The organism is Zoogloea sp. JDB1 (genome assembly GCF_056724025.1).
On sequence record NZ_CM161496.1, the window covers coordinates 5,111,873 to 5,169,543 of the forward strand.

52 protein-coding genes (2 of these 52 running past the window's edge) are annotated in these 57,671 nt (G+C 61.7%); 32 read left to right on the top strand and 20 right to left on the bottom strand.

The window, feature by feature from the left end; translation table 11 throughout:
- Positions 1 to 418: the 5' portion of a peptidoglycan editing factor PgeF gene (pgeF, locus tag AC1PPK_RS23255; protein ID WP_481115357.1), read on the bottom strand. Its footprint begins 320 nt before the window's first position; 418 of the gene's 738 nt are visible here — the first part of the coding sequence; it begins with the start codon at positions 416 to 418; its stop codon lies beyond the left edge, outside the window.
- Positions 415 to 1,380 carry a 23S rRNA pseudouridine(1911/1915/1917) synthase RluD gene (gene rluD / locus AC1PPK_RS23260; protein ID WP_481115358.1) on the bottom strand — a complete coding sequence of 322 codons (966 nt, stop codon included), beginning with the start codon at positions 1,378 to 1,380 and terminating at the stop codon, positions 415 to 417. Before rluD ends, pgeF begins: the two co-directional genes overlap by 4 nt.
- A 10-nt stretch (positions 1,381 to 1,390) precedes the next feature.
- Here rluD and AC1PPK_RS23265 point away from each other — a divergent pair, with 10 nt between their 5' ends.
- Positions 1,391 to 2,194 carry an outer membrane protein assembly factor BamD gene (locus AC1PPK_RS23265; protein WP_481115359.1) on the top strand — a complete coding sequence of 268 codons (804 nt, stop codon included), beginning with the start codon at positions 1,391 to 1,393 and terminating at the stop codon, positions 2,192 to 2,194.
- Between the two features lie 21 nt (positions 2,195 to 2,215).
- Positions 2,216 to 2,734, top strand: a complete 519-nt coding sequence (locus AC1PPK_RS23270) for a DUF2946 family protein (protein ID WP_481115360.1) — start codon at positions 2,216 to 2,218, stop codon at positions 2,732 to 2,734.
- A 56-nt stretch (positions 2,735 to 2,790) separates the two neighbouring features.
- On the opposite strand, the gene AC1PPK_RS23275 is transcribed toward AC1PPK_RS23270, so the two are convergent.
- Positions 2,791 to 4,230, bottom strand: coding sequence for a mannose-1-phosphate guanylyltransferase/mannose-6-phosphate isomerase (locus tag AC1PPK_RS23275; protein ID WP_481115361.1), 1,440 nt, complete (start codon positions 4,228 to 4,230; stop codon positions 2,791 to 2,793).
- Positions 4,231 to 4,323: 93 nt separating this feature from the next.
- A complete protein-coding gene (gene yihA / locus AC1PPK_RS23280) occupies positions 4,324 to 4,941 on the bottom strand; it encodes a ribosome biogenesis GTP-binding protein YihA/YsxC (protein WP_481115362.1) in 618 nt (205 codons plus the stop codon).
- Positions 4,942 to 5,053: 112 nt separating this feature from the next.
- Between yihA and AC1PPK_RS23285 the strand changes: the two genes are divergently transcribed.
- From AC1PPK_RS23285 to ccsB, 3 genes are all read left to right on the top strand, one after another.
- Positions 5,054 to 5,689: a c-type cytochrome gene (locus AC1PPK_RS23285; protein ID WP_481115363.1), complete on the top strand. Its 636-nt coding sequence runs from the start codon at positions 5,054 to 5,056 to the stop codon at positions 5,687 to 5,689.
- A 97-nt stretch (positions 5,690 to 5,786) separates the two neighbouring features.
- The gene (locus tag AC1PPK_RS23290; RefSeq protein WP_481115364.1) at positions 5,787 to 7,838 is read left to right on the top strand and encodes a cytochrome c biogenesis protein ResB; all 2,052 of its coding nucleotides are present in this window, start codon (positions 5,787 to 5,789) and stop codon (positions 7,836 to 7,838) included.
- A gap of 15 nt (positions 7,839 to 7,853) precedes the next feature.
- Entirely contained in the window at positions 7,854 to 8,993 is a 1,140-nt protein-coding gene (gene ccsB, locus AC1PPK_RS23295; protein ID WP_481115365.1) for a c-type cytochrome biogenesis protein CcsB, read from the top strand.
- A gap of 7 nt (positions 8,994 to 9,000) precedes the next feature.
- On the opposite strand, the gene AC1PPK_RS23300 is transcribed toward ccsB, so the two are convergent.
- From AC1PPK_RS23300 to ffh, 5 genes are all read right to left on the bottom strand, one after another.
- A complete protein-coding gene (locus AC1PPK_RS23300) occupies positions 9,001 to 9,837 on the bottom strand; it encodes a ferritin-like domain-containing protein (RefSeq protein ID WP_481115366.1) in 837 nt (278 codons plus the stop codon).
- Positions 9,838 to 9,927: 90 nt separating this feature from the next.
- Positions 9,928 to 10,473: a phasin family protein gene (locus AC1PPK_RS23305; RefSeq protein WP_481115367.1), complete on the bottom strand. Its 546-nt coding sequence runs from the start codon at positions 10,471 to 10,473 to the stop codon at positions 9,928 to 9,930.
- Between the two features lie 205 nt (positions 10,474 to 10,678).
- Entirely contained in the window at positions 10,679 to 11,296 is a 618-nt protein-coding gene (locus AC1PPK_RS23310; RefSeq protein WP_481115368.1) for a response regulator transcription factor, read from the bottom strand.
- Between the two features lie 79 nt (positions 11,297 to 11,375).
- Positions 11,376 to 12,908, bottom strand: coding sequence for a PAS domain-containing sensor histidine kinase (locus AC1PPK_RS23315; RefSeq protein WP_481115369.1), 1,533 nt, complete (start codon positions 12,906 to 12,908; stop codon positions 11,376 to 11,378).
- Positions 12,909 to 13,061: 153 nt separating this feature from the next.
- Positions 13,062 to 14,423, bottom strand: a complete 1,362-nt coding sequence (ffh, locus tag AC1PPK_RS23320; protein WP_481115370.1) for a signal recognition particle protein — start codon at positions 14,421 to 14,423, stop codon at positions 13,062 to 13,064.
- A 38-nt stretch (positions 14,424 to 14,461) separates the two neighbouring features.
- Here ffh and AC1PPK_RS23325 point away from each other — a divergent pair, with 38 nt between their 5' ends.
- The 12 genes from AC1PPK_RS23325 (at position 14,462) to nudB (ending at position 26,577) form a co-directional block, all read left to right on the top strand.
- The gene (locus tag AC1PPK_RS23325; RefSeq protein ID WP_481115371.1) at positions 14,462 to 15,289 is read left to right on the top strand and encodes a cytochrome C assembly family protein; all 828 of its coding nucleotides are present in this window, start codon (positions 14,462 to 14,464) and stop codon (positions 15,287 to 15,289) included.
- Between the two features lie 53 nt (positions 15,290 to 15,342).
- On the top strand, positions 15,343 to 16,614 hold the full coding sequence (locus tag AC1PPK_RS23330) for an HlyC/CorC family transporter (RefSeq protein ID WP_481115372.1): 1,272 nt from the start codon (positions 15,343 to 15,345) through the stop codon (positions 16,612 to 16,614).
- Between the two features lie 93 nt (positions 16,615 to 16,707).
- On the top strand, positions 16,708 to 18,432 hold the full coding sequence (gene pilB / locus AC1PPK_RS23335; RefSeq protein ID WP_481115373.1) for a type IV-A pilus assembly ATPase PilB: 1,725 nt from the start codon (positions 16,708 to 16,710) through the stop codon (positions 18,430 to 18,432).
- Between the two features lie 20 nt (positions 18,433 to 18,452).
- Positions 18,453 to 19,691, top strand: coding sequence for a type II secretion system F family protein (locus AC1PPK_RS23340; protein WP_481115374.1), 1,239 nt, complete (start codon positions 18,453 to 18,455; stop codon positions 19,689 to 19,691).
- A 19-nt stretch (positions 19,692 to 19,710) separates the two neighbouring features.
- Entirely contained in the window at positions 19,711 to 20,562 is an 852-nt protein-coding gene (locus AC1PPK_RS23345) for a prepilin peptidase (protein WP_481115375.1), read from the top strand.
- A gap of 111 nt (positions 20,563 to 20,673) precedes the next feature.
- The gene (locus AC1PPK_RS23350) at positions 20,674 to 20,940 is read left to right on the top strand and encodes an FmdB family zinc ribbon protein (protein ID WP_481115376.1); all 267 of its coding nucleotides are present in this window, start codon (positions 20,674 to 20,676) and stop codon (positions 20,938 to 20,940) included.
- Between the two features lie 25 nt (positions 20,941 to 20,965).
- On the top strand, positions 20,966 to 21,601 hold the full coding sequence (locus AC1PPK_RS23355; protein WP_481115377.1) for a DUF502 domain-containing protein: 636 nt from the start codon (positions 20,966 to 20,968) through the stop codon (positions 21,599 to 21,601).
- 53 nt (positions 21,602 to 21,654) lie between these two features.
- Positions 21,655 to 23,445, top strand: coding sequence for an aspartate--tRNA ligase (gene aspS, locus AC1PPK_RS23360; RefSeq protein WP_481115378.1), 1,791 nt, complete (start codon positions 21,655 to 21,657; stop codon positions 23,443 to 23,445).
- A gap of 169 nt (positions 23,446 to 23,614) precedes the next feature.
- Positions 23,615 to 25,240 (top strand): response regulator, encoded by a 1,626-nt coding sequence (locus AC1PPK_RS23365; RefSeq protein ID WP_481115379.1) that lies wholly within the window; start codon positions 23,615 to 23,617, stop codon positions 25,238 to 25,240.
- A gap of 46 nt (positions 25,241 to 25,286) precedes the next feature.
- A complete protein-coding gene (locus AC1PPK_RS23370) occupies positions 25,287 to 25,661 on the top strand; it encodes a guanyl-specific ribonuclease (RefSeq protein ID WP_481115380.1) in 375 nt (124 codons plus the stop codon).
- A 2-nt stretch (positions 25,662 to 25,663) separates the two neighbouring features.
- Positions 25,664 to 26,107: a barstar family protein gene (locus tag AC1PPK_RS23375; RefSeq protein ID WP_481115381.1), complete on the top strand. Its 444-nt coding sequence runs from the start codon at positions 25,664 to 25,666 to the stop codon at positions 26,105 to 26,107.
- The gene (gene nudB / locus AC1PPK_RS23380) at positions 26,104 to 26,577 is read left to right on the top strand and encodes a dihydroneopterin triphosphate diphosphatase (RefSeq protein ID WP_481115382.1); all 474 of its coding nucleotides are present in this window, start codon (positions 26,104 to 26,106) and stop codon (positions 26,575 to 26,577) included. Before AC1PPK_RS23375 ends, nudB begins: the two co-directional genes overlap by 4 nt.
- Here the strand turns inward: nudB and AC1PPK_RS23385 are convergent.
- Entirely contained in the window at positions 26,540 to 26,752 is a 213-nt protein-coding gene (locus AC1PPK_RS23385; protein WP_481115383.1) for a cysteine-rich CWC family protein, read from the bottom strand. The genes nudB and AC1PPK_RS23385 overlap by 38 nt on opposite strands.
- A 141-nt stretch (positions 26,753 to 26,893) precedes the next feature.
- Between AC1PPK_RS23385 and AC1PPK_RS23390 the strand changes: the two genes are divergently transcribed.
- The 10 genes from AC1PPK_RS23390 to ychF all read left to right on the top strand — a co-directional run bounded on the left by AC1PPK_RS23390 (position 26,894) and on the right by ychF (position 38,338).
- Positions 26,894 to 27,310 carry an Hsp20/alpha crystallin family protein gene (locus AC1PPK_RS23390; RefSeq protein ID WP_481115384.1) on the top strand — a complete coding sequence of 139 codons (417 nt, stop codon included), beginning with the start codon at positions 26,894 to 26,896 and terminating at the stop codon, positions 27,308 to 27,310.
- Positions 27,311 to 27,454: 144 nt separating this feature from the next.
- Complete coding sequence (gene argB, locus AC1PPK_RS23395) at positions 27,455 to 28,354, top strand: acetylglutamate kinase (RefSeq protein ID WP_481115385.1); 900 nt, start codon at positions 27,455 to 27,457, stop codon at positions 28,352 to 28,354.
- 80 nt (positions 28,355 to 28,434) lie between these two features.
- On the top strand, positions 28,435 to 28,935 hold the full coding sequence (locus tag AC1PPK_RS23400) for a disulfide bond formation protein B (RefSeq protein ID WP_481115386.1): 501 nt from the start codon (positions 28,435 to 28,437) through the stop codon (positions 28,933 to 28,935).
- A gap of 342 nt (positions 28,936 to 29,277) precedes the next feature.
- A complete protein-coding gene (gene nirB / locus AC1PPK_RS23405; protein WP_481115387.1) occupies positions 29,278 to 31,740 on the top strand; it encodes a nitrite reductase large subunit NirB in 2,463 nt (820 codons plus the stop codon).
- 11 nt (positions 31,741 to 31,751) lie between these two features.
- Entirely contained in the window at positions 31,752 to 32,063 is a 312-nt protein-coding gene (gene nirD / locus AC1PPK_RS23410; protein ID WP_481115388.1) for a nitrite reductase small subunit NirD, read from the top strand.
- A 152-nt stretch (positions 32,064 to 32,215) separates the two neighbouring features.
- Positions 32,216 to 33,430, top strand: coding sequence for a nitrate/nitrite transporter (locus AC1PPK_RS23415; protein WP_481115389.1), 1,215 nt, complete (start codon positions 32,216 to 32,218; stop codon positions 33,428 to 33,430).
- A gap of 80 nt (positions 33,431 to 33,510) precedes the next feature.
- On the top strand, positions 33,511 to 35,217 hold the full coding sequence (locus AC1PPK_RS23420) for a bifunctional protein-serine/threonine kinase/phosphatase (protein ID WP_481115390.1): 1,707 nt from the start codon (positions 33,511 to 33,513) through the stop codon (positions 35,215 to 35,217).
- Between the two features lie 91 nt (positions 35,218 to 35,308).
- Positions 35,309 to 36,502: an acetylornithine transaminase gene (locus AC1PPK_RS23425; RefSeq protein ID WP_481115391.1), complete on the top strand. Its 1,194-nt coding sequence runs from the start codon at positions 35,309 to 35,311 to the stop codon at positions 36,500 to 36,502.
- Positions 36,503 to 36,579: 77 nt separating this feature from the next.
- On the top strand, positions 36,580 to 37,035 hold the full coding sequence (locus tag AC1PPK_RS23430; RefSeq protein WP_481115392.1) for a hypothetical protein: 456 nt from the start codon (positions 36,580 to 36,582) through the stop codon (positions 37,033 to 37,035).
- A 211-nt stretch (positions 37,036 to 37,246) separates the two neighbouring features.
- Positions 37,247 to 38,338, top strand: coding sequence for a redox-regulated ATPase YchF (gene ychF / locus AC1PPK_RS23435; RefSeq protein WP_481115393.1), 1,092 nt, complete (start codon positions 37,247 to 37,249; stop codon positions 38,336 to 38,338).
- Positions 38,339 to 38,403: 65 nt separating this feature from the next.
- Here ychF and AC1PPK_RS23440 read toward each other — a convergent pair whose 3' ends face one another.
- From AC1PPK_RS23440 to AC1PPK_RS23480, 9 genes are all read right to left on the bottom strand, one after another.
- Positions 38,404 to 40,044 carry a hypothetical protein gene (locus AC1PPK_RS23440; RefSeq protein WP_481115394.1) on the bottom strand — a complete coding sequence of 547 codons (1,641 nt, stop codon included), beginning with the start codon at positions 40,042 to 40,044 and terminating at the stop codon, positions 38,404 to 38,406.
- 81 nt (positions 40,045 to 40,125) lie between these two features.
- A complete protein-coding gene (gene tssH, locus AC1PPK_RS23445) occupies positions 40,126 to 42,819 on the bottom strand; it encodes a type VI secretion system ATPase TssH (RefSeq protein WP_481115395.1) in 2,694 nt (897 codons plus the stop codon).
- 9 nt (positions 42,820 to 42,828) lie between these two features.
- A complete protein-coding gene (tssG, locus tag AC1PPK_RS23450; RefSeq protein WP_481115396.1) occupies positions 42,829 to 43,872 on the bottom strand; it encodes a type VI secretion system baseplate subunit TssG in 1,044 nt (347 codons plus the stop codon).
- Positions 43,836 to 45,671 carry a type VI secretion system baseplate subunit TssF gene (tssF, locus tag AC1PPK_RS23455; protein ID WP_481115397.1) on the bottom strand — a complete coding sequence of 612 codons (1,836 nt, stop codon included), beginning with the start codon at positions 45,669 to 45,671 and terminating at the stop codon, positions 43,836 to 43,838. Before tssF ends, tssG begins: the two co-directional genes overlap by 37 nt.
- Positions 45,671 to 46,123: a type VI secretion system baseplate subunit TssE gene (gene tssE / locus AC1PPK_RS23460; protein WP_481115398.1), complete on the bottom strand. Its 453-nt coding sequence runs from the start codon at positions 46,121 to 46,123 to the stop codon at positions 45,671 to 45,673. Before tssE ends, tssF begins: the two co-directional genes overlap by 1 nt.
- 57 nt (positions 46,124 to 46,180) lie before the next feature.
- Positions 46,181 to 46,717 carry an Hcp family type VI secretion system effector gene (locus AC1PPK_RS23465; RefSeq protein WP_481115399.1) on the bottom strand — a complete coding sequence of 179 codons (537 nt, stop codon included), beginning with the start codon at positions 46,715 to 46,717 and terminating at the stop codon, positions 46,181 to 46,183.
- A gap of 28 nt (positions 46,718 to 46,745) precedes the next feature.
- Positions 46,746 to 48,227: a type VI secretion system contractile sheath large subunit gene (gene tssC / locus AC1PPK_RS23470; RefSeq protein WP_481115400.1), complete on the bottom strand. Its 1,482-nt coding sequence runs from the start codon at positions 48,225 to 48,227 to the stop codon at positions 46,746 to 46,748.
- Positions 48,227 to 48,736, bottom strand: coding sequence for a type VI secretion system contractile sheath small subunit (gene tssB / locus AC1PPK_RS23475; RefSeq protein WP_481115401.1), 510 nt, complete (start codon positions 48,734 to 48,736; stop codon positions 48,227 to 48,229). The genes tssC and tssB overlap by 1 nt, the downstream gene beginning before the upstream one ends.
- Positions 48,737 to 48,794: 58 nt before the next feature.
- Positions 48,795 to 49,301, bottom strand: a complete 507-nt coding sequence (locus tag AC1PPK_RS23480; protein WP_481115402.1) for a tetratricopeptide repeat protein — start codon at positions 49,299 to 49,301, stop codon at positions 48,795 to 48,797.
- A gap of 218 nt (positions 49,302 to 49,519) precedes the next feature.
- Here AC1PPK_RS23480 and tssJ point away from each other — a divergent pair, with 218 nt between their 5' ends.
- Genes tssJ through icmH form a run of 3 tightly spaced genes read left to right on the top strand, consistent with a single transcriptional unit; the run spans position 49,520 to position 52,255 of the window.
- Positions 49,520 to 50,131, top strand: coding sequence for a type VI secretion system lipoprotein TssJ (tssJ, locus tag AC1PPK_RS23485; RefSeq protein WP_481115403.1), 612 nt, complete (start codon positions 49,520 to 49,522; stop codon positions 50,129 to 50,131).
- 13 nt (positions 50,132 to 50,144) lie between these two features.
- Positions 50,145 to 51,488 (top strand): type VI secretion system baseplate subunit TssK, encoded by a 1,344-nt coding sequence (tssK, locus tag AC1PPK_RS23490; RefSeq protein ID WP_481115404.1) that lies wholly within the window; start codon positions 50,145 to 50,147, stop codon positions 51,486 to 51,488.
- Positions 51,485 to 52,255 (top strand): type IVB secretion system protein IcmH/DotU, encoded by a 771-nt coding sequence (icmH, locus tag AC1PPK_RS23495; RefSeq protein WP_481115405.1) that lies wholly within the window; start codon positions 51,485 to 51,487, stop codon positions 52,253 to 52,255. The genes tssK and icmH overlap by 4 nt, the downstream gene beginning before the upstream one ends.
- Positions 52,256 to 52,810: 555 nt before the next feature.
- Here the strand turns inward: icmH and AC1PPK_RS23500 are convergent.
- A complete protein-coding gene (locus AC1PPK_RS23500; RefSeq protein WP_481115406.1) occupies positions 52,811 to 53,935 on the bottom strand; it encodes an ISAs1 family transposase in 1,125 nt (374 codons plus the stop codon).
- 723 nt (positions 53,936 to 54,658) lie between these two features.
- On the opposite strand from AC1PPK_RS23500, the gene AC1PPK_RS23505 reads away from it, so the two are divergent.
- Both AC1PPK_RS23505 and tssM read left to right on the top strand, forming a co-directional pair.
- Positions 54,659 to 55,273 (top strand): M15 family metallopeptidase, encoded by a 615-nt coding sequence (locus tag AC1PPK_RS23505; protein WP_481115407.1) that lies wholly within the window; start codon positions 54,659 to 54,661, stop codon positions 55,271 to 55,273.
- A gap of 9 nt (positions 55,274 to 55,282) precedes the next feature.
- Positions 55,283 to 57,671 carry the 5' portion of a type VI secretion system membrane subunit TssM gene (gene tssM, locus AC1PPK_RS23510; RefSeq protein WP_481115408.1) on the top strand. It continues 1,388 nt past the right edge of the window, so the window shows 2,389 of its 3,777 coding nt (coding positions 1-2,389); it begins with the start codon at positions 55,283 to 55,285; the stop codon falls past the right edge of the window.

Below are 57,671 nucleotides of genomic sequence, written 5' to 3' on the forward strand. Positions count from 1 at the left end.
TCACGGTCGCTTCGATGACACCATCGAGCAGGCCCCGCCAGCCGGCATGGGCCGCACCGACGACAGTGCCGGCGCGGTCGCACAGCAGCACCGGCAGGCAGTCGGCGGTCATCACCGCACAGACCTTCCCCGCCACACGGCTCACCGCGGCATCCGCCTCGGGCACGCCCGCGTGTCGCTCGGCCGCATCGACGACGTGGATACCATGCACCTGATTGAGCCAGCAGGGTTCGTCCGGCAGTTCGGCTCGCAGCACCGCCCGGTTGGCGGCCACCAGGGCCGGCTCGTCCCCGACGTGACCGCCCAGATTAAGAGAGTCGTAAGGCGCCGGGCTATTGCCGCCGAGACGCGTGGTGGACAAGGTTCGCACGTTGGCCGGCGCCGGCCAGTCGGGATGGATCCAGGACGTGGCGCTCATGGTTTGGGGCTCTCGCGCAGAACGGCCAGCAGGCTCTCGATGTCGGCCGCCAACGGCACGTTCCAGCGACCGGCCTCGCCGCTGCGCGGATGGATGAGGCCGAGTTGCCAGGCATGCAGCGCCTGGCGCGGAAAGGCATCAAGCCTTGGATCGGCGCTGCGGGCCTTGCCGTAGGTGGTGTCGCCGACCAGCGGGTGGCCGATGTGCGCCATGTGTACGCGGATCTGGTGGGTGCGACCGGTTTCCAGCTGGCACTCGACGAGACTGGCGCGGGCGAAACGCTCGACGACGCGATAGTGGGTCACCGCTTCGCGGCCGCCGGGCACGACAGCCATCTTGGTGCGCTGGACCGGGTGGCGTCCGATGGGGGCATTCACCACGCCACTCGGTGACGGCTCGCCATGCACCAGCGCGTAGTAGTGGCGCTTGACGGATCGCGCCTGCAACTGGCGCACCAGATCGGTCTGGGCTTCGAGGGTCTTGGCGACGACCAGCAGGCCGCTGGTGTCCTTGTCCAGGCGATGCACGATGCCGGCCCGCGGCAGTTCGCGGAAAACCGGGCTGTGGAACAACAGCGCGTTGAGCAAGGTACCCGACCAGTTGCCGCTGCCCGGATGGACGACGAGGCCGACCGGCTTGTTGATCACGGCGATGGTGTCATCTTCGAAGACCACATCGAGCGGGATGTCCTCGGCCTGCTCGGCGAGCATCGCCTCGGAGGGCTCCGGACTGACGACGAGTGTCTCGCCGCCCCACACCTTGGACTTGGCGTCCGGCGAAGCGCCGTTTACGAGAATCCGCCCGGACTTCAGCCAGGACTGCAGGCGACTGCGGGAATGTTCAGGAAAAAGGCGAGCGAGCGCCTGGTCAACACGCAGACCGGCACAATCATCAGGAATCGACTCGCGTCGCGGCGAAGGGGAAGAAGAGGCTGGGCTATAATCGAGCCAGTCTTCTTCCAATGAGTTTTCAATGGCGCATTTCACCCTGCGTAGTTTAACGCTTACCGGCTTCCTGCTGCTTGCCGGCTGCAGCAGCCTCCCCGACCAGGTGGACGAAACCGTCGGCTGGAACGCCCAGAAGCTGTATTCAGAAGCGAAGGAATCCATGTCGGATGGCGCTTGGGACCGCGCCATCAAAATGTTCGAGAAGCTGGAGTCGCGCTATCCCTACGGCCGTTACGCGCAACAGGCTCAGCTCGAAGTGGCCTACGCCTACTACAAGTCGAACGAGCCCGCCTCGGCCATCGCCGCCTGCGACCGCTTCATCAAACTGCACCCCAACCACCCGAACGTGGATTACGCCTACTACCTGAAGGGGTTGGCGAACTTCAACGAAGACCTGGGGCTGCTCGGTTCGCTGGCCAACCAGGATTTGTCAGAGCGCGATCCGAAGGCGACCCGGGAGTCCTTCGACACGTTCAAGGAACTGGCCCAGCGCTTCCCGGACAGCAAGTACACGCCGGATGCCATGCTGCGCATGCGTTATCTGGTGAATGCACTGGCGTCCTATGAAGTGCACGTGTCCCGCTATTACTACAACCGCGGCGCCTATGTGGCAGCGGCCAGCCGGGCCCAGGGCGTACTCAAGGACTTCCCCCAGTCGCCAGCCATGGAAGAAGCCTTGTTCCTGATGGTCAAGAGCTACGACGCGCTGCAAATGAACGACCTGCGCGACGACGCCGATCGTGTGCTGCACAAGAATTTCCCGAAGAGCCGCTACCTCACCGCCAACGGCACGGTTACCAACGACCATCCATGGTGGAAGATGTGGTAAGCATCGAAATGGCGAATCCAAATGGATGAAGCGGTCCGCCTCGCGCTCGCCAAATGGCCGAACGTGCCCTCGTGCACGGGCTGGCTGCGCCTGAGCCGGCGCGGGGAATGGTGGGTGCCCGAAGGGCCGATCCGCCATGCCGGGCTGAGCAGCTTCATCGGCCGCAACTATCTATCGACGCCGGACGGCCGCTGGTATTTCCAGAATGGTCCGCAGCAGGTCTTCGTGGATCTCGACTACACGCCGACGATCCTGCGCCTTGCTGCCCCCGACCGGCTGGAAACCCATACCGGCCTGCCGGTGACGGCGCTCGACAGCGCCTGGCTGGACGAGCACGGCAATCTGCTTCTGGGCAGCGAGCACGGCATTGCGCTGCTTGATGACCGTGATCTGGCGGCGATGCTGGATCACCTCGACGGCGACCTGGAGGCGGATGACAGCCCCATCAAGCTGGATTGGGGTGGACAAGGCCTGTCCGTCGGGCGCATCCGGCAGGCCGAGGTTCCTGCTCGCTTCGGCTTCATAGACAAACCGGCCTGAGTCGGCCGGCTGTCCTTCGCTATTGGCCGGCACGCAGCCGGCCCCTTCCCTGCCGCTCAGCCGCGGCCGTACTTGTCTTCGAAACGGACGATGTCGTCTTCGCCCAGATAGGCGCCGGACTGGACCTCGATGATCTCGAGGGGCAGCTTGCCCGGGTTGGCCAGACGATGCACATGCCCCAACGGGATGTAGGTAGACTCGTTCTCACCGAGCAGGAAGACCTTGTCGCCGTTGGTGACTTCGGCGGTGCCCTTCACGACGATCCAGTGCTCTGCCCGGTGGTGGTGCATCTGCAGGCTCAGGCGTGCGCCGGGATTGACGACGATACGCTTGACCTGGAAACGCGGACCGGCGTCGATGGAGTCGTACCAGCCCCACGGGCGATGGATCTTGCGATGAGCCGAAGCCTGGCTGCGCTGACCCGCCTTGAGGGTGGCGACGATCTGCTTGACGTACTGGGTCTTGTCCTTGCGCGCGACCAGCACCGCATCGGGCGTCTCGACGACGACCGCGTCATCCAGGCCGACGCAGGCGACCATGCGGTCCTGAGCGTAGACCAGCGTGTTGCGGCTGTCCTCGAACAGCACGTCGCCACGGGCCACGTTGCCAGCGTCATCCTTGTCGGCGATCTGCCACAGGGCATCCCAGGCACCGACATCCGACCAACCGGAAGACATGGGCACGACGCTGCCTGAAACACCGAGATCGGCCGCCCCGGCCAGCTTTTCCATCACCGCGTAGTCAATGGAATCGGACGGGCAGGCCTTGAAGGCCTCCTGGCCGACACGCACGAAATCGGCGTCACGGGAGCCGGCATTCCAGGCTGCCACGCAGGCGGCATGCATTGCGGGCTGCAACTGCGCCATGGCCTTCAACCAGACGCTGGCCCGGACCATGAACAAACCGCTGTTCCAGAGGTATTCGCCGCTGTCCAGGTAACGCTGGGCCGTGTCCGCGTCGGGCTTCTCAACGAAGGCAGCGATGGACTTGCTGCCATCCGGACGATCTGCGCCGAAACGGATGTAGCCGTAGCCGGTTTCCGCATGGTCGGGAATGATGCCGAAGGTCACGATGGCGTTATCCAGCGCAGCCGGGATGCCCGCATCGATCGCGCCCTGGAAACCTTCCAGATCACGGATCACGTGATCAGCCGGCATCACCAGCAGCACCGGGTCGGCCTCCTGCACGGCCAGAGCCGCCAGAGTAAGTGCTGGCGCGGTATTGCGGCCGAAAGGTTCGAGAACGATGTTGCTGCTGCTCTTGCCTCTCGCGCGCAGCTGCTCGGCTGTGACGAAACGGTATTCCTCGTTGCAGACGACCACCGGCTCGGCGGCCACCGGCAGGCGTCCGCGGAAACCGTCCAGCCGCCCGGCCGTGGCCTGCAGCATGGTTTCGTTGCCAACCAGCGCCAGCAACTGCTTGGGGTACTGCTCGCGAGACAGGGGCCACAGACGGGTGCCGGAGCCCCCAGAGAGGATGACGGGTTGAAGTTCCATGGCTAGATAAGGAGTTTCACAAAATTGAAGCGCTGCACAATGCCATATGTTTTAACACAAAGTTGCCAACAAAACTCCCCCGTCATTCATCACTCACAGATTAGGCAGGTCTTCCTCCATGCCGGCAAGCCAGCCGCCGACCACCTTTTCGACATCCTCGACACCGGTTTTCTTGAGGCTGGAGAAGAGTTGCACCGTCACGTGCCCACCCAGCGGTGCGAGCTCCTTTCGAACCGCGGCAAGGGTGGCAGCAGCTTCGCTGCGGGTGAGCTTGTCGCTCTTGGTGAGCAGCACATGGATCGGCCGCCCGCTCGGCGCAAACCAGCCGATCATCGTCCGGTCGAGCTCCTTGAGGGGGTGACGGGAATCCATGATCAGGACCAAGCCGACCAGATTGGGGCGCCGCGTCAGGTAATCCTCGAGCAGATGCTGCCACTGGCGGCGTACGGCTTCGGGCACTTCGGCATAGCCGTAGCCGGGGAGGTCCACCAGCACGGCGCCGTTCTGCAAACGGAAGAAGTTGATCAGCTGGGTGCGCCCCGGCGTCTTGGACACGAAAGCCAGCCGGGTATGGTTGGCAAGGGTGTTGATGGCGCTCGACTTGCCGGCATTGGAACGCCCGGCAAAGGCGATTTCGGGACCACGGGGCGCCGGCAGGCCGCTGGCCTTGGCAATGGAAATTTCGAACTGGGCGTTACGGAAGAGAGGCATGGGGAATGGCGTGAAGCTTGCGCGCTAGAGCTTTATTGCATCGCGCAAATGACTGGAATTGCTATAGAATAGCAGGTTTGAGACTTCCACATTCTTGGCTTCCGAGGACATCATGATCAAGCGTTCCCTGCTGCTTTCGTTGCTTCTGGCCACCGGTGCAGTTCAGGCTGAAGAGAAGGCTTCCGCCCAACCCGATCTGGCCAAGGCCAAGCAGACTGCAGAAACGGTCTGCGTTGCGTGCCACGGTGCAGACGGCAACAGCCAGATCCCGACCAACCCGAAGCTCGCGGGCCAGCATCAGGAATACCTCGCCAAGCAGCTGCGGAACTTCAAGAGCCAGGACGGCAAGCCCGCCGAGCGCGCCAACCCGGTGATGGGCGGCATGGCCGCTCCGCTGTCCGACGACGATATCAAGGGCCTGGCCGCCTACTTCGCCGGCCAGCAACTCAAGCCCGAAGCCGCCAAGAACAAGGCCAGCATCGAACTCGGCCAGAAGCTGTGGCGTGCCGGTGACCTGAAGCGCGGCATCCCTGCCTGTGCCGCCTGCCACGGCCCCGCCGGTGCCGGCCTGCCGGCCCAGTTCCCGCGCCTGTCTGGCCAGTTCGCCGATTACACCGAAGCCCAGTTGAGGGCCTTCCGTGCTGGCGAGCGTGCCAACGATCCGAACAAGATGATGCGCACCATCGCCCTCAAGATGACCGATCCGGAAATCAAGGCCGTCGCCGACTTCGCTGCCGGCTTGCGCTGAGTCAAGGCGCCTTTTCGCGCTGTCCGACTATAAAGAAAGGGGTGGTCTCGGCCACCCCTTTTTCCATTTCCGCCCCCCGCTTATCTCGACGCCATTCATGCGACAGCGCAGCACTTCCCGCGCCTTCTACGAGCTGATCAGCTCGATGCGCTTTGCGATCAGCCTGCTGACCATCCTCGGGATCGCCTCCATCATCGGGACGGTGCTCAAGCAGAACGAGCCCTACAACAATTACCTCAACCAGTTCGGCCCCTACTGGTTCCCGCTCTTTGAAGAGCTGGGCCTCTACGCGGTCTATAACTCGGCCTGGTTTCTGGTCATCCTGGCCTTCCTGGTGCTCTCCACCACAGCCTGCATCGTGCGCCAGACGCAGCCGATGCTAAAGGACATGCGCAGCTTCCGCGAACATGCGAAAGAAGCCTCGCTGGCCGCCTTCCTTCACCACGAGCGGCTTCACACGGCCCTCCCCACCGACAACGCAGCCCAGAAAATTCAGGCTTATCTGGCCGCCAACGGCTTTCAGAGCCGGGCTGGTGCCCGCGAGGACGGCGTGCTGCTGGCTGCCAAGCAGGGCAGCTGGACGCGCGTCGGCTACTTCCTGGCCCACTCCGCCATCGTACTGATCTGCATCGGCGGCCTGCTGGATGGCAACCTGCCGCTCAAGATGCAGATGGCCCTCGGCGGCAAGACAACCACCTCGGGCAACCAACTGATCTCCGACATCAAGCCGGAAAGCCGCCTGGGCCTGGACAACTGGAGCTTCCGCGGCAACGTATTCATCCCGGAAGGCAAGAGTTCCAACGTGGCGATCCTCAACGTGAAGGACGGCATCCTGTTGCAGGACCTGCCCTTCACGGTATCCCTACGCAAATTCCACCTGGAGCACTACTCCACTGGAATGCCTAAGCGCTTCGCCAGCGACATCCTGATCACCGACAAAGCCACCGGCAAGTCCGTCGAGAAGACCATCGAGGTTAACAAGCCCTTCGAGTTCGACGGCATCATGATGTACCAGGCCAGTTTCGAGGACGGCGGCTCGCATCTGCACCTACTCGGCCACGACCTGCGCACCGGCGGCAAGACGCCCTTCCAGACCGACGCCACCGTCGGCGAGGCCATCAAGCTCAAGCAGGACGGACTCGACTACACGCTGGAACTGGGCAGCTTCCGCCCCTTCAACATCGAGAACATGGCCAGCGAAGAGCCGACGGCTGAGAGCAGCAAGATGGCCACGCTCGAGAAGCACCTCGGCAGCGGCGCCCGTTCCGTGTCGAAAAAGGACCTGCGCAACGTCGGCCCGAGCTTCGAATACAAGCTGCGCGACTCTGCCGGCCAGGCCCGCGAGTACCAGAATTACATGTTGCCGATCGAGCAGGATGGCGCCTGGTACATGCTGGCCGGCATGCGCGACACGCCGACGGCGCCGTTCCGCTTCATGCGCATTCCGATGGACCAGGACGGCAAGCCAGACAGCTGGTTCATGATCCGCAGCCAGTTGCTCGACAAGAGCCGCCACGCAGAAATCGCCAACCGCTTCGTCGCTACTGCGCTGGGACCGGATGCTGGTGAAACAGTGCGCGAGCGCCTGCGCGAAACTACCCGGAAGACGCTGGAACTGTTCGCCATCGGCGGTTTCGAAAGCCTCGGCAAGTTCATCGAGAGTACCGTGCCTGCCGCCGAGCGCGACAAAGCCGCAGACGTGTTCGTGAAAATCCTCGAAGGTTCGACCTGGGAAGCCTGGAAACTGGCCCGCAGCGCCGCCGGCCAACCTCCGCTGGAACTGGACCAGAAGCTCGGCCGTCTGCTGCGCGACTCCCTGAACGCCACCAGCGACAGCCTGCATTACGGTGCCCCGGTGTATCTCCAGCTCGCCAGCTTCGAGGAAGTACGCGCCACGGTACTGCAGGTAACCCGCTCGCCGGGCAAGCCGGTGGTGTATTTCGGCTCCCTGCTGCTGGTGCTGGGTGTCTTCGCGATGCTCTACATCCGCGAACGCCGGCTCTTTGTTTTGATCAAACACAACGGCGACGCACTGGTGGCCCTCAGCGCCAACCGCAAATCGATGGACGTGGAAGAAACCTTTCAGCGCCACCGCAAGGCTATCGCGGCCCTGCTCGACCCGGCCACCACGCCGCCCGCCCAATCCTGATCCGAGGTCATACCCATGGACATCGCCCACTCCGGAACCCCGTCCCCGCTACGCCGCATCGGCCTTGGTGATGGCCTGTTTGCACTGGCTCTGGTCTGCGCAGCCGGCTTCGCCTTGAGCCAGTACGGCGCCTTCATGGATATCTACGACAAGGCAATCCTCGCCGCCGTCGTTCCGTCCCTGGCCGCCATCGGCTGGGCCTGGAAGCCCTTCCGGGGTTTTCTCGTCGCAGCCGCAGCGCTGGCCCTGCTGAGCATCAACCTGTACGGTGGAGATCTGGCCCGTGCCGAACAGGCCTTCTTCCTGAAGTACCTGATCTCCAGCCAGACGGCGATCATGTGGATGAGCGCGCTGTTCTTCATCGCCACCGGCGCCTACTGGATCGGCCTCATCGCCCGTTCGGACTTCGCCGAGAAGACCGGCTCCGCGCTGACCTGGAGCGCCGTGACGATGGGCACCACCGGCCTGCTGGTGCGCTGGTACGAGAGCTACCTGATCGGTACCGACGTGGGCCACATCCCCATCAGCAATCTGTACGAGGTCTTCGTACTGTTCTCGCTGATCACCGGTCTGCTCTATCTGTACTACGAAGGCCATTACGCAACGCGCCGGATGGGCGCCTTCGTGCTGCTGGTGATCTCGGCGGCAGTGGCCTTCCTGCTGTGGTACACCTTCTCCCGCGAAGCCCAGGAGATCCAGCCACTGATCCCGGCGCTGCAGAGCTACTGGATGAAGGTGCACGTGCCCGCCAACTTCATCGGCTACGGCGCCTTCGCGCTGGCGGCGATGATCGGCGTGGCCGACCTGCTGGTACGCAAGGGCATCCTGGCCAGCCGCCTGCCGCCCGCGGAAGTGCTGGACGATGTGATGTACAAGGCCATCGCGATCGGCTTCGCGTTCTTCACCATCGCCACCATCCTCGGCGCCCTGTGGGCCGCCGAAGCCTGGGGCACCTACTGGCAGTGGGATCCGAAGGAGACCTGGGCCTTCATCGTGTGGCTGAACTACGCGGCCTGGCTGCACATCCGCCTGACCAAGGGCCTGCGCGGGCCGATGCTGGCCTGGTGGGCGGTGATCGGCCTGGTGGTGACGGCCTTCGCCTTCGTCGGCGTCAATATGTTCCTGTCAGGCCTGCATTCCTACGGCTCGCTGTGAGCGCTGCCTAGGCCTCGCTCTTGCGGGGCCGCCCGCCCTCCAGCCGCGCGATCTCGCCGGCACTGAAGCCCGCCCTCCGGCGGGCTTCTACATTCAGCGGCTTGGGTGGCCAGGGGGCGTCGAACTCGGTCATCAGGGCGAGATAGGTCGCCTCCGGCTCCAGCCCACGCTCGGCACAGAAATGGCGGAACCAGCGGTCGCCCAAGGCCACATGGCCGATCTCGTCGCGCAGGATGATGTCGAGCACCGCGATCGTCGCCTCATCGCCGACCTTGCGCAGTTTGGCGATGATCGGCGGCGTGGCGTCCAGCCCCCGCGCTTCGAGCACCCGCGGCACCAGAGCCATGCGCACCAGCGGATCGTCGGCGGTCTTGACGGCCATGTCCCACAAACCACGATGGGCTGGAAAGTCGCCATAGGCAAAGCCCGCCGCCGCGAGCCGCTCCGTCACCAGGCCGAAGTGGTAGGCCTCCTCCTCCGCCACCTGCAACCAGCCGGCGTAGAAGTCCGCCGGCAAGCCACGAAAACGATAGACGCAATCCAGTGCCAGATTGATGGCGTTGAATTCGATATGGGCAATCGCGTGCAGCAGCGCGGCCAGCCCCTCGGCGGAAGAGGGTTTGCGCTGCGGCACGGAAGTATGGGTGATCAGCTCGGGCCGATCCGGACGACCGGCATCGATCACAGGCAGCACCGGGCAGGCACCACAATCGGCGGGGATCGGCAGCAAGCCCTGTTCCCAGTCCCGGCACAGCTGCGCCACCAGTCTGGACTTTTCGGCGGGATCGGGACACATCAGGGCCGCGTAGGCCTGGGCATACATATCTTCAGGGGTTTCCGGCATGGCACGATGGTACACCACCAAAAAACGAAAGGCCGCCTACATGGACGGCCTTCCGCGGGCGCGATGACGCGCCTCTTTCTCCCCCCTCAATCACGCAGTCTTGCGGGCAGCCTCCCGGCGAGAGCTGGGCGCCGGCTTGGCGACCTGTGCGGCAAGGGCCACATCCTTGATCTGCTCACCAATCTTGCCGAAGTTCTCGAAGGCCGCCATCTGGGCCTCGAAGCCGCCACGCAGGACATCAAACCATGTATCGAAACCGGTCGGCGCCCCTTCCGCCAGACGATCAATGTTGTGCCGGACCTGACCGGAGGCCGTCGCAGCGGTATTCCGGAAAGCCTCGGCGAAAAGCTGGCCAACCTCAAGCATCACTTCGTACTGCTGACGGGCCGTTTCGGAGGAACGCTGCAGTTGCGGCTGGAAGAAACGGGCCTGCCAGTCGGCCAGACTGGCTACGTCACGGACCTCAAGGAAGCCGGCGGAACCAGCCAAGGCGTCGCGGGCAAACTCGAGGTTACTTTCGAGTTGCAGGCGAAGGAGTTTCTCGGCCTGGTCCGCCAGCCCCTGGGCCAGTTCGATGAACTTGTCGAGCTCGGCGCCCTGCAGCGGCGCGAAACGTGTAATGCTGACCACGCTCATTCCAATCTCCTATCGAGTTGACTGCTTTCCATGGGTCTCTCCCCCACCCTTCTAGATCCTACCCTGGACGGCACGCAATCTTTTGCCGGCGCTGCCCATCGAGGTGCAGCGGAGAAGTTGGGCGGAGTATGTCATCGTCGGCAGCAGTCATGAAGACGGCATTTTCCCCGCGTCAATACAGGGAAAACCCTGATCACATCGAAGCTCAATCCGTGTGATAGCGGACTTCGATCACCAACCTGACCAGTTCGGCCAGGGATTCGACCTGCAGCTTTTCCATGACCCGCGCCCGGTGCTGTTCGACGGTCTTGATACTGATGCCCAGATCTTCGGCGATCTGCTTGTTGAGGCGCCCCGCCACCATTCCGTCCATGACATCCCGCTCGCGAGTCGTCAGGCCGTCCAGACGCCCCTGAACCGCATTCCACCGGGCTCCCTCCCGCCGGCGCTGGGTAAACACCTGCACGGCTTCATTGACGCGGTCGAGTAGCACCTGTTCGTTGAAGGGTTTTTGCAGGAAATCAAAGGCACCCGCGCGCATGACCCGCGCCACCATCGGTACGTCGCCATAGGCGGACACGAAGATGATCGGCACGCGCTGACCGATTCGTCCGAGGCGGCCCTGCAAGCCGACGCCGCTCAGGCCCGGCATGCGCACGTCGAGCACCAGGCAATGGGCACGCTCCAGCGCGTCATCGTCGTCCAGAAGCTCCATCGCACCAGCGTAACAGCGCACCGGAAAACCAAGGGTTTCGATCAGCAAACCGATCGACAGACGAACAGCATCGTCGTCATCGACCACGCAGACAAGTGGTCTGTCCATATTCTTCTCCCGGTCGGCAGTGACTACTTGTTATCGTTATCCCAACAGGGTAATACTCTCATCCTTGTACATACGCCCGCTACCCGGCGGGCGGCGGCAGGGACAGGCAGAACATGGTGCCCAGCCGCGTACTTTTTTCGACCCACATGCGACCGCCATGGTTCTCGATGATGGTGCGGCAAATGGCCAGGCCGAGCCCGACCCCATCGGGCTTGGTGGTGACGAAGGGTGCGAAAGGATCCTCCCGCACTGTCTCGGCCAGACCGCCGCCGCTGTCGCTGACCACCACTTCCACCATCCCGTCGGCGCCGTCGCGGGTTTCGATGCGCAGCAGTCGCTCCCCCTCGACCTCGCTCATCGCATCGATGGCGTTCTTGGCCAGGTTGCTGAGCACCTGTTCCAACTGTACCTGATCCCCCTGCACCCATAGGGACGGTTCGGCCAGCGCCAGTTGCCACTGCACAGCATGGGCGCGCGCCTCGAATTCCATGAACCGGACGATGTCAGTCACGACACCATTAATGGCGATCGGCGCGGTCAACAAGCTATCCCTACGGACGAAGCCGCGAACCCGATGCACGATCTCTCCCGCCCGCAGCGCCTGCTCGGCAATCAGCTGCAGCGGCCCCCGGATGCACTCACCCACCGCCCCCAGTTCGTCCAGGCGCCGCAGTGCCACGGCGCTGAAATTGCGCAGGGCGGTGAGAGGTTGATTGAGCTCGTGGGCCAGCGCCGAGGCCATTTCACCCACATGGATCAGACGGGCGGCCCGGGCCAGTTCCTGCTGCTGGCGCATCTCCCGTTCGGCGCTGAGGTAATGGTCGTGTACGTCGCGGACGGTGCCGATCATGCGCAAGGGCTTACCGTTGCGGTCCCTCTCCATGATCTTGCCGCGCAGGGCGACCCAGCGATATGCCCCGTCCTCGGTACGCAGCCGGAACTCGACCTCGGTGATCGGCCGCACGCCCGCCAGATGCGCCGAGAAGGCCGCCATCGCCGTACGCACGTCGTCCGGATGCAGGCGCGACGGCCAGATGTCGTTGCCGCGCAGCGGCCGATCTGCCGGCAAGCCGATGATTGCCCGGAAGGTCCGGCTGACATTGATCTCGCCACTTTCCAGCGCCCAGTCCCACAGGGCGTCGCCGTGCCCCTCGAGGGCAAACTGCCACAGGCGTTCGGATGCCTGTAATGCATCCGACAAGCTGCGCGCCTCATGGATGTCCCGGTATACGCCGATCATGCGGCCCGGCCGTCCCGACTCATCGCGAGCGACCACCCGTGCATGGGATGCCATCCAGCGATACTCACCGCTCTTGCAGCACAGCCGGAACTCGGCGACAAAATCCGACGACTCGCCTGACAGGCACGCAGAGAGCTTGCGCTGGGCCTCATCCCGGTCGTCCGGGTGCAGCAAAGCCCCCCACTGGAGACTGGCGGTCTCCTCGGGCGCATATCCAAGCATCTCGCTCCACTGCGGGCTCCGATACATCAGTCCGCTGTGAAGATCCCAGTCCCAGACGCCCTCGCCGGCCACCTCTAGGGCCAGACGCCAGCGCTCCTCATCCTCACTCAGGTTCGCCGAAACGGTGCTCCATCCGTCTTCGCGTTCCACCCGCAGCCCCCTGCCGGCATCACGCCCCCGACGGGGCGCCCTCGGTTCGAATAAAGACGGGCATGCACAGGAATGCAAGCCCGTCAGGCCCCTTCAGTTCGAGATCGGCATATCCCCCGGCGAATGCATTCGCCCCTGCAAGTTGCGTCACCTTCAGCGCAGGCCACCGCCGGGTATCATCCCCTTCATGGCGCGCATCATCTTCTGCATGCCGCCCTTGGAGAACTGCTTCATCATCTTCTGGGTCTGCTCGAACTGGCTCAGCAGGCGATTCACCTCCTGCACCGTGACACCGGCGCCGGCCGCGATGCGGCGCTTGCGCGAGGCCTTGAGGAGTTCCGGCTTGGCGCGCTCGATCGGCGTCATCGAATTGATGATCCCTTCGATACGCTTGACGGCCTTTTCCTCGACGCCGCCCTGTAGCTGGCCGGCCGCCTGGGAGAACTGGGCCGGCAGCTTGTCCATCAGGCTCGCCAGACCACCCATCTTCTTCATCTGGCCGAGCTGCTCCTTGAAGTCGTTGAGGTCGAAACCCTTGCCGCTCTTCAGCTTCTGCGCAAAAGCCTTGGCCTTTTCCTCGTCGACGCCACGCCGGGCATCCTCGACCAAGGACAGGATGTCGCCCATGCCGAGGATCCGGCTGGCCATCCGCTCCGGGTGGAACTCCTCGAGGCCGGCCAGCTTCTCGCCGACACCGGCGAACTTGAGGGGCTTGCCGGTGACATGGCGCACCGACAGCGCCGCACCGCCGCGGGCGTCACCGTCGAGCTTGGTGAGCACGACGCCGGTCAGCGGGAGTGCGTCGTTGAAGGCACGGGCGGTGTTGACCGCATCCTGGCCGAGCATCGCATCGACGACGAACAGGGTTTCGATCGGCTTGACCGCTGCGTGCAGGGCCTGGATCTCCTCCATCATCGCCTGATCGATGGCGAGCCGACCGGCAGTATCCACCAGCAGCACGTCCATGTAGTGCCGGCGTGCGTAATCCACCGCTGCCAGCGCGATGTCCACCGGCTTCTGGTCCGGCGTGGACGGGAAGAACTCGATCCCGGCCTGCTGGGATACGGTTTCCAGCTGGGCGATGGCGGCCGGACGATAGACGTCGGTGGATACCGCCAGCACTTTCTTCTTCATCCGCTCGGTCAGCATCTTGCCGAGCTTGCCGGTGGTGGTGGTCTTGCCGGCGCCCTGCAGGCCAGCCATCAGAATGATTGCCGGCGGCTGGGTAGCCAGGTTGAGCCCAGTATGAGCGCCGCCCATCAGCTCGGTGAGCTCGCGGTGGACCACGCCCACGAGGGCCTGGCCCGGCGTCAGGGAGCTGAGCACTTCGGTGCCGACGGCCTTTTCCTTGACCCGGGCAATGAAGTCCTTGACCACCGGCAGCGCCACGTCGGCTTCGAGCAGCGCCATGCGCACTTCGCGCAGCGCGTCCTGGATGTTTTCTTCGGTGAGGCGAGCCTGGCCGCGCAGGGTCTTGACGACTTTGGCCAGTCGCGTTGTGAGGTTGTCCAGCATGATGGTTTGGAACCGAGGCCTTGGAGTAAACTTGAACAATGCCCGCGATTCTACTTCATCTGCTCCCCGCCTCCCTGTATGCGCTGCTCGGCCTGCACTTCTGGCATAGCCGTTGGCATGCCCCTACTCAGCCTCCCCGCCACGGACTGAGCTTGCGGGAGCGGATCGCAATGCTGGTGGCGCTGGCCGCCCACGGCGTCTCCCTGCATGGCGCCTTCTTCTCGCCGGAGGGCCTGCATTTCGGCTTCAGCCTCGCGCTGTCCCTGATGTTATGGCTGGCCATGCTGTTCTACTGGATCGAAAGCCTCTACGCCCGCCTTGAAGGCCTGCAGACCCTAGGCATGCCGGTTGCCGCAATATGCGCGGCGTTGCCGGCCATCCTGCCGGCTCCGCACCTGCTGGAGAACACCGCGTCACCTCTGTTTCGCGCCCACTTCGTGGTAGCCATGCTGGCCTACAGTCTGTTCACACTCGCGGCGCTGCACGCCATGCTGATGGCCATCGCCGAACGCCGCCTGCACGGCGCCCGCCTGACCCGCGCCTTTGCATCCCTACCACCGCTACTGACGATGGAAACCCTGCTGTTCCGTCTGATCAGCATCGCCTTCGTACTGCTGACCCTTACGTTGGGCTCCGGCATCCTGTTCTCCGAAGCCCTGTTCGGCAAGGCCTTCCGCTTCGATCACAAAACCGTCTTCGCGATCATTTCATGGGGAATCTTCGGCAGCCTGCTGGTCGGCCGACAGGCCTGGGGCTGGCGTGGCAGAAAGGCCCTGCACTGGACCCTGGCTGGCTTCGTGGCACTGATGCTGGCCTATGTGGGCAGCCGCTTTGTCGCCGACGTGCTGATCGGCCGGCCGGCTTGACAAGCCCTCACCCGGACTGAATACTCGCCCGGACGTCATTTTTCCCACAGCTCGTGGATAGCATCCCCCTTTCCGCCCAGTCCGCCATCCTGGCCACACTACTGGCCCTGTCCGGCTTCTTCTCGATGGCAGAGACGGCCATGATGGCTGCCAACCGCTATCGCCTGCGCTCGGCAGCCCAGCTTGGTTCCCATGGGGCCCGGTTGGCTCTCGAACTGCTCGACCAGACAGACAAGCTGCTCGGCATCATCCTGCTCTTCAACAGCCTGGTTAATGCCGCCGCCGCCACACTGGTCAGCGTCATCACTGTGCAGCTTTTCGGCACCGAGGAGTGGGTGCTGGGCATCAGCACGCTGCTGGTGACCTTCCTGATCCTCGTCTTCTCCGAAATCACCCCCAAGGTCGTCGGCGCCAATCATGCCAACCGCCTGGCCTGCTTCGTCAGCTACCCACTGGCTGCGCTCCTCAAGGGCCTGTATTTCGTCATCTGGTTCATCAACCTGTTCGTGACCGGACTGCTCAAACTGTTACGCCTCGACGGCGGTAGCGCCCACGATGTCCACTCCCTGTCCACCGAGGAGTTACGCACCTTGGTGCTGGAGTCTGGAGCCTTCATCCCGCCCAAACACCGCAGCATCCTCCTCAACCTGTTCGAGCTGGAAGACATCACCGTCGAAGACGTGATGACCCCGCGCAACCAGATCGAGGCGGTCAACATCGCCGAACCACTCGACGTCATCCAACGCCACCTGGCGACCTGCTACCACACCCGCCTGCCCGTGTTCGACGGCGAGATGAATGCCGTCATCGGCGTACTACACGTGCGCCGCGTGCTGGGACAGACGCTGGACCACACTCTGGAAGTCGCAGACCTCCGCACCATGCTGTCCAAGCCCTACTTCATCCCGGCCAGTACGGCGATCTACTCGCAGCTCCAGTTCTTCCAGGAAAACCGCGAGCGCCTCGGCCTCGTCGTGGACGAATACGGCGAACTGCTGGGCCTCGTGACCCTCGAGGACATCATCGAGGAACTGATCGGCAAGTTCACCACGACAACCCCGGATGCTGCGGAAAAGCTGAGCTGGGGCGCGGACGGCAGCGTGCTGACCGACGGTAGCCAACACCTGCGGGACCTGAACCGCAAGCTTGGCCTGTCGCTCCCCCTGGATGGCCCGAAAACCCTCAACGGACTGATCCTCGAATGTCTCCAGGACATTCCCGAATCCGGAGTTTCCGTGAAGATCGCAAACGTTCCGATCGAAGTGGTTCAGGCAGAAGACCGCCGGATCAAGACCGCACGCATCTTTCGCCCCCATAAACGCTGATGACCGCACCGGGCACGCGAGCTTTACAAGCGTTGTCCACAGCGGCATGATCGCCGCACACTTCAGGCGGCTTAACCTTCTCGACGCTTCGGCATGTCTGCTAACCCCCAGGTCGCGCTGAGCGGCCTCGCCCGCGCCCTCATCCAGCATGGTCGCCTGCTCGAAGCAGAAGCGGTCGCCTGTTCCTCCCCATCCGGCAACCCCAATGACTTCATCATCGAGGTTATCCGCCGCGGGCTGATGAGTGCGATAGATATCGCCCGCTTCGCAGCAGAGACCTTCGGTTCGCCGCTCCTTGATCTCTCCGCGTTCGACGAATCCTTCGTCGCCGCCGAGGCCATCGACCGCAAGCTGATGAACAAGCATCAGGTGGTTGCCCTCGGGCGGCGCGGCAATCGGCTTGCCCTCGCACTGTCCGATCCGTCCAACCTGCGCGTTCTGGACGAAATCCGCTTCCAGAGCGGATTGGCTGTGGACCCTGTGGTGGTCGAAGCGCCCAAGCTCATCGCGCTGGTGGAAAGACTGTCGGAATCGGCATCCGACGCCATCAAGGATCTCACCGGCGAAGAGTTCGACATGGACCTCCTCGGCCAGGAGGGCGCCGCCGAGACCCAGCAGCAACAGCAGCAGGACGAAGCCCAATCCGAAGTGGACGATGCTCCGGTCGTGCGCTTCATCCAGAAGCTGCTGATCGACGCCATCAACGAAGGCGCGTCGGACATTCACTTCGAACCTTACGAAAAGTACTACCGGATCCGTTTCCGCACCGACGGCATCCTCCGCGAGATCGCCCAGCCACCGCTGGTTCTCAAGGAAAAGATCGCCGCCCGCATCAAGGTCATTTCCCGTCTCGATATTTCGGAAAAACGCATCCCCCAGGATGGCCGGATGAAGCTCGTGCTGTCCAAGAACAAGGCCATCGACTTCCGGGTTTCCACGCTTCCGACGCTGTACGGCGAGAAGATCGTGATGCGGATCCTCGATCCAACCTCCGCGATGCTGGGCATCGAGGCGCTCGGTTACGAACCCGACCAGCGGGATGCCCTGATGGCGGCGATCGAGCGCCCTTACGGAATGATCCTGGTCACCGGCCCGACCGGCAGCGGCAAGACGGTCTCGCTATACACCTGCCTGAACATCCTCAACAAACCCGGCGTGAACATCAGCACCGCCGAGGATCCGGCGGAAATCAACCTGCCAGGGGTCAACCAGGTCAACGTCAACGAAAAGGCCGGCCTCACTTTCGCGTCAGCCCTGCGCGCCTTCCTGCGCCAGGATCCGGACGTGATCATGGTGGGTGAAATCCGTGACCTGGAAACCGCCGAAATCTCCGTAAAGGCTGCCCAAACCGGCCACTTGGTGCTGTCCACACTGCACACCAACGACGCGCCATCCACCCTGGAGCGCCTGAAGAACATGGGTGTCGCGCCGTTCAACATTGCCTCGTCGGTAATCATGATCACCGCCCAGCGCCTGGCTCGGCGCTTGTGCAGCTGCAAGCAACCGGTGGACATACCGATCGAGGCGCTCATCTCGGCCGGTTTTTCCGAAACCGATCTGGACGGCAGCTGGCACCCCTATGGCCCCAAGGGCTGTGAGCGTTGCAAGGGCAGCGGCTACAAGGGGCGTCTGGGTATTTACCAGGTGATGCCGATTTCCGAAGAGATCGCACGTATAATAATGACAAACGGCAACTCGATGGATATCGCCGCCCAGGCCCAGATCGAGGGTGTCCGGGATCTGCGTCAATCCGGCCTGCTGAAGGTCAAGCAGGGCGTCACATCCCTGTCCGAAGTTCTTGCCTGCACGAACGAGTGACCGCCTAGCGGAAAGTACCGATGGCCACGACAACGACCAAGAAACCCGCCCCTCGAGGCGCAGCCCGCGAACACCTTTTCATCTGGGAAGGCAAGGACAAGAACGGCAAGATCATCCGTGGCGAGATGCGTGCAGCCACGGAAACGGTGGTCCAGACCATCCTGCGCCGCCAGGGCGTACTGGCCCACAAAGTTCGCAAGCAATCCTTTGCCCGCGGCCGCAAGATCACCGACAAGGACATCGCGCTGTTCACCCGCCAGTTGTCCACGATGATGCGTTCGGGCGTACCGCTGCTCCAGTCCTTCGACATCGCCATCAAGGGCTGCGGCAATCCCTCACTGAGCCGCCTGCTCAACGACGTGCGCGCCAACGTGGAAACCGGCAGCAACCTCTCCCAGGCCTTCCGGCGCCACCCCGAGCATTTTGACGCGCTGTTCTGCAACCTCGTAGAAGCCGGCGAACAGGCCGGTATCCTGGACTCCCTGCTGGATCGCCTGGCGACCTACAAGGAAAAGATTCTTGCGATCAAGAGCAAGATCAAGTCCGCGATGTTCTACCCGATTGCCGTGGTGGTGGTCGCCACTCTGGTCGTCGCGGTGATGATGTTGTTCGTGGTCCCGGAGTTCAAGAAGGTGTTCGCCAGCTTTGGTGCCGATCTTCCCGCCCCCACCATGTTGGTCATCGCGATTTCCGACTTCTTCGTCCAATACTGGTATATCGGCTTCACGCTGATCATCGGAACAGTCGCAGGCATTGGATACACTTACAAGCGCTCGGTGCCTATGCAGGTTGCCGTGGACAAGGCCATGCTGCAGATCCCAGTGATCGGTGACGTGGTCCGCAAGGCTACCATCGCCCGCTGGACACGGACGCTGTCCACCATGTTTGCCGCCGGCGTGCCCCTCGTCGAAGCCCTCGACTCGGTCGGCGGCGCCTCCGGCAACGTGGTCTACAAGAATGCGACCAAGCAGATCCAGTCCGAGGTCAGTACCGGCACCAGCCTGACCGTCGCCATGCAGAACTCCCTCGTGTTTCCGACCATGGTGGTGCAGATGGTGTCCATCGGTGAAGAATCCGGCCAGCTCGACTCCATGCTCAGCAAGGTGGCGGACTTCTTCGAGCGGGAAGTGGACGATGCCGTTGCAGGCCTCAGTCAGCTGCTGGAACCCCTGATCATGGTTTTCCTCGGGGTGGTGATCGGCGGTCTCGTTGTGGCCATGTATCTCCCCATCTTCAAGCTCGGCGCCGTCGTCGGCTGAGCCGGTAACTTCTCGCAACATGGATATCCTGCAGGACAAGCTCGTCTTCACTGCGCTGTGCGCGCTGCTCGGCCTTTTCGTGGGCAGTTTTCTCAATGTGGTCATCCACCGCCTGCCCCTGATGATGGAGCGGGAATGGCAGGCCGAAGCAGCCGCGCTGCGCGGGGAAGAGCCCAATGCCCCCCAGCCGCGCTTCAACTTGGCGACACCACGCTCGCGCTGCCCCCACTGCGGCCACCTGATCGGGGCACTCGAAAATATCCCGGTCGTCAGCTACCTGCTGCTGCGCGGTCGCTGTCGTCATTGCGACGGCCCGATAAGCGTCCGCTACCCGCTCATCGAAGTGTTATGCGCAGCCCTGTCAGGCTTCACCGCCCACCACTTCGGACTCGGCATGGCGGGCTGGGGGGCACTGGTCTTCGTGTGGGCCCTGATCGCCCTTTGCTTCATCGATTTCGACACCCAGCTACTACCCGACAGCATCACGCTGCCACTGTTGTGGCTGGGCCTGCTACTGAACCTTTCTGGCACCTACACGGATATTTCCAGCGCGGTGGTCGGTGCCTCCGCCGGTTACCTCGCACTGTGGTCGGTGTACTGGCTATTCAAGCTTGCCACTGGCAAGGAAGGCATGGGCTACGGCGATTTCAAGCTGCTGGCGGCGCTCGGCGCCTGGATGGGCTGGCAGATCCTGCCGCTGACGATCCTGCTGTCGTCGCTAGTAGGCGCTATCGTCGGCGTGGCGTTGATCGTCCTGCGCCGCCACGGCCGGGAAATCCCGATTCCTTTCGGCCCCTATCTGGCAGCCGCCGGCCTGCTGGCCCTGTACTGGGGACGCCCGCTGACCCAGGCCTATCTGGACATGCTCTAGCCTCGGAACCTTGAAACCGGCTCCGCTGCCCCCACGTGGTGGACTGCGGGTCTGTTTCGCCCGATGTTGCGATGCGCTAAACTTCGCCCCATTGACTTTCCGGAGCTCGTCATGCCTATCTACGAGTACCGCTGCAGCAGCTGCGGCCACCAAAAAGACCATCTTCAAAAAATGAGCGATGCACCGCTCACCACCTGTCCGTCCTGTGGCGCGGAAACGTACGCCAAGCAATTGTCGGCGGCCGGCTTCCAGCTCAAGGGCAGCGGCTGGTATGCCACCGACTTCAAGGGCGGCAGCGGCTCCAGCCCGAAGACCGAAGCGGCCAAATCCGACAGCCCTGCGCCCACGCCCTGTGGCGGCAGTTGCGCGTGCCACTGATCTTGCTGCACGCGAACTGCGCTGAATGAAAAAATACTTCGTCACCGGCCTGCTGATCTGGATTCCGGTCGTCATCACCTTCGTGGTGCTGGCCTGGATCGTCAACACCCTCGACCAGATCCTGCTGCTGGTCCCCGAAGCGCTGCGCCCCGAGGCCTTCCTCGGTTTCCACCTGCCCGGCATCGGCGTCGTCGTATCGGTGCTGCTGATCCTCGTCACCGGCCTGGCTGCCGCCAATTTCGTCGGCCAGCGCCTGGTGCGCTTCTGGGAAAGCGCCCTGTCGCGCATCCCGGTCGTCAAGTCGATCTACTATAGCGTCAAGCAGGTTTCGGACACCCTGCTGTCCAGCAACGGCCAGGCCTTCCGCAAGGCGCTGCTGATCCAGTACCCGCGTGAAGGGATGTGGACCATCGGCTTCCAGACCGGCGCGCCGGGCGGCGATGCGGCCCATCACCTGGGGCCAGACTTCGTCAGCGTGTATGTGCCAACGACGCCGAACCCGACCTCCGGCTTCTTCCTGATGCTGCCCCGCAAGGACGCCATTGAGTTGGACATGAGCGTCGACGAGGCTCTCAAGTACATCATATCGATGGGGGTCGTGGCGCCACCCGCGCACCGCACACACGCTCCACGACCTGCGCCTGCCCTTCTGAATCAATAAACGCGGTTGCCGTCCAACCGCGTTCCGCTTTTTCCAGGAATACTGATCCCACCATGCGAACTCAATACTGCGGCCTCGTTTCCGCCGCCTACCTCGACCAAATCGTTACCCTCAGTGGCTGGGTCCATCGTCGCCGCGACCATGGTGGCGTGATCTTCATCGACCTGCGCGACCGCGAAGGTCTCGTGCAGGTCGTCTGCGATCCGGACCGTGCCGAGACGTTCAAGGTGGCCGAATCGGTCCGCAACGAGTTCGTCCTGCAGATCACTGGCAAGGTCCGCCGCCGTCCGGCTGGCACCGAAAATACCGGTCTTGTCTCGGGCGAGATCGAAGTGCTGTGCCATGAGATCGAGATCCTCAACGTCTCCGCCACGCCCCCGTTCCAACTCGATGAGGAAAACCTCTCCGAGACGACCCGCCTGACCCACCGAGTCATCGACCTGCGCCGTCCGCAGATGCAGAAGAACATGATGCTGCGCTACCGCACGGCCATGGCCTTCCGCCGCTTCCTCGACGCCAAGGGCTTCATCGACATCGAAACGCCGATGCTCACCAAGAGCACCCCGGAAGGTGCCCGCGACTATCTGGTGCCGTCCCGCGTGCACGATGGCCAGTTCTTCGCGCTGCCCCAGTCCCCGCAGCTCTTCAAGCAGATGCTGATGGTTGCCGGTTACGACCGTTACTACCAGATCGTGAAATGTTTCCGTGACGAAGACCTGCGTGCCGACCGCCAGCCTGAATTCACCCAGGTCGATATCGAGACCTCCTTCCTGACCGAAGCCGAGATCACGGCCATGATGGAAGAGATGATCCGCACGATCTTCAAGGAAGTGCTGTCCGTCGAGCTGCCCAACCCCTTCCCGCGTATGACCTACGCAGAAGCCATGGATCGCTTCGGTTCCGACAAACCCGACCTGCGCGTGACCCTCGAACTGACCGACGTCACCGACGCGGTGAAGGACGTGGCCTTCAAGGTCTTCTCCGGTCCGGCCAACTCCGGCGGCCGCGTCGCGGCGATCCGCGTACCGGGCGGCGCCAGCCTGTCCCGCGGCGAGATCGACGAATACACCAAGTTCGTCGGCATCTACGGCGCCAAGGGCCTGGCCTACATCAAGGTCAATGACGTCACCCAGCCGAACGAAGCCGGCCTGCAGTCTCCCATCGTCAAGAACCTCAACGAAACCGCGCTGCGCACCATCCTCGAGCGCACTGGCGCCCAGTCCGGCGACCTGATCTTCTTCGGTGCCGACAAGACCAAGGTCGTCAACGACGCCCTCGGCGCACTGCGCATCAAGCTCGGCCACGAGAAGGGCTACGTCAACGGCAAGGCCTGGGAACCCCTGTGGGTCGTGGACTTCCCGATGTTCGAGTACGACGACGAAGACAAGCGCTGGACCGCCTGCCACCACCCCTTCACCAGCCCGAAGGACGAGCACCTGGAGTTGCTCACCAGCGATCCCGGCAAGTGCCTGGCCAAGGCCTACGACCTAGCCCTCAACGGCTGGGAAATCGGCGGTGGCTCGGTGCGTATCCACCGTGCCGAGGTGCAGGAGCAGGTTTTCTCCGCCCTCAACATCGGGCCGGAAGAACAGCAGGCCAAGTTCGGCTTCCTGCTCGACGCCCTCAAGTACGGCGCGCCCCCGCACGGTGGTCTGGCCTTCGGCCTCGACCGCATCGTCACGATGATGACCGGTGCCGAGTCGATCCGTGACGTGATCGCCTTCCCGAAGACCCAGCGCGCCCAGTGCCTGCTCACCAACGCCCCGTCGCCGGTGGACGAGAAGCAACTGCGTGAGCTGCACATCCGTCTGCGCAACAAGGCTGCGGAAACCCCGGCGGCCTGAGCGGCGGGATAGTCCATGCAAAAGGGCGGGCGGCTTACGGCTGTTCGCCCTTTTTCTACATCGGCAGTCTCCCCCCGTTCCGTCCGACACCATTCGTCCCCACTCCGGGCTCAAGAATGGCGCAATGCGGCCGTTGCTTAATTTCATACCAGATATTCGCCGAGCCGCCGTGATCGACCTCAACAGCATTTCCGCCCTCGTCGTTGAAGCCAATCCGAGTATGCGGACCCAGCTCCGCAACATGCTCAACATGAGCGGCATCAACAAGGTTCAGTTCGCCGTCACGGCTGGCGTTGCCGTCCGCAAGCTGCGGGAATCGCGTTTCGACCTGATCCTTTGCGAATACCACCTCGGTGATGGCCAGGACGGGCAGCATCTGCTGGAAGACCTGCGTCATCACAATATCATCCCGCTGACCACCCTGTTCCTGATGGTCACCGGCGAACGTCAGTACGAGCGGGTCATCAGCGCAGCCGAACTGGCGCCCAACGACTACATCCTCAAGCCCTTCGCCGCCGATACCCTGCACGACCGCATCGAGCGCGCCCTGGAAAAGCGCTCGGCCTTCATGCCGGTCTACCGTCTGATCGAGCTGGGCAACGCACCCGATGCGATCGCCGCCTGCACCGCCGGGGAGGAGAGTCACCCCCAGTGGGCCATCGATTTCATGCGCCTGCGGGCGGAACTCCATATCGCCAGCGGCAACGGTGACGAGGCCTTCACGCTGTATGACAAAGTTCTATCCAATCGAAGCATCCCCTGGGCTAGACTGGGTCTTGCCAAAGCACTCTACCTACAGCACCACTACGGGGATGCGGAAGAGATCCTGCAAGGCCTGGTTACCGAGAACGACATGTTTCTCGATGCCTATGACTGGCTGGCGCGTACCCGTGAAGCCGCCGGGGAACTCCAGGGCGCCCGCAATGTACTGGTCACCGCGACCAGCCTGTCGCCCCACCGGGTCGGCCGCCTGCGTCGCTTGGGCGAACTGGCCATCGAGACGGGTGACCACGAAACCGCAGAGAAAGTCCTCACCGAAGTCGTGCGCAAAGGCAAGTACTCCGACTTTCGCGATCCGGAAGACCACGTCCGCTTGATCCAGGCGCAGCTCGGCAAGGGCGACACCAGCCAGGCGGAAGCCACCATCCGGGATCTGGAGCGCTCCATGCTGGGGCTCGACAAGACCCGCAGCTGCTCATCCCTATCGAGCGCCCTTGTGCACTTGAAGAAAGGTGACACCGCCAAAGCGGGGGAAGCGATCAAGGCTCTTGCCAGTGAAGGGGGCAATGCCGGAGCCGGCCTGTCGCTGGGTCTCAAGAAGGAGCTCGCCCGTGCGTGTTTTGCCTCCAACATGGAGGAGCATGGCACGGAAGTCGTCCTAGACTTGATGCGCAACGCCGCCGATGACCGGGCGCTGGAAAGCACCAAGCGTATCCTGCGCGAGGCAGGCAAGGGCGAACTGTGCGAACAGTTGCTGTCGCGCACGCAAGGCGAGGTCAAGGATCTGGTGGCCGAAGGTGCCCGCAAGGCCCAGAGCGGCGACTACGAAGGCGCAGTGCAGTTCATGCTCAGCGCCGTCCGCAAGATGCCGACCAACATCCATGTACTGTTCAATGCCACTCTGGCTCTGCTCAAGTACGTGGAGAACTGTGGCTGGAACGAACGCTTCGCAGAACAGGCCCGCGGACTGATGGAGCGCGCGCGCCAGCTCGACCCAGGCAACTCACGCCTGCCCGCACTCACCACCTACTATTACAACCTGCTGAAGAAGTACGGCATCCGCCCCTCGTCCTGAGGCGCCGCTGCTACACTGGCGGCGTCACCCGCGCTTCCGGCCCGTCATGTCCGTACTTTTCCGACTGCTCGTCGTCGTCCTTCTCTGCGTCGGCTTCACCGCCCAGGCCCGCGACCTGCCCGACTGGCTGCGCCGCGAGCCGGCCACCCTTTCGGCCGCTTCGCTGCCACCCGAAGCCCGCGACACCCTGGCCTTGATCCGCCAAGGCGGCCCCTACCCCTACCGGCGTGACGGCGTCACGTTCCAGAACCGCGAAGGCCGCTTGCCTGATGCCCCGAACGGCTTCTACCGGGAATACACCGTCACCACTCCGGGCTCCCGCGACCGCGGCACCCGGCGCATTATCAGCGGTGGCCGCCCCCCAGCAGTGTTCTACTACACCGACGATCACTACCGCAGCTTCCGGCGGATCCAGGATTGAACATGAACGCCCCTGCCTTTCACACCTTGCTCCCCCGGGCCGAACGTTCCGGCATCTATCACCTGCCCCACGCAACCGATCTGGCCCTTGAGGAAGCCGCCGAAAGCCTGGGCTATGCGCTGTTCCGGCTCGATCTCGCCCGTACCACCGACAAGAAAGGCTTCCTGACAGCCATCGGCGAGGCCCTGGACTTTCCCGACTGGTACGGACACAACTGGGACGCGCTCGCAGACTGCCTGAACGACATGTCCTGGATGGAGGCGGACGGCTACGTGCTGGTCCTCGACCATGCGGATGCCTTTGCCGCCGCCAACCCGGCCGATTTCGGCACAGCCCTGACGATCCTGCAGGAAGCCTCCGACGCCTGGCGGGAGGACGGCGTGCCCTTCTGGACCCTGGTCGGCATCACCGCCGACGGCATCGCTTGGTTGCGCAACCTGGAATGAGCGAATACAAGCAGCCTGTCTCGGTGCTGGTCGTGATCCACACGCCAGGTCTGGATGTTTTGCTGCTGGAACGGGCCGGCGGCAATGGCCTGTGGCAATCGGTAACCGGCAGCCGCGAAGACGACGAGAACCTGACCGTCACCGCGCTGCGGGAAGTCGCCGAGGAGACCGGCATCCAGGCATCGCCCGACGCGCTGGTGGACTGGCGTCTGTCCAACCACTTCGTGATCCTGCCGCGCTGGCGCGGCCGCTATGCGCCAGGCGTGACCCACAACACCGAACACGTCTTCAGCCTGTGCGTGCCAGAGCGCATTCCCGTACAACTGGCTGCCGACGAGCATACCTCAGCCGTGTGGCTCCCATGGCAACCCGCCGCAGACAAGGTCTTCTCCTGGACCAACCGGGACGCCATCCGCCTGTTGGAATGCCGTCTCAACGGCGCCCTGCAGCCTCCGCTATCCGGCGCTTGAGACAGTCCGGGCAATAGCAGGCGCCGACATCACCAGCCGGGATCGCTGGCACATCCAGCAGCGGCGGAAAATCCGCACACCAGCATTCCAGCAGGCCGGCATTCATCCCGCAGGTGAAGGCCGCCCCGCAGGCCGGGCACACATTGGTGGTCGGTACGTTCTTGTTCTGCTCCATCGTTTTGCTCCGTTTGATCCATCTCAAGTCTAGCGCGGATCACCATCGCCACGCCTTGAACCGGGCCAAGCCCCTCCCTATATAACAATCAGGGAGGGCCGTCAGCCCTCGGGTAAGCCAACCAGAGCAAGGAGACGACACATGAGCAACATCACTCGCCGTGACCCTCTTGACGATCTGTTCCGCGGCTTTTTCGTGCGCCCGGTCGAATATGCTGGAGCCCCCGTCGAGGCGCCGCAAATGCGCGTGGACGTGAAGGAGGCCAACGATGCCTACCAGGTGCATGCTGAACTGCCGGGCATCAAGAAAGAGGACATTCACGTACACATCGACGGTCCTGTCGTGTCGATCAGCGCCGAACGCAAGCAGGAGAAGGAAGTGAAGGAAGGCGAACGGGTACTGCGCACCGAGCGCTACTTCGGCGAGGTGTCGCGCAGCTTCCAACTCGGCGCCGATGTTGATGAGGCCAAAGCTTCGGCCAAGTTCAGCGATGGCGTCCTTGAGCTGACACTGCCGAAGAAGGCTCCGGCCCAAAGCAAACGCCTCGTCATTGAATAGCATGCATCGGCGGCGGCATCCAGCGAACACCAAGGCGGGAAGAGCGATCTTCCCGCTTTTTGTTTCAATCTTCGTGCTTTTTGTTTGAGTGCCGGCTCATTACAATCGCGAGCACACCAAAACAACCCTGCGCTGCAACACATCATGACCGCTCCCATCGACACCTCCGACCTGACCCCGGCCCAGAAAGCCGCCATCATCGCCGAAGCCCTGCCCTACATCCGCCGCTTCCAGGACAAGACGCTGGTCATCAAGTACGGCGGCAACGCGATGACCGACCCGCACCTGAAGGCCTGTTTCGCCCACGACGTGGTGCTCCTCAAGCTGGTCGGCTTCAACCCGGTGGTGGTGCACGGCGGCGGTCCGCAGATCGAGAACATGCTGTCCCGCGTCGGCAAGAAGGGCGAGTTCGTGCAGGGCATGCGCGTCACCGACGCCGAGACCATGGAAGTCGTGGAGATGGTGCTGGGCGGCCAGGTGAACAAGGAGATCGTCAATCTGATCAACCAGGCTGGCGGCAAGGCCGTGGGCGTGACCGGCAAGGACTCCAACTTCATCCGCGCCAAGAAGCTGATGATGGAAAACAAGGACGCGCCGGGCGATCTGATCGACATCGGCCAGGTCGGCGACATCACCCAGATCGATCCGAGCCTGATCTCCTTCCTCGACAAGGGCGACTTCATCCCTGTCATCGCGCCGATCGGTGTAGGCCCTGACGGCGAGAGCTACAACATCAACGCTGACGTGGTAGCCGGCAAGCTGTCCGAAGTGCTGAAGGCCGAGAAGCTGGTGCTGCTGACCAACACCCCGGGGGTACTTGACAAGGACGGCAAGCTGCTGACCGGCCTGACCCCGCGTCAGATCGACGAACTGGTGGCCGACGGCACCCTGTCCGGCGGCATGCTGCCGAAGATCGGCTCTGCCCTCGACGCCGCCCGCAACGGCGTGAAGAGTGTGCACATCATCGACGGCCGCGTCGAACACTGTCTGCTGCTGGAGATTCTCACCGACCATGGCGTCGGTACGATGATCAAGAGCAAGTAAAACACACCACCTTTGCGGAACTCCGGGGCACGGCGGGCACTCTTCATCTGCCCCTGGCCCCGGTTTTCCGTTTGCTATCCATGCCCACCCACCAAACCCGCCCCCTCGCCCTCGCCCTCTTTGTCGTCTGCAGCAGCCTGCTCGCCTTCGGCCTCTACCTCCAGCACGTGAAGGGCATCGAACCCTGCCCGATGTGCATCATGCAGCGTTACGCGCTGCTGGCCTGCGGCCTGATCGGCCTGGGTGCCGGTCTGCACAACCCGGCCACCAAAGGGCGCTACGTTTGGTCGGCCCTGCTCGCCGTGGCCGCCCTCGCCGGTGCCGGCGTAGCGGCGCGCCAATCGTGGATCCAGTGGTATCCGCCGACGGTCTCCGAATGCGGCCCCGGTCTGGAATACATGCTGGAGAGCTTCCCGCTGTCCTCCGCGCTGCCGATGATCTTCCGCGGCGCCGGCGACTGTTCGGTCGTGGACTGGACCTTCCTCGGCCTGTCCATCGCCAACTGGTCCTTCCTGGCCTTCACCACCATCCTGCTCAGCCTCGCCGTGCATCTGCTGCTGCACCGCAAGTCGATCGCCTGATCCTGCGCCCCAGCGCAGGGCGATGCGCACCAGCCAAGTGCGCATCGCGCCCCTCCCGCACACCCCGCCCCCGTTTCTCCCCAGTATTTACCTGATCTGGGCGCAGTGGCACGGCCATTGCTAATAGCCATCCGACAAATGTGCGCATGAGGCAATAAAGACGTTGCCGCACTGCGCACTACCTGAATCCAGGTGCTTGCGCGCCGCCCTCCGAGGCTGGCGACGCGGTCCGGCCAACGACGGCCCCGCCGCGATCAACGACGATCTCTCTCCTGCTCAAGGCTTACCCGCCCGCATCGGTCCTGTGCGTCCGGTCCGGGGAGAATCAATGTCGGAGGAATCATGCGCAAACAGAAACTGGTCATGGTCGGCAATGGGATGGCAGGCGTCCGCACGCTGGAAGAGCTGCGGAAGATCGCCCCGGACATGTACGACATTACGGTCTTCGGTGCCGAACCGCACCCCAACTACAACCGCATCCTGCTCTCCCCGGTGCTCGCCGGCGAGATGACCATCCAGGACATCATCCTCAACGACCTCCAGTGGTACGCGGATAACGACATCACGCTGCACCTCGGGGCTCGCGTCACCGAGATCGACCGCCGCAACCGCTCCATCGTCGCCACCGACAAGGACGGCCAGCCGATCACAGTCGATTACGACCGCCTGCTGCTCGCCACCGGCTCCACCCCCTTCATGCCGCCGATTCCGGGCAAGGAGCTGCCCGGCGTGATCTCCTACCGGGACATCAAGGACACCGACGAGATGATCGACGCGGCGGCCAAGTACCAGCACGCGGTGGTCGTCGGCGCCGGCCTGCTGGGCCTGGAGGCCGCCAACGGCCTGGCCCTGCGTGGCATGGACGTGACCGTGGTACATCTCTCAGACTGGATCATGGAGCGCCAGCTCGACCGCACCGCCGGCAAGATGCTGCAGGCCGCCCTCGAAGCCAAGGGCATGAAGTTCAAGCTCAACGCCCAGACCGCCGAGCTGGTACAGGGCGAATCCGGCCGCGTCTGCGCGATCAAGTTCAAGGACGGCGACAGCCTCCCCGCCGACCTCGTCTGCATTGCCGCCGGCATCCGCCCCAACGTCGAGCTCGCCGAGAAGGCCGGTATCCACTGCAACCGCGGCATTGTCGTCAACGACACGCTGCAGACCTACGACCCGCGCATCTACGCCGTCGGCGAATGCGCCAACCACCGGGGCACCGCCTACGGTCTGGTGGCACCGCTGTTCGAGCAGGCCAAGGTTGCCGCCAATCACCTCGCCATGTACGGCATCGGCCGCTACCAGGGCTCGGTGACCAGCACCAAGCTGAAGGTCACCGGCATCGACGTGTTCTCCGCCGGCGACTTCTCGGGCGCCGAAGGCACCGAGGACATCGTCCTCCACGACCCCGGCATGGGGGTCTACAAGCGCCTGGTGCTCAAGGACGACAAGCTGGTCGGAGCCGTGCTGTATGGCGACACCAAGGACGGCGCCTGGTACTTCCAGCTGCTGAAGGACGAGCAGGACATCCACGACATCCGCGACAACCTGGTGTTCGGCAATTCCCACCTGGGCGACGTCGGCCACAAAGGCAACAGCCTGGCCGCCAGCATGCCCGACAACGCCGAGGTGTGCGGCTGCAACGGCGTCTGCAAGGGCACCATCGTCAAGGCCATCAAGGAGCAAGGCCTCTTCACGCTGGAAGACGTACGCAAACACACCAAGGCCTCCAGCTCCTGCGGCTCCTGTACCGGCCTGGTCGAGCAGATCCTCGCCTCGACAATCGGCGGCGCCTACCAGCCGGCCGACTCCAACAACAAGGCGGTGTGCGGCTGTACCGACCATTCCCACGGCGAAGTTCGCAAGGCCATCCGGGACAACAAGCTGCTGTCGGTGGCCGACACGCAGAAGTTCCTGGCCTGGAAGACGCCCAACGGCTGCGCCACCTGCCGCCCGGCCCTCAACTACTACAGCCTGTCCACCTGGCCCCACGAGGCCATCGACGATCCGCAGAGCCGCTTCATCAACGAGCGGGCCCACGCCAACATCCAGAAGGACGGCACCTACTCGGTGGTGCCGCGCATGTGGGGCGGCCTGACCACCCCCGACGAGCTGCGCGCCATTGCCGACGCCGCCGAGAAGTACAAGGTGCCGACCGTCAAGGTGACCGGCGGCCAGCGCATCGACCTGCTCGGCGTGAAGAAGGAAGACCTGCCCGCCATGTGGGAGGACTTCGCCAAGGCCGGCATGTGTTCCGGCCACGCCTACGGCAAGAGTCTGCGCACAGTGAAGACCTGCGTCGGTGCCGAGCACTGCCGCTTCGGCACCCAGCGCTCGATGGACCTCGGGGTCAAGCTGGAGAAGATGCTATTCGGCATGTGGAGCCCCCACAAGGTCAAGCTGGCGGTGTCCGGTTGCCCGCGCAACTGCGCCGAGTCGGGCATCAAGGACGTGGGCGTGATCGGCGTCGATTCCGGCTACGAGCTATACATCGGCGGCAACGGCGGCATCAAGACCGAAGTGGCGCAGTTCTTCTGCAAGGTGAAGGACGACGCCGAGGTCATGGAATACGGCGGCGCCTTCATCCAGCTCTACCGGGAAGAAGGCTTCTACCTGGAACGCACCTGCCATTACCTGGAGCGGGTCGGCATGGAGCACATCAAGAAACGGGTCCTCGAGGACGAGGCCAACCGCAAGGCGCTCTACGAAAAGCTCCTCTTCGCACTGCAGAACTACAAAGACCCGTGGGCCGAGATCTTCGAAGACAAGAGCGGCGGCATCCACCGACGTCAATTCGAGATCATCAAGGTTTGAGGAGCCCGCAAATGAGCGAATGGAAACGAATCTGCGCCGTCAGCGACGTGCCGGCACTGGGCTCCCGCGTGGTGCATAGCGAGGACGAAGGCCGCATCGCGCTGTTCCGCAACTCGGCCGACCAGGTCTTTGCGGTACGCGACCGCTGCCCCCACAAGGGCGGCCCCTTGTCCCAGGGACTGGTGCATGGCGCTACGGTCACCTGCCCGCTGCACAGCTGGAAGATCCAGCTCGACGACGGCCAGGTCGTACCACCGGACGTGGGCTGCGTGAAGCCCTTCCCGGTCAAGGTCGAAAACGGAGAGGTCTTCCTCTCCTTGTAAAGGTTTCACGCGCGGGGGCGGTGTCCTGCGCAAGCAGTCTCCCCCACCGCCCCCGTCGCGTGAGCCCCTTTAACCCTTTCCGATATTCAAAACTGCCCAAGGCAGCGCCTCGACAGGCGCCGCCAGGCCCCACTCGTACCCAGGAGTCTGAAATGGACCGTAAATCCTTCCTGAAAGCCGGCCACACCCCCACCCTGCTGGCGGCTTTCCTCTACTTCGACCTCGCCTTCATGGTGTGGGTGCTGCTCGGCCCACTGGGCGTGCAGATCGCCAAGGACCTCGGCCTGACCCATGCCCAGAAGGGCCTGATGGTGGCCACGCCGGTACTCGCCGGCGCCTTGTTGCGCCTGGTGATGGGCGTACTGGTGGATCACCTGAAACCCAAGATGGCTGGTGCCATTGGCCAGGTCGTCGTACTCTGCGCGCTGGCCTTCGCCTGGCACTTCGGCATCCACAGCTATGAAGAGACCCTGGTGCTGGGTCTCTTCCTCGGCGTCGCCGGAGCCTCCTTCGCCGTCGCGCTGCCGCTGGCCTCCCGCTGGTATCCGCCAGAGCATCAGGGCACCGCACTGGGCATTGCCGGCGCCGGCAACTCGGGCACCGCCATGGCCGCCCTGTTCGGGCCCGGCCTGGCCGCCGCCTACGGCTGGACCAATGTGTTCGGCCTGGCGCTGATCCCGCTGTCCATCGTCTTCGTGCTTTATCTGGTGCTGGCCAAGGACGCCCCGGAGTGCCCGCCGGCCAAGTCCTTCGCCGAATACCTGAAGGTGCTCAAGGACAAGGACGCCTGGTGGTTCATGTTCTTCTACTCGGTGACCTTCGGCGGCTTCGTCGGCCTGGCCTCGTCCCTGACCATCTACTTCAACACCCAGTACGGGCTCGACCCGAAGATGGCCGGCTTCTTCACCGCCGCCTGCGTGTTCGCCGGCAGCCTGGTGCGCCCGATCGGCGGCAACGTGGCCGACCGCATCGGTGGCATCAAGATGCTCACCGCCATGTATGCCCTGGCCGCCACCTTCCTGGCCATCATCAGCTTCGGCCTGCCGGCCGCATGGATGGCTCTGGCGGTCTTCGTCTGCGCCATGCTGGCCCTCGGCATGGGCAATGGCGCGGTGTTCCAGCTGGTGCCCCAGCGCTTCCGCAAGGAAATCGGCGTGATGACCGGCCTGGTCGGCATGGCCGGTGGCGTCGGCGGCTTCTACCTCGCGCTCAGCCTCGGCTACAGCAAGGAAGTCACCGGCAGCTACCAGGCCGGCTTCCTGATCTTCGCGTGCCTGGCCCTCGTCGCGCTGGGCGGCCTCACTGCCGTCAAGGGCCGCTGGCGCACCACCTGGGGCGCCCCGCACCTGACCAGCGCCAAGATCTAGGCTTCTCACCCTTCACACTCTTGAACGGATCGGAACCGGGGCATACTCCCCGCTTCTGATCCGTGCCGTTTCTGACGCCCATGACCGCGCCCCGACTCCACGCCATCCTCGGCTATTCATCCCTCACCGGCCCGCGACCGCGCAATGAGGACTTCTGCGGCGCCGTCACGCCGGAAGGCCCGGAGCTCGATGCCAAGGGCATTCTGGCGGTGGTGGCAGACGGGGTCGGCGGCCACGCCAACGGCCGCGAAGCCTCGGAGTACACCGTCCGCGGCCTGCTCTCTGACTACTACGCAACGCCCGACACCTGGGCCGTCAACAAGTCCCTCGACACGGTGCTGGCGTCCCTCAACCGCTGGCTGATCTCCCATGCGGCACGCACGCGGGAAACGGCCGGCATGGCCACCACGCTGTCCGCCGTGGTGCTGCGTGGGCGCCGCTACTACCTGGCCCACGTGGGCGACTCGCGGATCTACCGGCTGCGCGCCGGCAGGCTGGAGCAGCTGTCCACCGACCACGTGTGGGAGCACCCGGAACTCAAGAACGTGCTGTCCCGCGCGGTCGGCCTCGACGCCCACCTGTCGGTGGATTACGCCGACGGCGAGCTGGAGGCCGGCGATGTCTTCGCACTGATGAGCGACGGCGTGTGGGGCCAACTCGGCGACCGCAAGATCGGCGACATCCTGCGCACCGAGCAGGACCCGCAGGACGCCGCCGCACGCCTCGCGATGGGCGCCGAAGACGGTGGCAGCCAGGACAACTGCACGGCGCTGGTGCTGCGCGTGGAGGCGCTGCCGGCCGATAAGCTGCGCGACAACATCGCCCGCCTGCAGAACCTGCCATTGCCGCCGCGCCTGAAGATCGGCCAGACCCTTGACGGACTGACCGTGGACACATTGCTGCACGAATCCATCGCTACGCTGCTGTACCGGGTCAGCGACGAGCAAGGCCAGCCCCGCGTGCTCAAGACCCTGCGCCCGGAACACGACGACCCGGAAGCCGCAGCCGCCCTCGCCCACGAGGAATGGCTGGCCCGGCGGATCAACGACAGCTGGTTTCCGCAGGTCATCCCCTACCCGCAGCGCAACCACCTGTACTACCTGATGAGCTGGCACGAAGGCGCCACCCTCAAGGCCCGGCTGGACAGCGGCCACCGCTTCGGCACCGGCGAGGTGGTGGACCTCGGCGAGCGCATCCTGAAAGGCGTGGCCAGCCTGCACCGGCTGTCCATCGTGCACCGGGACATCAAGCCGGACAACCTGCACCTGGACGCCGAAGGCCGCCTGCGCATCCTCGACCTGGGCGTTGCCGCTTCCGACGCCACCCAGCAGGGGCAGAAGTTCGAGGAGATCAACAATCCCGGTACGCCCAGCTACATGGCGCCTGAGCTCTACGGTGGCAAGAATGTGGCCGCCAGCGAGCAGACCGATCTCTACGCTGTCGGCGTGACGCTCTACCAACTCCTCACCCGCAAGTATCCCTACGGCGAGATCGAGCCTTTCCAGAACCCGAAGTTTGGCGATCCGGTGCCACCGACCCGCTATCGCCCGGACATCCCCGACTGGCTCGAAGCGGTGCTGCTGAAGGCCGTCGCCCGCGAACCCAAGGCGCGCTTCGAGACCGCCGAGGAATTCCTGCTGGCCCTCGAACGGGGTGCTCGCCGTCCGCTGGTGGTGCCACGCAAGTCCCCGCTGATGGAACGGGACCCGCAACTCGGCCTCAAGCTGCTGGCGGCCACGTCGCTGGTGCTCAACGTATTGCTGGTCTACCTGCTGCTGGTGCGCTGACGGCCCGGCACGCCCATGAATTTTCTGTGAAAGGTCGCATCACGACGCGCCTCGCGCTAACATTTATCGTTTTACGCAAGGAGATAGCGCCATGCAATACGGCGAATTCGACGCCAATTCGTTGATGTACATCACAAACCGGCCCGAGCTCGTCTTCGTCCGAGGCAGCGGTTCCTGGCTGTACGACGGACAGGGCAAAGCCTATCTCGACTTCGTGCAGGGCTGGGCGGTGAACTGCCTGGGCCACTGCCCGCCGGAAATCAGCGAAGCCCTCGCCACCCAGGGCGCACAGCTGATCAACCCGAGCCCGGCCTTCTACAACGGCCCGGCCATCGAACTGGCCGGCCTGCTGACCCGCAATTCCGTCTTCGACCGGGTGTTCTTCGCCAACACCGGCGCCGAGGCCAATGAAGGTGCCATCAAGCTGGCGCGCAAGTGGGGCCGCCTCAACCGCAACGGCGCCTACGAGATCATCACCTTCGAACACGCCTTCCACGGCCGCACGCTGGCCACCATGTCGGCCTCCGGCAAGCCGGGCTGGGACACCCTTTTCGCCCCGCAGGTGCCGGGCTTCCCGAAGGCCAAGCTCAACGACCTCGAATCGGTGAAGGCCCTGATCGGCCCGAAAACCGTCGCGGTGATGCTCGAACCCGTGCAGGGCGAAGGCGGCGTGATCCCCGCCGAGCCGGATTTCCTGCAGGCCCTGCGCGAACTCACCCGTGAGCACGGCCTGCTGTTGATCGTCGACGAAGTGCAGACGGGCATGGGCCGCACCGGCCGCCTGTTCGCCTATGAGCATGCCGGCATCGAGCCGGACATCATGACCCTCGGCAAAGGCATCGGCGGCGGCGTGCCCCTGTCGGCCCTGCTGGCCCGTGAAGCAGTGTGCTGCTTCGAACCCGGCGACCAGGGCGGCACCTACAACGGCAACCCGCTGATGGCAGCGGTCGGCGCAGCAGTAATGCGCCGCCTGACCAGCCCGGGCTTCCTGGACAAGGTCGAGGAAACCGGCCGCTACCTGGCTGCAGCCCTCAACGATCTGGTGGCCCGCCACGGCCTCGTCGGCGAACGGGGCCAGGGTCTGCTGCGCGCGCTGATCCTCGACGACGAACGCGGTCCGGCGCTGGTGAAGAGCGCCCTCGAACATTCGCCCAAGGGCCTGCTGCTCAACTCGCCGCGCCCCAATCTGCTGCGCTTCATGCCCTCACTGACCGTCAGCACGGCCGAGATCGACGAAATGATCGGCGTTCTCGACAGCCTGCTGCACACCACCCGCAAGGCCTGACGTAGCCGATGCCTTCCCCGGAACCGGCTCTCCCGCAAGAGACCGGCCCGGGGATGTCACAGGAGACGTCCGACGACATGGCACATTCAAGCCGTACCGCCCTTCTCGTCGCCATCGGCGCCCTGCTGACGCCCCTCGCCCACGCCGACACCCTGTGGCACTGGCGCTACGAAGGCCCGGGCATCCACGCGAGCGGCACCTTCACCACCACCGACACGGCAGACGCAGCCGGCTTCCATCGCGTCACCGGCATCAGCGGCGAGCGCAACGGCGATCCAATCACCGGGCTCTACCCCACCGGCCAAGCCATTCCCGGCAACGAACCCTACGCCGTCGACAACCTTGTCCACCCCGGCGACAAGGGCCAACTGACACTCCACGGCTTCGGCTTCGCGCTGGCCTCCGGCGCACATGCCAACCCCTTCTTCGATCCGGCCCGCCCCGCGCCAGGCTACATGGAAGTCTTCATCACGCCCGCCGGCCTCCGCGAACAGCCCGCCCACTTTTCCGCCGCACCGGCCGGCAAGCCCTAGGCCGACGCACTCAGCTTTTGAAAGGGGCTGGGCAACAGCGGTACAATGCTGATTTTTCGGAACAAAGCAGCCCAGAATCGTCGAGCCACGGCCCCGGTCCTGCTGTCTTGTCCTGAATCCACCCCCGCCCCGGTTTCGCCCCCGGCGCGGGTCGCGTACTTCGACGATGCCTGCTCTGGCTCCGAAGTGCCCTGTTTTTCAAAGGATTTCCATGGCTCTCCAATGCGGCATCGTCGGCCTGCCCAACGTCGGCAAATCGACCCTCTTCAACGCCCTCACCAAGGCCGGCATCGCCGCCGAGAACTACCCCTTCTGTACCATCGAGCCCAACGTGGGCATCGTTGAAGTGCCTGATCCGCGCCTCGATGCGCTGTCCGAGATCGTCAAGCCGCAGAAGGTCCAGCCCGCCATTGTTGAATTCGTGGACATCGCCGGCCTGGTCGCCGGCGCCTCCAAGGGCGAAGGCCTCGGCAACCAGTTCCTCGCCAACATCCGCGAGACTGATGCCATCGTCAATGTCGTGCGCTGCTTCGACGATGAAAACGTCGTCCATGTGAACGGCAAGGTCAACCCGATCGCTGACATCGAAACCATCGTCACCGAACTCGCGCTGGCCGACATGGCCGCCGTCGAGAAGGCCATCCACCGTGAAAACAAGAAAGCCCGCGCCGGTGACAAGGAGGCCCAGAAGCTCGTCGCCTTGCTCGAGAAGCTGCTGCCCCACCTCAACGAAGGCCTGCCGGCACGCACCATGCAGCTCAGCGACGACGAGAAGCTGCTCCTCAAACCCCTGTGCCTCATGACTCTCAAGCCCGCCATGTACGTCGGCAACGTGATGGAAGACGGTTTCGAGAACAACCCCTACCTCGACCGCCTGCGCGAGCACGCTGCCAAGGAAGGCGCCCCGGTCGTCGCCCTGTGCGCCAAGATCGAAGCCGAACTGGCCGACCTGGAAGATGAAGACAAGATGGCCTTCCTCGCCGACCTGGGCCTTGAGGAACCCGGCCTCAACCGTCTGATCCGCGCCGGCTACAGCCTGCTTGGCCTGCAGACCTACTTCACCGCCGGGGTGAAGGAAGTACGTGCCTGGACCATCCACGTCGGCGACACCGCCCCGCAAGCGGCCGGTGTCATCCACACCGACTTCGAACGCGGGTTCATCCGTGCCCAGACTATTTCCTACGAAGACTTCATCGCCTTCAAGGGCGAGCAGGGCGCCAAGGAAGCCGGCAAGATGCGCTCCGAAGGCAAGGAATACGTGGTGAAGGATGGCGACGTACTGAACTTCCTGTTCAACGTGTAACGCCCTGCCCACCTAATCAAACAAGAAGCCCCGCCAGCGCGGGGTTTCTTGTTTATGCATCTGGATCAGACACGCCGCCGTTTGCTGCGCCTGTGCCACAAACCAACGGCCGTCACGCCGAAGAAGCCACCGTAGGCCGCCAAGGCAATACTGGACGCCTCCAGCGGCGCATCACCGCCATCGCCGTCCTTCAATTCGGCAGGGAACGGCCGGGGCGGAACGGGAATGATCTTCCAGTCCTTCCGGTCTGCCGGAGCACGCTGCATGTACTCGTCGATGGACGCGACCGGTGCCTGTCCGAAGGCGCGGGACGACGGGAACTGGGGAATCCGCACATACACCAGCGCCTCGATATCCTCCGCCAGCATCGCCTCCAGCCTGGAACCGGACTGCTTGCCGGCCACGAGCCGCTCAAGAATGTCGCGGCCAATGGCCTCGAAAGCCACAAAGGGGTAAAGGGCCGTCCGCTCCGCGGACATGTAGTCGAAGGCCTTGCGGCCGCTGTCGAGGCTACCGTCCTTCAGTGCCATGTACGGTAGACCCGCAATCGCTTTCAGCATGCTCGTCGGCCCCTGCTTCGGAACCTGCCAGCCCAACGCGCGCAGGGTATCGATGCTGATCCCCGCACAGTTGGCCGTGGCGTGGCGATAGATGAAATCGTGGCGATAGAAGTGGTTGAGCACCCGCGAGATCGCCCCCTGGTAGAAGGCCGCCGCCCTGTCCTGCTTCAACACCGCCACCAGCATGTAGGACGGCCGATACCAGGCCTGACCGCTGTTGAGATCGCCCATGTAGGCATCCATCGGCAGTGATGATGCGATGATGCCCTTCTCGCTGACCGAATCCAGGTTGTAGAAATTGTTCACCAACCAGTCGCGCCACTCCCCCTTGTCCCCGAAACGTCCCGTCGCAATCGCGAAATGGCCACCGTGCGCTTCGTCGTCGTCGCCCTGGGCACCATTGAGCATCACCGCCAGCACCGGCTTGCCGCTCCACCCCTGTGGACCGGGTTCCGCGCGCTGCCACAGGACACGCGCGGCAAGAGGCTGACGGGCACCGCCATCCTCCGACCGCACCAGCGAGTCGAGCGTCTCATCCGCGGCCAAGGGCTTGAACGGCACTGACGCCGCATCAAGCCGGAAGTCGTCCGGCCACAAGCTGCGCGCAATGAAACGTCCGTTGTCCATGTGCCCACGCATGGACAACGCGCGCCCGGCGAAATAGCGCGCGCTTTGCACATCGTAATAGGACTGGTTGCTGGCGAGACGGGGCTCCACCGCAAACGGCAGGCTCGTACCGGCCGGACCCGTGATCGTCGAGCCATCCGCCGCCAGCCGCCAGGCTTCGGCGAGCAGAGGCGCCCCAACCCAGGCCAGGGGCGGCAGGGCACCCGAAGGCACGCCCTTGGCTGTCGCCGCCCACTCCGCAACATCGCGCAGCGCCGGAAGCCCCCGGCTGAAACCGGCCGGATCGACCTTGGGAACCGCGATCCAGTCATCCCGGAAATACCACAGCGCCTGCGGAATCGTCGGACACTCCGTACAGCCCCCATAGGCCAGGCGGAAGCTGGTGGCAGAGACAAGCCCCAGATTCCCCGACTCCAGCGCCCCACGAATCCCCTGCACCGACTCGGCGGCACGCGCATTCACCCCGCCAAGCCCAACGGCCAGCACCACACCGCGCACCAGCCACCCGATATACGTCATGTCGTCATACTCCAGAAAACGGAGAAAGCATGCGGGATGCTGTCCCCGGGAACACCACCAGATCCAGAAGCAATACGCGCCCTATGCCATCGCGTATTCGAAATGCCCCTGCTCGCTCACCTTGATTTGGATGTTCGCCACGCCCTCACCTTCCGCCATGCGCGTCAGAACGATCTCCGCGACCCCAGGCAGCAGGGACCCATCGAGAATATGGTCCACGTTGCGGGCACCGGAATCCACCTCCGTACAGCGTTCGAGAATGGCGTCGATGACGGACTCGTCCCAGACCAGGGCGGCCCTGTGATTCGCAGCCACACGATCACGTACGCGCTCCAGCTTCAGTTGGATGATCTGTAGCAACACATCGTCCGGGATGGGGAAATAGGGCACGACCTTCACACGTCCGAGAAAGGCCGGCTTGAAGGTCTTGCACAGTACCAGCCGAAGAGCATCAGCGAGTTCATCGGCCGACGGGAGCGCCTCGGGCTCCCGGTTCAGGCAGGCCTGCATGATCTGGGCGGAGCCAACATTGCTGGTGAGGATGATCAGCGTGTTGCGGAAATCGATCTCGCGTCCCTCTCCGTCCTCCAGCACCCCCTTGTCGAAAACCTGAAAGAAAAGCTCGAGGACATCCGGATGCGCCTTCTCGACCTCGTCGAGCAAGACGACGCAATAGGGATTGCGCCGCACGGCCTCGGTCAGGACGCCCCCTTCGCCAAAGCCGACATAGCCCGGCGGCGCCCCCTTCAGCCCTGAGACGGTGTGGGCCTCCTGGTATTCGCTCATATTGATGGTGACCAGGCGCCGCTCACCACCGTAAAGGACGTCTGCCAATGCCAGCGCCGTTTCGGTCTTGCCCACCCCCGACGGCCCGACAAACAGGAAAACCCCCTTCGGTTTGTCGGGATTCTCAAGCGCGGCGCGGGATGTGCGTACGCGCTGCGCAATGGCCTCCAGGGCATGATCCTGGCCAACGACCCGCTCCCGGAGCAGGCGATCCAGCTTGAGAACAGTCTTGATCTCGTCGCCCACCATCTTGCCGAGCGGAATGCCGGTCCATGAGGAGACGACCCCCGCAACGACGTGGCGATCCACATGCACCGGCACCATCGGGCGGTCTCCCTGCAGGGCGCTCAGGCGTTGCAGCGTGTCCTCCAGCGCCTGGCGATCCGCATGGGAAGGAAATGTCGGCGCTCCGGTTTCATCCATCCCCGGCAGGCCACCATCAGGAGAGGACGCCCTTCGGCCTTCGAGGCGCGCCCTGATGTCGAGGACACGTTCGACGAGACCACGCTCCTCATCGAGGCGGGCACGATGCCGTGCGAGTTCGGATTGCTGTTCCTGGATACAGGCTTCCAGCGCCGCGATCCGCTCCACCTCAAGCGGCAGCTCCATCGACTCCCGGCGCACAGCCGCAAGTTCGGCCTCCAGTTGCTCCTGCCGCTTGCGCAATTGCTCGATCATTAGGGGCGTCGCCCCATGGGCCAGGGCCACCCTGGCGCATGCCGTATCCAGCACACCGACGGCCTTGTCCGGCAACTGGCGTCCGCTGATATAGCGATGGGACAGACGTACCGCTTCCGAAACCGCCTCATCCAGCACGCGCACCCCGAAGTGCCGCTCCATCAAGGGCACCATACCGCGCAGCATCGCTGCGGCAACGGGCTCGGCAGGTTCATCGACCTTGACCACCTGGAAGCGCCTGGCCAGCGCAGCATCCTTCTCGAAGTACTTCTTGTACTCCGCCCAGGTTGTGGCCGCGATGGTACGCAGCTCGCCGCGCGCCAATGCCGGCTTCAGAAGATTGGCCGCGTCATTCTGGCCGGATTGCCCGCCGGCACCAATCAGGGAGTGCGCTTCGTCGATGAACAGCACGATCGGGGCCGGACTTCCTCTAACCTCCGCGATGACGCCCTTCAGGCGATTCTCGAACTCGCCCTTGACGCTGGCACCCGCCTGCAAGAGGCCCATGTCGAGCACATGGATATTCACGCCCCGCAGCGCGGCGGGAACGTCATCCGCAGCAATGCGCAGCGCCAGCCCCTCGACGACCGCCGTTTTGCCGACGCCGGCCTCCCCAGTCAGGATGGGGTTGTTCTGCCGGCGACGCAGCAGGATATCGATGAGCTGGCTGATCTCGGCCTCCCGGCCGATCACGGGATCGAGCCCACCCTCCCTCGCCTGCTGCGTGAGATTGGTGGTGAAACGATTCAGTGCAGCGCTCTCCTTCTCCCCGGGCGTGGGGGACACTGCCCCCTCTCCGCAGGATGGATCCGTTCCTATATCTGCGCCTCCGGCATATTCAGCCGACCCGCGCGTGACTTCGTCGAACTTGTGCTTCAATTCGTCCAGCCTCACCCGAGACAACAAGGATGTACTGCGCGCTGCAATCTGGACCAGTTCCGGCTCGGTCAACAAGGCCAGCAGAAGATGCCCTGAACGAATTTGCAGCAACTTTGCATCGAGGGACGCGATCAACCAGGCCTGCGCCAGCAGCTTGGGGATCCGGACGGAAAACACCGGAGTCCGGCTGTTCCCTGATCTAAAGCGCTCCATCTCGCGGTTCAATTCATCCTCCAAGTCCCGAGCGCTGATGTCATTGCGCTCGAGGATCAGGGAAAGATCCGTATTGGATTGCGCCAACAGGGCGACGAACAGGTGCTCGATATCGACCTCGTGATGACCTCGCGACATGCACAAGCTGGCCGCGCGCTCCGCGGCAACGCGGCAAGGAGCATTGAGTTTGCCGATCAGTACTTTGAGAGAAGCCGTCATCCGTCGACCTTAATCCGGGTAGTGAACAAGAAACCGTAGATCCCTACGATCATGAGTTTCGGCGCGGGACCTCAAGAAGGCGTCATAGCCGAGGCGGCCTCTCCTAGACATGTCCAGCACAGCCGGACGTACCTCTGAGGCTTGCAATTGCGGGCAGACCTCGCACTCGAACTGCCCTCCGGTGGCGAATCCAAGCAGTCGGGCGAGTGCCATTGCCAATTCGCCTTTGGGGAGAAACGAGATATAGCGTTCGTAGCTCAAGGACCTTATGTGAATCCGTATGCGGAGGCTCCGTTGCCAGACCCGATCTCCGAGAAGAGTGTTATCACCCAGCACCGCGTTGTGCCCCCCCAATACAGACCGCTGGCCTGCTGGTACCTCATACCAGCGCCCAATGAACTGCTCGATGGCGATATCGACCTGAAAATAGGCGCTCAAGAATTGCCTCAATGCGATGGCAGAAACAGGACGCTGGCGGAGTAGGCCTGCAAAAAAGGCCACGGACTCGTCATTGATCTGTCCAGTACCGCAATTCATACGATCCCGCAGCGTGCCCTGACCAAGTCCGAGCAAGGACATCAACAGAGGCAGAAAATGGTTCTGGCGATCGGTTTCGTAGAGATAGGGAAGTTTGTATTTCTTCCACGCACGATAAAAATGACCGACGGCGCGATTCACGAAAATATCTAGGAAGGCCCGTCCCGCGATGTCTCGACCACGCTCCAGCGCAATAACACGTTCCGTGTAGTGCAGCGGCAGCGTGCCACTCACTCCAAGCATTCCAATAAAGCCAGGAGTGATCTCGATACGTTCGATACCATGATCCTGATCCTCTCCTTTGAAAAAGACGGACATGGCATCAATTTGGCTGGGAGAGAACCCCAGACGCAGGGAGTTACGGAACACGATCCGTTCGGACACCGGATCGCTCTCCTCCCCCTGCCGGAAAAAACGTTCGTATACGCGCACAAGTTGGAAGAACTCGTATGCCGCCGGCTCCTGCCGACTATGCTCGATCAGGCCAGGACCGAATCGCCGCTGCGGGGTGCGCATCGAATCAGCTCCTCACCTGTTCGTCCCGAAATGATCACCATTTGAATGAAACTGTTCAGGCCCACATACAATCCGAGAAAGCGCTCTAGGCAAGACGCAAAGACATGGAGGCCAGCGCCTACGAAACTGGACTCATCGATGGTGAGACGAACCTCGAAACCTCTGACGAAGCAGGCAAATGGCTTCCCGTTCATCCAGATGGTCTTATCCTCCCTTTCGATGGACAGCAGACCTTCGAGTCTTCGACGGGAGGCTGGCGTTTGCGGAAGATCGTATAGCGCCAACATTTCCTTGAAAGCAGCCAGCCCGCTTCCCGTCAATGAGAGGTGATTGAGGGAGAGATGCGAAATGAGACGCCACTGGGCGTCACCGCGGTGATCAAAACGCCACGGCTGTGACGGCTTCTTGAGCAAGCGCACAGCAACAGTCGGAGAACCGCCCCCCAAGAGCAGATCACCGTCCGGTCCGCCCCAAGACATCAAGGTCGGCAGATCCCGGTTGGAACATGTCAGCTGAAGGCTCAGCACATCATTCTTGGGCTGGAGTGGATCGCAATCCGTATCGACAACCGACAGCAAGGTTTCGAAACCCGGACTGCTCTCCGCAATCATGCTGTCACGTTGTGCAAACCAGTAATGGCCATGCAGGTCCGGCGTTTCCCCATGCCGCAAGGAAAAAAATGGGCGAAATTCCACGATTGACTCACCATCTGGTGACTGGCGCACCCGGTGCACGCTATCGATCGAATACACCTCATACGCTGACGGCCGCCGCCCATCTGCGATGACAGGATAAGTGGACACCTGTCCAGATACGCGGATGGGATCAGCGCATTGTTTGAACAGATTTACGACAGGCACACAGCCCAAACGCAAATTGTGCGTTGCCACAGTTTTCAGCAAACGCGACGTGTCACCGTCCGAACGCAAGCCTCCCAATGCAATATGCACTCGAACTTTCCTCCTGCTATGCATAGCCGGCGGCAAGCAACACAGATCCAGGTCGAAGAAATTGAATTTCTCCGGGAAGCAAAAATATTCGGTCAAGTACCGATAGGCATCGTGGGCAGACGCGGGCATATCGATGAGCGCTTCGTCGCCAGAAAACCCCACCTCGCCAAGCATCTCTTTGATGACCACTTCCCAGACGTCATCGTCTGCTTCCGCATAGACTTTCAAGCGATTCAGGAACAGAGCATCCCGCAGCGCCGACGCGACCGATGGCTCAGCATCAATATAGATGCGCAATTTTCCCAAAGCACGGAGCCCCCCGTTTTCCCTGCCCCCTCCCCAGGCCAGGGAAAAGGAGAGAATGGCATTGCACCCTACGGGTAAGAGGACGCCCGAGGGTGCGGCTCCCACCGGATCAAACCGCAGATCGGAAACAGAAACAGGGGGAATCGCAAGATCCCAGGCAGTCCGGAAACGGCATGCGGCCCCCTTGATCGGCCTGGACTGGAGTTCAGTACCCTTCGGAATCAGGAAAGAGTCCAGGGAAGGCACCTGCTCCCGATGGGAAAAGCAAACGATTGAACAACTCGGAAATGCGCGGAGATAATGAGGATACAGGGCATTCAACAAGGCCTCAGTGAACTGAGGGTATCCATCCTCGATTTTTTTCGCTACACGGGCAGTCAACAGCGCAAAGGACTCAATCATCCGCTCTACATGCGGATCCTCACACCCATCACCCGATAGCGACAACTGCGCAGCGACCTTTGGATATCGCTCGGCAAACATTCTGCCATGTTTGCGCAGGAATGCGAGCTCACGTTCAAAATAGGGTAGCAGATCCTTCATCAGGCCCCCGTTCGCATCATTCGCTGACTCACCAAATACTGCAGACAGGTCGGCTGTAACGTGGCATCAAAGGCTACGCGCTCTTCTGCAAGGCTCACTTTCAGCATGGCGTGGATGGAAAACAGCAGCGCATTGACCGTCTTGTGCTCGGGCTCAAGTTCAACCCGCACTTCCTTGAGGCGTGGCTCATAGGCATTGATGGCTTCCTCGATAGCGCCGCATATCCGACGCCGGTCATGGACACTGACCAGATTCAGGCCCGCAAAATCCGCCAGCCCAAAACTTATTACCGAACGACCAGCCAACGGAAAATCCTTATGCGTCACATTGTCAACGATGCGGGTATTCAGGAGGGCCTCAAGATCCCTTGCCACGCCGTCGATGAGTTGCGCCAAACTATGCTTTCGACGCGCAGCCGTGCTGGGCAGGTCTTCGAACAACTTGTCGAACAAGGACGGCTCGAATCCATTCGCCATGGCAATTCCAATCCTGCGCGCCGATGATGATCACTATGTGAGATTTGGAGTGTTCTTGGCGAGATTCCAGGCTCCCTGAATGTTCACCTTGCCGGACTTGGTGCCGTCGATATTCAACTCATCGTAGGTCCATTTCACTGCGGAGTATTTGAGGGAAAAGCTCTCCTTCGGAATCCCCTCTTCTGCGACCGTCGGCGCAACGGAGGCAATAATCACGTTCTTCAACTCGATCTTCAAATACTGATGTCGATTCTGGGTTGACGATGGATTGCCTGTTGTGTTTTTTCCACCAAATGCACGATAAAAGTAGATTACGACATCATTCACAACCAGGCCCGACGAGCAGGCCTGGTAGAGCTTCGGACTGGCCCCGTCGATATCCTTTGTAAACACCATTTCGCCATGCTCCACGCGCTCAGCGGTATGCCCGCCGGCGGCCGAGGCTGTTGCTGATTTCGGTTGGCGCATCGCATGACTCCAGCTATAGACCTCAACTGTGTCCTTATGCTTGGTATCCCTGGAGTCCCCTTTGATGTCGCTACCCTTGAACTCGATGTAAATATCCTTCATGCCTTCCCCTCCCTTCACGTTGATAAGGTCAATTCTTGCCGTCCGGTAGCTCCGCTACGAGACGCAATGACACGGACAGCTCGTCCAACTGGAAATGAGGACGAATGAATGAAACAGCACGATACGCTCCCGGTCGACCGGGTATTTCACTGACCTCAATAGCTGCCTCTCTCAGCGGGAACTGTGCCTTGGTTTCCTGAGAGGCAGAATCATCGGTTGTCACGTAATGGTCTATCCAGCGCTGCAGATAGCTCTGGATATTCGCAGCAGTCGCAAAGCTGCCAATTTTCTCCCTCATCATTGCCTTCATGTAATGAGCAATTCGGGAAACCGCAAAAATGTACTGCAGTTGAGCAGATAGGGCCGCATTGGCGTTAGCCGAGTCCGTATCGTACTTTCTGGCTTTCTGGGCTGACTGGGCACCAAAGAATGCCGCATAGTCGGTGTTCTTGCAGTGGACGAGCGAAATGAACCCCTGATCGTTCAACTCCTTCTCCCTGCGATCAGTAACTGACACCTCCGTCGGACACTTGAGGACGACCTCTCCGTCGTCAGTCCGGAAAGTATGCGTGGGCAGATCCTCGACGAGCCCTCCGCCTTCCACGCCACGGATGGCGGCACACCATCCGTGCTGATCGAAGGCATCGGTAAGCCGGGCGGCAAAAGCGAAGGCGGCATTGCACCACAGATATTTATCGTGATCGGCACCATCTACGTCCTCTACATAGTTGAACCCTTCAGTCACCAACCCATCAATCGGGTTATACGGCAGGCGTCCAAGGAAACGCGGCAATACCAGGCCTACATAGCGGGCATCTTCTGAACTTCGGAAAGATTTCCATTTAGCGTATTCGACGGTGTCGAAAATCTTCGCCAGATCGCGCGGTTTCCCCAGCTCCACATAAGAGTCCAGACCAAATAGTTGCGGGGCCGCAGCTGTGATAAAGGGAGCATGTGCTGCGGCTGCGATATGGGACATCTGCTCGATGAAGAACATGTCCTCAGGCTGACGCGTCACTTCGAATTGCCCAACAAGGGTCCCGAATGGCGCCCCCCCAAAGGTTCCAAACTCCTCTTCATAGACTTTCTTGAACAGTGCACTCTGGTCGAAATCGATGACCGACCGGAAATCCTTAGTCAGATCCCGTTTGCTCGCGTTAAGCAACTTGATTTTGAGGTGCGTTCCCGTCGATGTCTTCTTGCACAGGTAGTGCAATCCGGTCCAGGCACTCTCCAGAGACTGAAACTCCGGCGCATGCATCACACAACTGAGTTGTGCGGAGATCAGCCGATCCAACTCAGCCACTCTCGCATCGATGGCTGCAGCCAGATTCTCGGATACGACCACCTCGCCCTCCAGAACTTGACTGACCAGTTCCCCAATGATGTCCTTGGCGCGAGCTCTCTCATGCGCTGACTGGGCGATCTTGCTTTCCTCTACGATTCTATCCAGCAGGCTGAACCCAGCGCCGTCCCCAGCAGCAGTCGCCACGAGTTGAGGTGCGGTCATTACTGCCCCTCCTCGGCGGCTCCGACCTTCAACGCTTGCAGATTTTCGGTATGAGCCAATACCTCACTGAGTAGATCCTCCAGCTTCTCGTTACCTGCAAGCTTATTGCGCAAGTCTGCCAGCTTGGCACGAGCCTCCTGCAGCTTCCGCAGAGGTTCGACCTGCAACGCAACAGACTCTGGACGAAAATCATCGAACTTCTTGAAGGTGAGCTGCACCCCCAGTTCACCGCCATCATTCTGAAGAACATTCCTGACCTTGAAGCTCGCGCGCGGAGCCATGGAGGCAATCACGTCATCAAAGTTGTCCATATCCACATTGACGAAATTCCGATCACGCACCTTTCCTTGCGGCACCTCGGACTGAGCGGCGAAATCGCCCAATACACCAACAACAAAAGGTAGCTCCTTCATTTCAATGGCATCACCCACCTCGACGTCATAGGTAAGCTGCACCCTTGGAGGCCGTACCCTTTGTAACTGTTTCTGAATGCTCTCTTTTTTTGCCACGGCTGTATTCCTACGGTTGTTATCGGACGCAATCAATCGGAAAGGACAAGGCGATCGCCTATTTCAACGTATCGAAAGGATTCCCTCCCACCGTGGTCAACCGGGCGTCCCCCTCTCCTCCAGCCTTGCGCCGCACCGCAGGAGTTGCCGGGGGCTTGGGCCTGACTGGGCGCACTTCTCGCTTGACATCAGTCTGAGGAACCAGAACGTCCTCTCCCAGCGTTTCCCGCATCACTTTAACGAGCCCCACCACATCAGAACGCGCACTTCCCTTCAATTCTGTATCGCTGCGGAGCTCATATAACGACTGACCCGCGATCCGCAGTCCGGCCACGGCACGAATCACCTTAGCGGAGCGCTCTGCCGGGTCCCGCTGCAACACCTCCTCTGAAGCAAAAATAGCTTGAGCATAATTTCCGGCATCAAAGTAGATCTTGGCCTTTCGCGCCCACGGCTCCTTCCTGTCAGGATTTCGGCGTGACATATCATCCAGGAGCTGGATCGCTTCCTTCTGACTGCCTTGCTGTAGCAAGGAGTCCACGGACTTGCCAGACACTTCGAGCACTGCGTTGAACTCCTGGGGCTTCAACGACGGCGGCGCTGATGCGCATCCTGACAGCAGACCGACAAGCACGAACGATTCAAAGGATCTTCTTTTCCACATAGACATCCATTCAAGAAGGACAGAGCCAACACGCCCCAAGAAAGATACCAAAAGCATAGTAATACATATGACTATGGCGTTACAATACTTAATATGGATTATCAAAAAAACTAAAATGCATGCGCCGCACCCCCCTCCTTCATCCGGCTCATCTTGCTACCTCTGCAACCTGTCTGCTCCTCGCAGGCTGCGGGGGCACGGCGGTTGCGCAAGCTGCAAGCAGCGTTCTCGACATTGCGTTGAGTACAACAAAGCTGACCGACAGAGCTGCGGGCAACAAACCGCCCAACGAGATTCCACTGAGAATCCATGCTGGGGAACAGCTCAACACATCTCGCGAAGGCAAGCCCCTATCGTTGGTTGTCCGGGTCTACTCGCTTCGCTCCATAGAGCGACTGAAGACGCTTACATATGAACAGCTGACAACACCGGAAAGCGAAAAAGAGGGCCTAGGGGAAGACTTGATATCAGCCCGCGAGCTCATCCTTCTGCCGGGCAAGACCCACACCTTGCAGCTCCGAAGCCCCCCGGAAACCAGCGCGATAGGCATCGCGGGGCTGTTTCGCGCTCCATATGCAGGGAGATGGAAACTCGCCTTCGATCCGAACACGACAACCGAAATCATCGTTGGAGCTCACGCTTGCGCCCTGACAACAAGTTCCGCCACTCAGATTCCCGAGCCTGGCAGTAGATCAGCCGGCTCCCTTGTAGGCGTTCAATGCAACCGATAGGCAATCCCGAAAAATGAATCGTGCCCAACCGCTATGGGGCGAAGGACTCTTCCTCCGTCCCCAACATTTTCAACAACAGGATATCTATACCGATGCAATGAACCGACGCACCCTGCTGGCGGCGAACCCATATGCCTGGGGAGTCAGGGAACTGAGGCTGGACAAGGAGGCACTACACAATGGAGTCCTGCGGTTCACCCAAATCGATGCGGTGTTCTCAAACGGTGATTCGCTACTTGCTCCAGATATCGACCAGCTCCCCCCACCCCTTTCCCTCAACGACATGGCTATTGATGACGAAGGTATGATTTTTCATATCGCCCTACGGCATCTGAACCCTCAGGGAGGCAATTGCGCACAGGATCTCGCCACCGGCAGCAACGCCCGATATCTCGTCATCTCAACGGAAACACAAGATCTATTCTCGGATGCAACGGAAGCCGACATCTCCCGCTTAAGCAAAATCACGCAGATCAGGCGGAGAAACGATCCCAATGACCTGTTTCAGACACTTCCAGTTATCCGGATTAGCAGAACGTCAAGCAACGGTTTCGAAATGGACCCAAGCTTCATTCCCCCATCCGCCAGCCTCCGAAGCAACGCCAGGCTCCATCTCATGCTTCGACGACAGATTGATGCACTCCTCGCTAAGGTTGATGCCCTGTACGGCCTGCACAGGGAACCTTCGAAAAACATCATCGAGTTTCGCTCCGGCGACATCGCCTCATTCTGGCTCCTGCACACCGCCAACTCAGCCTGTGCCGCACTAACTCACGTACTGCGCAACCCGGAAATCCATCCAGAGCGCTTTTTCCAGGAGTTACTGCGACTGGCAGGCGGATTGCTGACGTTTTCACGTCACCACACGCTCAACGACCTGCCTAGCTACGATCACGCCCATCCAGGCCCATGCTTTACCTGTCTCGACGCTCTAATCCGGGAACTTCTAGACACCGTGATCTCGACCCAGTACTTCGCCATCGCGCTTGCACACCCCAAGCCTGCTTTTCACACAGGGAAATTGGATTCCGAAAAAATCGATGAGAAAACGCGCTTCTTCCTGTCTGTCAGCGCGGCTCACCCGCAGTCCGAAATCATCGAATCCATCCCGCTCCGCTTAAAGGTAGGGGCACCCGATGATGTGGAGAAGTTGGTGCTCTCCGCAATGGCCGGCGTACGGCTCATTCACGCAGCACAAGTCCCCGCAGCCATCCCCGTACGACCAGGCGCTTGCTACTTTGCCCTGGAGGGGCACGGCCCCCTCTATGAGCGAATGCTCAAAGCACAGTCCGTCATGATTTACGCCCCTGAGAGCTACCAGGATCTCAGCATCGAGATGATCGCCGTCATATCATGAGCTCAATACCCAGCCTCTTTGCCGAAGCCGCTCAGCCCACCACCTACGACCAATCGGTATCCGGTACTCTCACTCTGGTCGACTTGCTGTACGACGGCTTTCACTTGCTGATACTGCTTCGCATGGGCTGCCTGCCCAACGATGAGAGCAAGTTCTCAGGCACGCTACAAGAACTGCTGGAAACCTTCGAACACAAAGCAAGGAAGCTCAACTTCAGTAACAACGACATCTTCGACACGAAATATGCCTTTTGTGCAGTCGTCAACGAATTCATCCTGTCCACACAGAATCAAATCAGGGAAACCTGGGAACGCCGTCCACTTCAGTTGCTTCTGTTCGGAGAGCAGTTGGCTGGAGAGCACTTTTTCGACAAGCTCGAACATGCACGCAACGGTGGCGCGCAGCGCATCGCTGCGCTTGAAGTCTTCCACATGTGCCTGCTGATCGGATTCAAAGGACGTTACGTTCTTGAAGGCTCGGAAAAGCTCAAATATCTGATATCGCAACTTGGAGATCAGATCGGACATATCAAAGGCAAGCCTGCCGAATTTGCCCCCAACTGGGCACCGCCTGACAACATCATCAACTCGATCCGACAGGAAACACCTGCGTGGATCCTAGCATCTGCTCTGACGCTGTGCGGCCTGCTCGCCTACGCGGGCCTGCTGTTTTTCGGCCAGGACTCCGTGTCATCGTCCCTGAGCGCATACGCCAACGTTGTTGAGCCGCCACAGCGTAGCCCCACGTTGACCATCACCCTGCCGTAGCAGTGTCGGCAAAGCCTCTCGGCAACAGCAATCCGGGCTACGACGGCTATTTGATAATCGCCTGAATGATATCGACATCACGTTCAAATCGTAGAGCGTCGCTTCTTTGGGCTGGTTTGGCACCAAGCCTACCTGCAGTATCCATCTTCTGTCTTTTGGCCGGCAGCCTGCTCCCTTTGACTGGTCGCCGGGTAGCCTGCTTCTTTCCCCCCGTAACAAACCCGGTCTGGGTGCTGAAACACGATGCGACTCTTTCCGCCTGACCGTTGTCTTAGCGGACAGCTGTCCTTCCGCTCCAGCAACGACAGACTTTGCCTCTCCAAGTGGCATGGGCGAGGCCTCCCCGTCAGCACCGTGCCCGACGACTCCAGCCCCCCTCACGGAACCTGGAGAGATCGCGGGAATAGGAAACTCCATATGCGGCCCTTGTTCAACTCGCGACACATCGGCCTCGACACGTCTCTCAAGCCCCTGCCGCACACCTTGCCCGATAATGACTGCTCGCGCAGCCTTGGCATCGGTCGAGTCAGCCCCCAGGGCAATCGCACCTTAACGTCATACCCCCAGCAGCTGGGCGCGAAACGCATCGACAGTGGCTGCGAGCATGCGCTTGGACTTGATGCTGGCCTTGCGCGTCGTATCGAGTCGCAGCAGGTTCATGACGATGTGGCGGACGATGGCCAGGTTGTTGGCAGCGTAGCCGCTGCGTACGCGTGACTGATCCTCGTTGAACTGCACATCCAGACACCAGTGAAGCTGATTCTCCACCTCCCAGTGACTGCGCACGGCCCGTGCAATGCGCTCGGCATCGGCGGGCAGACTGCTGATGTAGAAGAGGCGCTCGGTGCTGGTATGGCCACCGACCGTGCGCTCGCGTTCGAGCACCGCAAAGCTGGCCAGATCCTGCCAGGCGTCGCTCTGGTAGAGCCGGCCGACGCCCTCATAGGCCCGGCATCGGCGTACTTCGATGCGCCCGTGATCCTGGGTCGTGGTTTCGTGTGTGGAACAGGGCCTCAGGGGGGCTCGGGGATCGAGGCCGGCGAACAGGATCGAATCGTACAGATTCGGATGGTTCTCCTTCACGCACAGCACGTAGTGGGCGCCCCGTTCGCGAATCGTGCGCGCGATCTTTGTCTGCGTTCCCATCGCATCGATCGTCACCACGCAGCCCTCGAGTGCCAGCTTGGCGAGCAGTTCCGGAATGGCGGTGATCTCGTTGGACTTCTCGTCGGTGGCCATCTGGCCCAATACAACGCCCATGCCGGCGGCGAACGCGCTGACCAGATGCAGCGGAGCGGCCTCGGCTTTCGTCTTGCTGCCCGTGCGCCGGCTGGTCTTGCCGTCGATGGCGACGACCGTCTCTTCGGCCAATGCGGGCACCACCATGCCGACCCAGCGTCGGAAGGCGGATTCGAACTCGTCGGGGGCAATCATGCCGAACACGCGCCCCATCGTGTCGTGAGACGGGATGCCGTGCTCAAGCGCGATGAACCCGCGCAACCAGTCGAGCTTGGCTTCGGCCCACAACTCGATGTCGACGAAGTCGTCCACGCCCGAGAGCACCGCACAGACCGCCACCGTCAGCAATTCGGCCAGGTCATGGCGGGTATGGCGCGCACTGCGCGGGTCGGAGATCGAGACGAATACCTGCGTCAGCGGCATGACGTTTCCCATCTTCATCGGATGCCCAAAAAGGCAGGAAACTACACAATTTGGGCCGCGGTGAACAGTCACGTCACGAATTTGTTGCGTTTTAAGAGGGGCGTTTCACTATGCAAAGTAGGTGCGATTGCCCTGAGTCAGCCCCGTCCCACCAGATCTCCCCCACAGCAATCCCGACAGCAAGCACTCCTATCCCAGCAAACCAGGCAACTCTTGCCCCCAGCCCTGTAGACAAAGCTTGAACGTTTCCAGAGGAACTCAAGTCACTCAGGATACTTATTGAAGAGCCAGCGCTTCGCCCTCCCCTCCGAACACTCGCGGTTTCTTCGCCCATCACCGTAAATTTGCCATTTGCATAATTTGACATTGCGCTAAAATACCATAAAAATACATATGTCATTATTTTATGCCCTACGCAACAAAAAAGGCGGCTTTCAGTCTGCGCCGCCGACAATCGCACCTTGCGTCAGCTCCATGCCTCCCCAAACCAGCGCACGTCGCCCAAGGTCTGCCCGCGTGATCCTGTACAGCGTGCTTGCCTACTTCTTGCTCATCGCAGCCGGAGTAGCCATATTCGTTCTACCGGGGTTGCTGCCCCGGTTATTGGCCGCACTGGGCAAACAAGGAGATCGCTGTAAGACATTTCCGCTTCGGTCCTGCGCACATCGCCGCCTCCTGCTCACTCGGTACAAAAAGGGCTCAATACCATCCGCATTAACCGAGGCTGCATTAAGCCACCCCATGCGCGGCATAGGAGTCACGCTGCTGCTGACTGCGCCGTCACTGATGATTTTCAGCCTGAACGACTCCAAGGTCTTCGAGTTCGATGGCACCGGACAATTCACCGACCCACAGGTCTCTGCGCTGCTCGAAGGGGAACGTCTGACTCCTCCACCGCCACTTCCTCCCGAAGTGTTTGCGACGCAGGAAATAGAGAGCATTCGACCCGATGTAGTCCATGCCAGCCGCAACTGGCAACTGCTTGACCCGGAATTCACGCAACGCCTGCTAATCGTTTTTCGCTTGATGGAAGAACGACATGGATACCGCATGGCGCTGGTGGAAGGCTACCGCAGTCCTGAGCGACAAGCACAGTTGTTCGACCAGGGAGGCCACGTCACCAAGGCCAAGGCCAACATGAGCTACCACCAATACGGCTTGGCGGCAGACAGCGCGTTTCTCAAAGACGGGAAGATAGTTATCTCAGAACGCGCACCCTGGGCCATGCGTGGCTATGAGCTATATGGGCAGGTCGCGGAAGAGCTTGGACTGACCTGGGGCGGACGATGGCAACTTCGGGATTTCGGCCATGTGGAACTCCGTCGCAAGAATGTCCTCGGTCAGGCCACTCGTTAGGAAGCAGACTTGAACAAACCTTCTCAGAGTGATCAACAAAACCAAACGATGCCTCTATTCCGAAGCCTGATCGCGAAGCGCCAGACTCTTTCGTTTCTGGGCATATCACTACTCGTTCTGACGCTACTGTTGGGAACTTGGCAGTTCCAACTTCCCATACGATGGGTGATCTTCACATGCGGCCTGCTTGCTGCCATATGGATAGGCATACTGATGCGTCAGCACCAGATGGCTAGACGCGCAAGTACGGATCTCAGTGAGATGCTCGAGAATCAGGGAGAAGCCTCACGCTCTCCTGACTATACGGATCCCGAGCGGATGGAGGCCCTGAAGCTGCGCATGCAGGAAGCCATCAAGAAAATAAAAACCTCAAAGCTCGGCCAACTATCCGGCTCCGAAGCCCTCTATGAGCTTCCGTGGTACATCACCATAGGCAACCCTGCAGCGGGCAAGAGCACCGCGATTGTCAATTCAGGATTGCACTTCCCATTCGACGACGGTGGCCAAGCCGTCATCAAGGGTATCGGTGGGACCCGGAACTGTGACTGGTTCTTCACTACGGAAGGTATCCTGCTCGACACGGCTGGCCGCTACACTATCCGCGAAGAGGACGGCGCGGAGTGGCTCGATTTCCTGAGGCTACTGAAAAAAACCCGTCCCAGAGCCCCGATCAACGGAATTCTAGTTGCGGTGAGCATAGGCGAGCTGATCCACTCTGAACCAGAGTTTGCACTAAACCTCGCCAAAGACCTTCGGCAACGCCTGCAGGAATTGACGGAACAACTAGAGGTCTTCGCACCGGTCTACGTACTACTTACCAAAGTGGACTTGCTTCCCGGCTTCTGCCATTTCTTCTCTGATCTGGACTGGATTGAACGGAATCGTGTTTGGGGGGCGACGTTTCCTTACGAACATGCTACGGGCGGGCAAGATGCTATGCCGCTCTTCGAAAAGCGCTTCGACGAACTCTATCTCGGTCTGCGAACGGCAAGTGTCGTACGCCTGTCACACAGCCACAGCGAGAGAGCCATTCCGGAGCTACTCACCTTCCCCGCCGAATTTGCCGCGATAAAACCAGCTTTGCGCGCATTCATTGCAACGCTCTTTGAAGAGAACCCGTTCCAATTCCAACCGGTTTTTCGCGGATTCTATCTCACTTCGGCTATTCAGAACGAAGACACATCAGCCTTATCCAGCGAGCGCATCGCTCGGGCATTCGGGCTTTCGGCGCTACCCACCAACTCATATGCCCAAAGCGCAGCTCAAGGATATTTTCTCAAACAACTTTTCTCAGAAATCATATTTCCCGATCGCAATCTAGTTCGCCGGCACACAACCCGGGCGCACTATCTGTGGCGTCAAACTGCCATCGTCGGAAGTCTCGTAGTTCTCGGGGCAGTTCTGGCTGGCTGGAGTTGGTCCTACATGAACAATCTCAGCCTGCTCAAGAACGTCGAACAGGATCTTGCCAAGGCTGTCAAGCTTCAAGATGGTCGATTTGACCTGCAGTCCCGCCTCGAAGCGCTGGAAATCCTTCAAGACAGACTTGCGCAACTGGAACGCTTTAACGAACATCCCCCTTTAGCGCTCGGACTAGGCCTCTACCGCGGTCAGCAAATGGCCGACAAGCTGCGCGAGGAATACTTCGCAGGCATTTCGGCGGTCATGTTGCTCCCTATCAAGAATGCCCTAGAGAACTTCCTCGCTGAGGTCAACCGGCACGAGAATATCGCCTCCACCCAAACCCAGGCAGTAACAACGCATGCCCTCACTCAATACAAGGGCGCAAATGCATCCGATATCGAAGACAGCTACAACGCGCTGAAAACTTATCTGATGCTATCCAGCCACGAACACATCGACGTTGGGCACCTTTCAGACCAGATTACCCGCTTCTGGCGCGGCTGGCTCGAAGCCAACCGCGGCGCCATGGAGAGGGAGAAGATGATCACCTTGGCCGGTCGCATCGTATCTTTCCATCTGGAACATGCAGGCGCATCCGACTGGCCGACGATCAGCAACAACCTCGCCCTGGTTGATGGCGTGCGCGAAAAATTACGCCGGGTAGTCCGCGGAATGCCTGCCGCCGAACGCGTGTATGGCGAAATACGCGCAAGGGCTTCAACACGCTTCGCCCCAATGAGCGTCGCTAGTATCGTAGGCCCCGACAACGCCCCTCTAATAAGCGGTAGTCGCGTGGTTTCAGGAGCCATGACAGCGGAGGCGTGGAAGGATTACGTCCAGCCGGCGATCAAGGACGCAGCAACCAATGCCCAGAAAAGCGTGGACTGGGTTTTGGAAAGCTCCAATAAAGATGACCTCACTCTGGAAGGCAGCCCTGAACAAATCCAGAAAACACTGACGGCGATGTACAAGCGCGACTTCACCGAGGAGTGGA

Coding starts and splice junctions, on each gene's coding strand:
- AC1PPK_RS23265 (WP_481115359.1), top strand. CDS start 1,391: ATGGCGCATTTCACCCTGCGTAGTTTAACGCTTACCGGCTTCCTGCTG.
- AC1PPK_RS23270 (WP_481115360.1), top strand. CDS start 2,216: ATGGATGAAGCGGTCCGCCTCGCGCTCGCCAAATGGCCGAACGTGCCC.
- AC1PPK_RS23275 (WP_481115361.1), bottom strand. CDS start 4,230: ATGGAACTTCAACCCGTCATCCTCTCTGGGGGCTCCGGCACCCGTCTG.
- yihA (WP_481115362.1), bottom strand. CDS start 4,941: ATGCCTCTCTTCCGTAACGCCCAGTTCGAAATTTCCATTGCCAAGGCC.
- AC1PPK_RS23285 (WP_481115363.1), top strand. CDS start 5,054: ATGATCAAGCGTTCCCTGCTGCTTTCGTTGCTTCTGGCCACCGGTGCA.
- AC1PPK_RS23290 (WP_481115364.1), top strand. CDS start 5,787: ATGCGACAGCGCAGCACTTCCCGCGCCTTCTACGAGCTGATCAGCTCG.
- ccsB (WP_481115365.1), top strand. CDS start 7,854: ATGGACATCGCCCACTCCGGAACCCCGTCCCCGCTACGCCGCATCGGC.
- AC1PPK_RS23300 (WP_481115366.1), bottom strand. CDS start 9,837: ATGCCGGAAACCCCTGAAGATATGTATGCCCAGGCCTACGCGGCCCTG.
- AC1PPK_RS23305 (WP_481115367.1), bottom strand. CDS start 10,473: ATGAGCGTGGTCAGCATTACACGTTTCGCGCCGCTGCAGGGCGCCGAG.
- AC1PPK_RS23310 (WP_481115368.1), bottom strand. CDS start 11,296: ATGGACAGACCACTTGTCTGCGTGGTCGATGACGACGATGCTGTTCGT.
- ffh (WP_481115370.1), bottom strand. CDS start 14,423: ATGCTGGACAACCTCACAACGCGACTGGCCAAAGTCGTCAAGACCCTG.
- AC1PPK_RS23325 (WP_481115371.1), top strand. CDS start 14,462: ATGCCCGCGATTCTACTTCATCTGCTCCCCGCCTCCCTGTATGCGCTG.
- pilB (WP_481115373.1), top strand. CDS start 16,708: ATGTCTGCTAACCCCCAGGTCGCGCTGAGCGGCCTCGCCCGCGCCCTC.
- AC1PPK_RS23340 (WP_481115374.1), top strand. CDS start 18,453: ATGGCCACGACAACGACCAAGAAACCCGCCCCTCGAGGCGCAGCCCGC.
- AC1PPK_RS23345 (WP_481115375.1), top strand. CDS start 19,711: ATGGATATCCTGCAGGACAAGCTCGTCTTCACTGCGCTGTGCGCGCTG.
- AC1PPK_RS23350 (WP_481115376.1), top strand. CDS start 20,674: ATGCCTATCTACGAGTACCGCTGCAGCAGCTGCGGCCACCAAAAAGAC.
- AC1PPK_RS23355 (WP_481115377.1), top strand. CDS start 20,966: ATGAAAAAATACTTCGTCACCGGCCTGCTGATCTGGATTCCGGTCGTC.
- aspS (WP_481115378.1), top strand. CDS start 21,655: ATGCGAACTCAATACTGCGGCCTCGTTTCCGCCGCCTACCTCGACCAA.
- AC1PPK_RS23370 (WP_481115380.1), top strand. CDS start 25,287: ATGTCCGTACTTTTCCGACTGCTCGTCGTCGTCCTTCTCTGCGTCGGC.
- AC1PPK_RS23375 (WP_481115381.1), top strand. CDS start 25,664: ATGAACGCCCCTGCCTTTCACACCTTGCTCCCCCGGGCCGAACGTTCC.
- nudB (WP_481115382.1), top strand. CDS start 26,104: ATGAGCGAATACAAGCAGCCTGTCTCGGTGCTGGTCGTGATCCACACG.
- AC1PPK_RS23385 (WP_481115383.1), bottom strand. CDS start 26,752: ATGGAGCAGAACAAGAACGTACCGACCACCAATGTGTGCCCGGCCTGC.
- AC1PPK_RS23390 (WP_481115384.1), top strand. CDS start 26,894: ATGAGCAACATCACTCGCCGTGACCCTCTTGACGATCTGTTCCGCGGC.
- argB (WP_481115385.1), top strand. CDS start 27,455: ATGACCGCTCCCATCGACACCTCCGACCTGACCCCGGCCCAGAAAGCC.
- AC1PPK_RS23400 (WP_481115386.1), top strand. CDS start 28,435: ATGCCCACCCACCAAACCCGCCCCCTCGCCCTCGCCCTCTTTGTCGTC.
- nirB (WP_481115387.1), top strand. CDS start 29,278: ATGCGCAAACAGAAACTGGTCATGGTCGGCAATGGGATGGCAGGCGTC.
- nirD (WP_481115388.1), top strand. CDS start 31,752: ATGAGCGAATGGAAACGAATCTGCGCCGTCAGCGACGTGCCGGCACTG.
- AC1PPK_RS23415 (WP_481115389.1), top strand. CDS start 32,216: ATGGACCGTAAATCCTTCCTGAAAGCCGGCCACACCCCCACCCTGCTG.
- AC1PPK_RS23420 (WP_481115390.1), top strand. CDS start 33,511: ATGACCGCGCCCCGACTCCACGCCATCCTCGGCTATTCATCCCTCACC.
- AC1PPK_RS23425 (WP_481115391.1), top strand. CDS start 35,309: ATGCAATACGGCGAATTCGACGCCAATTCGTTGATGTACATCACAAAC.
- AC1PPK_RS23430 (WP_481115392.1), top strand. CDS start 36,580: ATGGCACATTCAAGCCGTACCGCCCTTCTCGTCGCCATCGGCGCCCTG.
- ychF (WP_481115393.1), top strand. CDS start 37,247: ATGGCTCTCCAATGCGGCATCGTCGGCCTGCCCAACGTCGGCAAATCG.
- AC1PPK_RS23440 (WP_481115394.1), bottom strand. CDS start 40,044: ATGACGTATATCGGGTGGCTGGTGCGCGGTGTGGTGCTGGCCGTTGGG.
- tssH (WP_481115395.1), bottom strand. CDS start 42,819: ATGACGGCTTCTCTCAAAGTACTGATCGGCAAACTCAATGCTCCTTGC.
- tssG (WP_481115396.1), bottom strand. CDS start 43,872: ATGCGCACCCCGCAGCGGCGATTCGGTCCTGGCCTGATCGAGCATAGT.
- tssF (WP_481115397.1), bottom strand. CDS start 45,671: ATGAAGGATCTGCTACCCTATTTTGAACGTGAGCTCGCATTCCTGCGC.
- AC1PPK_RS23465 (WP_481115399.1), bottom strand. CDS start 46,717: ATGAAGGATATTTACATCGAGTTCAAGGGTAGCGACATCAAAGGGGAC.
- tssC (WP_481115400.1), bottom strand. CDS start 48,227: ATGACCGCACCTCAACTCGTGGCGACTGCTGCTGGGGACGGCGCTGGG.
- tssJ (WP_481115403.1), top strand. CDS start 49,520: ATGCGCCGCACCCCCCTCCTTCATCCGGCTCATCTTGCTACCTCTGCA.
- tssK (WP_481115404.1), top strand. CDS start 50,145: ATGAATCGTGCCCAACCGCTATGGGGCGAAGGACTCTTCCTCCGTCCC.
- icmH (WP_481115405.1), top strand. CDS start 51,485: ATGAGCTCAATACCCAGCCTCTTTGCCGAAGCCGCTCAGCCCACCACC.
- AC1PPK_RS23500 (WP_481115406.1), bottom strand. CDS start 53,935: ATGAAGATGGGAAACGTCATGCCGCTGACGCAGGTATTCGTCTCGATC.
- AC1PPK_RS23505 (WP_481115407.1), top strand. CDS start 54,659: ATGCGCGGCATAGGAGTCACGCTGCTGCTGACTGCGCCGTCACTGATG.